Origin of the sequence: Paenibacillus sp. BT-177 (assembly GCF_025846815.2) — a bacterium.
GTDB classification, from domain to species: Bacteria; Bacillota; Bacilli; order Paenibacillales; family Paenibacillaceae; genus Paenibacillus; species Paenibacillus polymyxa_C.
This window is the reverse complement of record NZ_JAOYTP010000013.1, coordinates 1-57,671: the sequence shown is the minus strand read 5'-3', so window position 1 is coordinate 57,671 and position 57,671 is coordinate 1. Positions and strand designations below refer to the sequence as shown.

Below are 57,671 nucleotides of genomic sequence, written 5' to 3'. Positions count from 1 at the left end.
GCGATGATGTTCAGCATATCTGCTTCTACTGTACGATTACCTCGCTCCACAGCACCTAATACAGTCAAAGATATGCCGGTTCGGTTTGCCAACTCCTGCTGGGTGAACCCTTTTAGCTTCCGAAAGGCGCGGAGTCGTTGCGCCAGCTGCAAGTTTTCCAAAGCTGTATGCCGTCCTTTCCATCCACAGAATTCAATGCTGTATGCACGATACTGTACAGACCGGACGAATCTTGGCTCGGAACAATGTCAGCCAGAGGAACCAGCACAAAAGCACGCTCCAGCATACGAGGATGAGGAAGTTCCAAATCTGGCGTAGCCAGTTGTGTCGCTTCCATCCACAACAAGTCCAGATCAATGGTTCGTGGACCGTTAGGAATATGCCTTACCCTCCCCAGGCGACTCTCCACCTCTAGCATATAAAACAAAAGCTCCTCTGGAGCAAGTGTTGTAGAGACGGCTACTGTCATATTCAAAAAAGAAGGCTGATCCAGATATCCAACAGGCTCTGTTTCGTACAAACTGGAGCAGCGCAGCACTCGTATCGCAGGATGTTCGTCCAGTGCGGTAATGGCTTCATACAGGGTATGCTCACGCTCCCCCAAATTAGCCCCTAAAGCAATATAAGCCTCTGATGCCTCAGAGGTCGAATGTGCATTCATGTATCGTTCCTACTTTCTTGCGCGATAAAGCTCAACCGTCACACCCTGAAAATGAATATCAAACGGCGGATGTGGCTTCGTCACTTTGACAGTCAGTGCATTGACACTAGTATAAGTGTCCAGTAGGGAAGATGCAATACGTTCGCCCAAAGCTTCAATCAATTGGTAAGATTCCTTTTCTACGATATCTTTCACGGTGTAATGCACCTCAGCATAATTAACCGTTTTGTCCAAAGCATCCTGCTCCCCTGCTTCACGCAGATCAAGCTCCAGTTCCAAATCAATATAGTAACGCTGTCCCAGCTTACGCTCCTCTGGAAAAACACCGTGATATCCGTAATACTCCATGCGATGCAATTTCATTTTATCCATCGTAGGTAAGTCCCCTTTTTTTTGATTTTATCTATATAAGCTCCACTTAAAAGTTCAATATCGTGCCACTGCGCAGTCAGATGATTTTTTCCTTCATCCTACATAAACTTCTCCCTAAAAATACAGTGACTTTATGCTGGTGGTAGCGGAGCGAATCATTTGAATTCGAAGAAGCGTAGCGCTCGCCTTTGCAACGAGATTCTTACAGATATATAATTTATCAATTCAAAGAATCCCGTTGCAACAGCGATCGTAGAATCAAAGGATTCGTGAAGCGGGCTTCACCCACCATAACTCAGTGGATTTTTAGCCCCGTACACCATCGCATCACACATACGTACGGTGCGCTTGATCTGTGCCACATCGTGGACACGTACAATCTGGCACCCTTGAGCAATACCAAAGGCCACGGTAGCCGCAGTTCCCTCCACCACATCATCCACAGGCAAATCCAGTGCTGTACGGATAAATCTTTTGCGCGATGTAGCCAATAACAGCGGAAACCCCAGCTGACTTAATATATCGAGAGAAGTCATAGCATGGATATTTTCATCGTAATCCTTGGCAAAACCGATGCCTGGGTCTAAAATGATCTGCTCCTTACGGACCCCTGCATCCAGCGCCAATTGGATACTTTCTTTTAAATCGGACAGCATATCAGAAACCAAATCGCTATAGTTACGGTCGTGACGATTATGCATCAAAATGACCGGACAATCGAATTCCGCAGCTACACGTGCCATATCGGGATCTGCCTTAAAGCCCCACACATCATTAATGATGTGTGCGCCTGCTTCAAGCGCCTGCCTGGCTACTTCTGCTTTGTAAGTATCCACAGATAATGGGATGTGCGGTGCAATACGATGGATCGCCTGGACGACCGGAATGACCCGAGCCAGTTCCTCTTCCACACCTACTGGTTCATGGCCCGGACGAGTAGACTCCCCGCCAATGTCAATGATATTCGCTCCATCCTCCACTAGTTTCAATGCATGTAAAACAGCTATCTCTGGATTATAATGTAATCCTCCATCAGAAAAAGAATCCGGGGTCACATTGAGAATGCCCATAATCTGGGTGGAGTGTCCGAGTGTAAGCTTGGCATCCCCCATTTGATAGCTACGTTGATAAAGAGTTGGTATATTCACTTCATCCCTGCTTTCTGCCTATAATCGTGCAACAGCAAAGCTGTTATGGACTCGGTCTGCGCCAAAGGAACCGATAAATGGCTTGCCACTTCTCCCGGCTCCAACAATAAATCCACAGGTCGTATTTCTTGTATAGAGTTGGTCATAAAAATTTCATCAGCCTGTTTCAGCTCATCCCAGTGGTATAACCCTTGCTCACATGGAATGCCCCGCAAGTCCGCCAACTCCAAAATGAACTCACGTGTAATGCCTGGCAGAATTCCTGTAGACAAGTCAGGGGTATACAGCGTATTATTCCGCACAAAAAACAGATTGCTAACTATTCCCTCTGCTAGAAAACCGTTGGCTGTAAGCATTATTCCTTCAGCCTTATAACGAACAGCCTCAGCATATTGCTGAAGTTCCCGCTTCGCAAGAACATTATTCATATAATGGAGCGATTTTAATCGAACCTCACCCTCCGGAGTGTTTCTGGGGGTTCGCAGCAGCTGAAGCGCCGATGATTGCCCGGGTTGTGTATTTATAGAGGGCAACGGCTTGGCGAACAAAATATGGTTGGGCCGCGTGTAGTCACCAGATGGCAAGCCCAGAGCCTCTTCACCTGCGGATACAGTGTAGCGGATATAGGCTTCATTCAATCCATTTGCCGCCATCAGATGCTGGATGTGTTTTGTAAGCTGCTCTTCATCCGGTTGAAAAGGAATGCCAAGCATTCGACAGCCTTCCTTCAGTCGATGCAGATGCCGATCCAGCAAAAATGGAACACCCTTATAAGTTCGGAATGTTTCAAACAAGCCCATACCGTATAAAAAGCCGTGATCACTTACGTGAATCACGGCTTTTGCGGCTTCCGTGAGGACGCCATTGACTCCAATATATCTCATAAATCAGACGCCTACCTTGCGTTTTAGGAAATTGCGCAACAGTTGATGCCCGTAGTCCGTAATAATGGATTCGGGATGGAACTGAACTCCTTCTACGGCAAACTCTTTATGCCGCAAACCCATAATTTCACCCTCTGCGGTTTCAGCGGTAATCTCTAGACATTCAGGCAGGCTCTCACGCTCTACCAACAATGAATGATACCGGGTGGCTGTAAATGGAGAAGGCAGGCCTTCGAATACTGAGGTATTGTGATGGAGAATCGGTGATGTTTTGCCATGCATGAGCCGATCAGCGCGGATAACCTTACCGCCAAAAGCCTGTCCGATGGCCTGGTGACCGAGACACACGCCAAAAATCGGAATCCGGCCTTTAAAATGGTTGATTACATCCAGCGATATTCCCGCCTCATTTGGTGTGCATGGACCTGGCGAGATCAAAATATGCTCTGGTGCCAGCTCTTCTATGCCTTTCACATCAATCTCATCATTCCGTTTTACGGTTACTTCTTCGCCAAGTTCACCCAGATATTGAACAAGATTGTACGTAAATGAATCATAATTATCAATCACCAAAATCATTTGACTCACCCTCCTGTGATACCGCTCCTGTTCAAAGCGGCTTCTTCTTCCCCACATTGTACCGCCTTCATGACAGCTCTGGCCTTGTTCCGACACTCCCGATATTCCCTGTACGGGTCTGAATCAATGACGATACCCGCACCTGTCTGTAAATAGGCAGTATTGCCCTGAACAGCTAGTGTTCTTATTATAATATTTAATTCCATATTACCATTATAGTCAATCCATCCAAGGGACCCCGTATAAGGACCCCGACGGACGGGCTCCAATTCTTCAATAATTTCCATCGTGCGCACCTTAGGAGCTCCGGTAATGGTTCCGCCCGGGAAGGTAGCAGCAATTACGTCTATAGCTGTACGACCCGAGGCTAACTTCCCCTCAACCTGAGAAACCAAATGCATAACGTGCGAATAGTATTCGACAGTCAGCAATTCAGGAACATGCACCGATCCGTATTCAGCAATTCGTCCGATATCGTTACGCTCCAGATCAACGAGCATAATATGCTCGGCGCGTTCTTTTTCACTTGATAGAAGCTCTGCAGCCATAGCGGCGTCTTCATCAGGTGTTAGCCCCCTTCTTCTCGTACCTGCAATAGGTCGAGCGCTCACACGTCCATCCTCCAGCTTCACCAGCAATTCCGGTGAGCCACTGACGATCTGTAAATCTGGCATTCGCAGTACCCCCATATAAGGAGATGGATTCAGCAGACGAAGCCATTCATATATATTCTCAGGAAGGGCTGCAAGCGTACGTTGCTGACGAATCGACAAGTTAACCTGAAATACATCCCCTTGGGCAATATATTCCTGCACACGTTTCACGGCATGTTCAAAATCTTGTTGACTGAATGCCGTTTTCCAGCCTTCAGATTCTTGATGAGCAGCCTCTAATCCTTTTTCAGACAGCCGAGCATAACGACGAGGATGAGCTGGATCAGTCTCTCCCGCACGTATGATGTCCTTCCACTGAGTCAGCATGCGTTCTGCACGTTGGACCGCTTCCGCATAAAGCTTGCCAAGTATGGATGTGGTCTCATCCACCATAAGCTCATTCGCCAAATCAGTCTGGCTACTGAATTCACCGGAGCGGGCAGGATTAGGCATATGAACAGCACAATATAGGTATGATGTTTCGTGATCATAAATCCATAGCTCATTCACCCGCATCCATACATAATCAGGTATATCCGTGTCGTCTGCAGCTTGAGTTGGCAAACGCTCCAGCGAGCGAGCTACATCGTAGCCTAGATAACCCGCAAATCCCCCAGAGAAAAAAGGCATGCCAGGCACACGCGGCGCACGGTAAGAAGCGATCCAATCGTTCATGACTGTCAAAGGTTGTCCATGTATATCACCATGCTCGCCGCTTTGCAAATCAGTCCAAACTGCTTGTTCTCCCTTGCCTTCCAATATAGCAACCGGATTCAAGGCCAGATAGGTATACCTTCCACCTTTAGCGCTCTCCAGCAAGAAGGCATATGGCGACGAATCCTCCCAAGCCCTCCGCCACGATGAAGGTAAACCGCCTACGGGCAAAGGGTACTCAGCAATATAGGGAAGTACACTCCAGCCTTCCTCCTGCCAGGTTTGCCACTGCGCCTCCGTCACTCTAGCTGTCCATTTCATCTGTGTGTGCTACCCCTTCCCTTACTATACCAAAAGTCTGCGTTCTTCTCCCTACAAAGAAACCCTCATCCCCCCGGTTACAGGGAAATGAGGGTTTCCTTACGTATAGTATACACAATTACGACATAATTACAGCTCGAAATTGTATAGTGGTGTACTCAGGTAACGTTCGCCATTACTTGGAATAATGACAACAATCCGCTTACCCTTGCCCAATTGCTTAGCAAGCTTCAAGGCCGCATGAACAGCCGCGCCAGAAGAAATACCGGACAAAATGCCCTCTTCCTTGGCCACTCTACGCGCTACCTCGAAAGCTTCATCGTTTTCTACATGAAAAATTTCATCATAGATATCGCGATTTAGAATTTCAGGAATAAAGTTTGCACCCAGCCCTTGAATTTTGTGAGGTCCTGGCTTGCCGCCTGCTAGCAATGGGGAAGAAGCGGGCTCTACAGCCACGATTTTAATATCAGGGAATTCTTTTTTAAGCACTTCTCCAGCACCGGAAATGGTTCCACCAGTCCCTATACCTGCTATAAAAGCATCCAGCGTGCCGCCAATGGAGCGAATCGCTTCTACGATCTCAGGACCCGTCGTTTCACGGTGAATTTTGATATTGGCTTTGTTCTTGAACTGCTCGGCAGCGAAATAATCCGGGTTTTCGCTCAATAGCTCTTCCATTTTTTTAACAGATCCGTTCATACCCTCTGAGCCAGGTGTTAACACAAGCTCGGCTCCATAAGCACGCAACAAATTACGACGCTCTATACTCATCGTTTCTGGCATAACAATTACTGCTTTATATCCCTTCGCAGCAGCAACCATAGCCAGGCCGATTCCTGTGTTACCGCTAGTTGCTTCAATAATGGTACCGCCCGGCTTAAGCAGACCTTCACGCTCAGCTTCTTCCACCATACTAATCGCAATACGGTCTTTTACACTGGAGCCCGGGTTCTGATATTCCAGTTTCAAATAAATTTCGGCGCTATCTTCCGGTACGATCCGGTTGAGGCGAACGAGGGGAGTCTCCCCGATAAGGTCGGTGATGTTATTAACAACTTTAGCCATGATAATTCCTCCCTGACTGTAGATGATATATTAAAAATTGCGAAAACATATTGTAGATGATTCTAGGTAAATCTATCTTAGTTTTATGCCGTTCATTTAATTTCCGATAAAAATAGTTGGTTTTATACGCTAATCATAACAATCTTCAATTCCAATGTCAATACAAGTAAATAAGCCAATAGGCTGTTCTCCCGCGTTATCGGCACCGTATCTTCATCAAAAGCAAGATCCTTTCACTATGCTAAAGAGAAGCAGAGGGTGCCTCTTTCCCAGATAAAATACGAGCTCCATATTTATCACGCAGACTCTTTTCGACCTCGTCCAAAGGAGCGGCTTGTGCAAGCGCAAGAGAGCGGCGGATTTGCTGACGAATTTGCTGCTTATCGGGAGAATTTTTTAGTCTGACATCCTGTACATAAATGACCGCATAGCCATCATTAACAGAGATGGGACCTGCAACATCCCCGGAGCTTAGTTCTCTCGCCGCCTTCATGACTGCCTCTGGTTGAAATGGATCATATTCATCCAACCATCCCAACTGTCCGCTGTGATCCTCGCCAAGAGGGTTACCTGAGACTGAATGCTCCCGAAGCAGCATGTCGAAGCTTTCTCCTTGCTTGACCCGATCGAGCAACGTCTCTGCTTCCTCTGCTTTAGCCACATAAATAGCTGCCAGTTTGATCTGCTTACCAACGGCAAACTCTTCGGGGTGCTGTTCCCAATACTCGTCAATCTCCGTTTCCTCAACCTGAATACCTTGGGTGGCTATTTTCTCCAAGCCAATCCGGTACTCCGCTTCATTCCGCAAGTCAACCGGATTTAAGCCAAACTGTCGCTGCATTTCCTCAAAGTAGGCATGTTCTGAGTCGTACCCTTTACTATCCTGCTCCAGCACTTGCTGTAAATCCTCTTGGGTGATCTTAATACCGAGACGCTTGGCTTCAGCCTGCACGGCTTTACGATTCAACATTTGCAACAGCGTATTCGTTCCATATCGCTTTTTCAGTTCCGCTACCCACTGTTCCTCCGATATGCCTTCCTGACCCATCTCCGCCACAGTATGATCGCCGTCATCCTTGCTTACATCACCCGGCTTTAACAGCCCCCGAAGCATGATAAGACCACCTAAGGCGGCGACGCTAACGGTCAGAATAATGACAGCTGTCCATAATCCCTTTTCCCGTGTAGTCATCGCTTGCACCGCCTATCCGGTTAGGCCTTGGCTTGATCTAACAGATTTTGCAATTCATCCTTATTAAACTGATAAGCCTCATTACAAAAGTGACACACGACCTCAGCCTGTCCTTCTTCTTCAATTAATTGCTTTAATTCACTTTCTCCCAGACTGATCAATGTTTTTTCCACGCGCTCGCGTGAGCACTCACATTGAAAATGGATATCCATTTCATCCAGAACTCGAACGTCCGGCAGCATCCAACGCAGCATTTCATCAAGCTCCAGCCCTTGATCCAGCAGAGCGGTAACGGGTGGAATTGAGCCAACTGCATTTTCGATAGCAGTAATCTCATCATCATTCAGACCTGGAAGCAACTGAATAATAAATCCGCCGGCCACAATAACGGAGTTATCCGTATCTACCAGCACACCCAAACCCACCGCTGACGGAGTCTGTTCGGATTTGGCAAAATAATAGGTAAAGTCCTCACCGAGCTCGCCGGAAATAATCGGGATACTACCGCGGTACGGTTCTTTTAACCCCAAATCCTTGATAATATGAATGAATCCTTCTGTACCTACGGCACCCGCTACATCCAGTTTGCCCATACTATTGCTCGGCAAATGCACGTGTGGTTCAGTAACATAACCCCTCACTTCTCCTACAGCATTGGCATCAACGACAATTTGCCCAATCGGTCCATCGCCTTTGACTTGAATGGTCAATCGTTCTTTGCCTTTTAGCATAGAACCCATAATTGCACCCGCTGTAAGGGTTCGTCCCAAAGCAGCGGTTGCCGTAGGATAAGTATCATGTCTTCTCCGCAACTCCTCTACCAATTGTGTTGTCCGAACTGCAAAAGCTCTGACCCTTCCATCCATGGCTGTGCCGCGAATAAGTCGATCCTGCTTATTTTCCATTTTGATATCCTCCCCTATTATCCAAGGCAGCCATGCTGCTTATTTTCGTTAGTATTCCCTCATCCTTGAAGCATCATTTCCTACTATATAAACAACCTGCATCGACAGATCACGCGAATTGTTCAAAAACGTAACATATTTCAGTATAGACGAAAAACGCCGCTAATCCAAACCGATAAGATCGTCGGCTTGACTCAGCGGCAACTTATATCTACTTTTTATTCGGCGTTACGTTGGTAAATGATGCGTAATCCTTCGAGCGTCAACATCGGCAACACTTTCTGAATGCTCTCTGTCTCTGATGCGATTAGCTCTGCAAGACCTCCGGTGGCAATAACCGTGGGTTCCACCTGCATTTCTTCCTTAATGCGCCTCACAATGCCATCCACTTGTCCAGCATAACCGAAAATAATCCCGGCTTGCATGGCGTGGACTGTATTCCGACCAATAACCTTTTTGGGTTTTTCCAACTCAATACGAGGGAGCTTGGAAGCCCGTTGATACAGTGCCTCCGTCGAAATGCCGATACCCGGCACAATGACTCCACCCAGGTAGTTTCCCTTATCATCAATACAATCAAACGTGGTCGCTGTTCCAAAATCCACCACAACGAGAGGTCCGCCGAATCGTTCTACAGCCGCAACAGCGTTCACGATCCGATCCGCGCCTACTTCACGCGGATTCTCGTAACGCAGATTAAGACCGGTCTTGATTCCCGGTCCGACGATTAACGGCGTTTTGCCTATATATTTATCGCACATTTCCTCTAATACACGGACCAATGGCGGAACGACAGAGGAAATAATAACTCCCTGAATGTCATCCTTTAATACGCCGCCCATACTAAAAAGATTATGTATGAGTACGCCGTATTCATCTGCGGTTGCCTGTCTGGAGGTGCTGATCCGGTAGTGATGCAACAGCTCGCGCCCTTCATAGATCCCCAGAACAATATTGGTATTACCTACATCCACTACAAGAATCAATGGGTGTCACCTATCTTTCTTAGCGTTAAGGTCAAGGCTGATATCCAGATTATGAAAAGAGTATGTCAGCCTGCCTACAGAAATCACATCTACGCCGCTCTCAGCCATCTCACGCACTGTATCCAGCGATACATTGCCTGAGGCTTCTGTTTTGACGTGTGGGGCCTGTTCACGAATGAATCGAACGGCTTCCTTCATATCTGGGACGGACATGTTATCCAGCATAATAATATCCGCCCCAGCCTCCAGGGCTTCCCGGACTTGCGTCATGTTTTCCGTCTCTACTTCAATCGTCATTGTATGCGGTATGTGCGCGCGCGCTCGGCTCACCGCCTGTGCAATCCCACCCGCGCCCTTAATATGATTATCCTTAATCATAACAGCATCGTATAGACCAAAGCGATGATTCGAGCCGCCACCTACACGCACAGCATACTTCTCCAACAGTCGATGCCCTGGTGTTGTTTTACGTGTGTCCACCAAGCGCGTGGAAAGTCTGTGCAATTGATCTATAAAAGTTCGCGTCCGCGTTGCAATACCGGACATCCGCTGGAGTAAATTTAACGCCAATCGCTCCCCGGTCAAAATCGCATGAGTACTTCCACTCACTTCTGCCAAAACGCTCCCCTTTTCAATCCACTGACCATCGGTCACCAACGGAGCGAACGACAAGGAAGGGTCCACTACTCGAAATACAATTTCCGCCACAGGTAAACCCGCAATCACACCGCTCTCCTTGGCATGAATGACAGCCTTGGATTGGTGGCCCGGCTCAATCGTCCAACGTGTGGTCACATCGCCAGAACCTGTATCTTCTCGCAGCCAGCTGCGAATTTGTGCCGTCAGTTCTTCCTGATATCCGCTAAACTCTCCATAAAGCTCGCTGTTAGATGTCATGAACGCTCTCCTCCGTTATGCCTTGCTCACGTCGCTGCTGAACATGCTTTCGCCACTTGCGATCATCTGTCTCAGGGAAGTCCTCACGATAGTGTGCCCCTCGACTCTCCTCACGCAGCAACGCACCATCGGCTACTAATAAAGCACAGGTGAGCAAATTGGCGAATTCGATCTCTTCCCGACTGGTGATCACAGCCTGAAAAGCAGTCACTAGCCCGCGCAGCTCTTCTAAAGCTGCTTGCAGCCCTTCACTATGCCGACGAACTCCAGCATAATGAACCATCGTTTCTTGCAGCTTATACCGCTGTTCCGCGACGGATGAAGCCTGAAATTCTGCACGGTTATCATTGTAAGATATCAAAGTATGACCAACCAGCGGTGGCAATGAATGCAGCCGCTCGATAATCCTGCTGGCGAACACAATAGCTTCAGATAACGAATTGCTCGCCAGACGATTAGCGCCGTGAACACCAGTGGAAGAGGTCTCACCACAGGCGAACAACCGTTTAATGGAGCTTTCCCCGTATAGATTAGTCTGGACACCACCCATCATATAATGGGCAGCAGGAGCAATAGGAATCCAGCCTGTCGTCATATCCAAACCATATGACAGACACGTCCGATAAATCGTTGGAAAGCGTTGCTTTACCCGCTCAGGCGGCTCGTGTGTAATATCCAGGTATACAAACGTAGCCTGGGTGCGTTCCATCTCATGGATGATCGCACGAGCTACGATATCTCTGGGTGCAAGCTCCTGCCGGGAATCATACTTGTCCATGAAGCGTTCTCCATGAATGTTGCGTAATACGGCACCTTCTCCCCGTACTGCTTCAGAAATTAGAAACCTTGGAGCGCCCGGATGGCACAATGCCGTAGGATGAAACTGTACGAACTCCATATCCCGTACAACCGCCCCAGCACGATATGCCATAGCAATACCGTCCCCAGTTGCGATATCCGGGTTAGTCGTATAACGGTATAATTGCCCGCTACCTCCTGAACACAAAATGGTTGCATTGGCAGTGATATACGACCTTTCTCCATCTGGCATTTGGACGAGGGCTCCAATACACTCACCATGCTCAGTCAGCAGGTCAATGACCATACACTCTTCCCACACCTCGATACCGGGATGGGCAGCAACCTGCTGTGATAAGGCACGCACGATTTCATAACCGGTGGCATCTCCATTTGCATGCAAAATGCGACGATGACTATGCGCCCCTTCTCGAGTCAGCGCTAGCTCACCATCCACACGGTCAAAGGCTGTCCCCAATCGTATTAACTCTTTAATGCCGTCTGGGCCTTCATGAACAAGCGTTCTGACCGCCTCGGGTTCACACAGACTTGCACCAGCAATCAGAGTATCTTGCATGTGATAAGCTGGTGTATCCTCGTCCGATGTGACAGCAGCAATGCCGCCTTGAGCATAACGTGTGTTGCTTTCCATTAAAGTTTTCTTGGTAATCAGCAACACTTTCCGATTCTCCGCAGCCTTAATCGCCGTGTATAAGCCCGCAATGCCGGAGCCGATAATCAAGACGTCGGCTTCGTATTGGGTCAATTCCGCTACATCAAAATCAACTAGATATCTTGGAATCATGCCTTCACCTGATTTCACAGAAGAATAGCGCACACCATAGATTGTACAGTATGCGCTCACGGAATATGTTCAAAATGATAGTAAGTCGATTGCAACGACTGTTGGCCTTTTAAGCTAAGAAGGCGACAGCCGTTTATTTAACAATAAATGTACACAACGTTCCTTTGTCTGTCAAATCACGTTAGCAATAATCTTCCATATTTAAAAAAGCTCCGGAAAACCAGTAGGATCTGGTTCCCCGAAGCTTACATATATGCTTATTCAACTATCCATCAGATGATCAGGTTGTTGTCGGTGGAGTACCACCGGAATTCCCTGAATTGTTATCATCCTCTGGCTTTTTCAGATTAGGGATATCGTTTGGTTGATCCGTTGTATTCTTAGGTTCGTCATCCTTACCTTGAATACGTACACGAACATCTCCGATATTATCGATCACAGGTTCACCGTTTTCTGGTGTTCCTTCTCCCTCATTCGTATTGCCGTCCAAAGAACCTGTCTCGATCAAACGTTTGATTTGTTCAAGTTCCAGAGTTTCTTCTTCCAGCAATGTTTGAGCGATCAAATGAACCTCTTTGGAATACTTCGTCAAGAGTTCTCTAGCACGCTCATAAGAGTCAGTGATGAAGCGATTCATCTCCTGGTCAATCTGATAAGCGATCTGATCACTGTAGTTCTGCTCATGACCGATATCGCGTCCAAGGAATACTTGACCTTGGGAAGTTCCAAACTGCATCGGGCCGAGCTTCTCACTCATACCGTATTCTACGATCATACTACGCGCAATGCTTGTCGCTTGCTGGAAGTCACTATAAGCCCCTGTTCCGATCTCACCAATAAACAGCTCCTCGGAAACACGTCCACCCAGCAATCCAGTGATTTTGTCCAGCAATTCCTGCTTGGTTGTCAGCATGCGGTCTTCCTTCGGAAGCATGATGACATATCCGCCTGCACGTCCACGTGGAATAATAGTTACCTTGTGAACCATATCGGCATTCTCTAGGAAGTAACCGATAATCGTATGCCCTGCTTCATGATAAGCAACAATTCGTTTCTCGCGGTCACTGATTACGCGGCTGCGTTTTTCAGTACCTACGATAACGCGGTCGATCGCTTCATCTACTTCTCGCATCGAAATATCTCTGCGATTGCGACGAGCCGCCAGCAAGGCAGCTTCGTTCAACAGGTTTTCCAGATCAGCGCCCGTAAAGCCTGTTGTACGTTTCGCAATGACGTCCAATTTAACATCCTTCGTTAATGGTTTGTTGCGTGCATGTACATGCAATACTGCTTCGCGGCCTTTAACATCTGGACGGTCAACCGTAATTTGACGGTCAAACCGACCTGGACGAAGCAAGGCCGGATCTAGAATATCCGGACGGTTAGTAGCAGCAACGATAATGATGCCTTCGTTTGCGCCGAATCCATCCATCTCTACGAGCAATTGGTTGAGCGTTTGCTCACGTTCATCATGTCCGCCACCCAATCCGGCGCCACGTTGACGTCCAACGGCATCAATTTCATCAATGAAAATGATACAAGGTGCGTTCTTCTTCGCATTCTCGAACAAGTCACGAACACGGGAAGCACCGACCCCGACGAACATTTCTACAAAATCAGAACCCGAGATGCTGAAAAATGGCACTCCGGCCTCGCCTGCAACAGCTCTCGCCAAGAGTGTTTTACCCGTACCTGGAGGGCCCACTAACAGAACCCCTTTTGGAATACGAGCACCCACAGCTGCGAACTTGCGTGGGTCCTTCAAGAATTCTACGACTTCGACAAGCTCCTGTTTCTCTTCGTCAGCCCCTGCTACGTCTTCGAAGGTAACTTTCTTCTTCTCTTCGTTATACAGACGGGCTTTGCTCTTGCCGAAGTTCATTACTTTGCCGCCACCGCCCTGTGCCTGATTAAACAGGAAGAAGAACAACAGGAACATGATCACCAAAGGAATGATAGAAGTCAAAAATGTCAGCCAAATGCTTTCGCCTTCCATTTTCTTCTGCACGTATTCAAACCCGTTCGTTTCGCTGGCATTCACCAGTTCACTTAGTGCTTGATCCGTTGGCGGAACGTATACGGAAAAATTGGTTGATTTAGCATTAGCCGGCTGCTTCTTATATGCACCGGTTACAAGATAGGCGTAACCGTCAAATTGGACCGTTACTTTAGAGATGTTATTAGCTTTAACCTCTTGCCGTAATTGGTCATATCTAGGGAGATCGGAGGCTTCGTTACTGTTGCTAACAAACTGAACGATACCCACCACAACTAAAAAAAGAATCAAATAAAAACCAGAATTCCGGATGAACCGATTCATCCCCTACCTCCTCTCGAGACACTTAAGTTATTTTACCATAGCCTGTAAGCCCTTCTCAACAAAGGACCCTATTTAGTCCTAGGACTGGAGGCTGAGATTAGCTGGTGTAGATTTCCGGCTTCAAAATCCCTATGTATGGGAGGTTCCGGTAATGCTCGGCATAGTCCAGACCATAGCCGACAACAAACGCATCCGGAAGTGTAAATCCGGTGTAATCAGCTTCAAGATTAACGGTCCGGCGTGCAGGCTTGTCGAACAAAGTTACGACACATACCGAATTGGCATTACGATTCTTAAGCAATTCAATCAAATGTGTCAGCGTCAGACCACTGTCGATAATATCTTCGACAATCAGAACATCGCGTCCTTCCACTGAAGCGTCCAAATCTTTGATGATTTTAACAACGCCTGATGATTTGGTGGATACTCCATAACTAGATACAGCCATGAAATCAAGTTCCAACGGCACTGTAATGGATTTAACCAAATCCGCCATAAAGATAAACGCACCCTTCAGCACGCAAATCACCAATGGATTTTTTCCTTCATATTTCACGCTAAGCTGTGCGCCCAATTCCTTGATTTTACTCTGAATCTCTTCTTCACTGATCAATACTTCCTGAATATCATTTTGCAACGGTGTAAACCTCCTAAGTTTATACTATGAAAGCCGTTCCTGCGCAATTACTGGTGCCCCGGACTCTCTCGTCTTTGCCATGACATATATATAACCGAAGACGTGTGCTTTTGCACCGCAGCATGTACAGAACGTCGTACGCCCGGAATCCAGAGAACAACTCCAGAGTGGTCGCAGACGATAGGAATAACGGAACGCATTAAAGGAGGTATTTTTTCATCAATAAAAATATCTTTAACCTTTTTTCTTCCGTTTAATCCCATTACATACATGGTATCTCCAGGTAATCGCGAACGTACAGTCAACGGCAAAGTCAATTCGTCTGCGTCGAACCATGCTTCTTCCTCATTCGCCGGATGGTGTCCATCCCAATAGGAAGCTCTTCGCCACCGGAGTATACCACCCGCTTCAGGCAACTCCAGCTCACCGGAAATAGGCAATACGCTCAGTCCATAGCTCCATTCACCCATAACGACTTGCGTACGGTCAAACAAAACCGCCTGGTCATATTCGCGGACTCCAACCGCACCGCCGCCCAAGTCCAAGCTCCACGTAGAAGATGTCTCTTGGAGAAGTCTTAGTCGAACGGTCTCAATTTTACGAAAATCAAAATTTTCACTGCCCGAAGGCAGATAATTTAATATTAGTTTAATCAACCTCCGTTGTAAAGCAACGGATAGCTTACGATATGAAGCGATGGAAAACATGTACCTGCCATTATTGAAGTGCACCATTTTCTCATATGCTGACAGTGTAGCTGCCTCCATAAAATCATTTTCGTCAGCCATCGTTTCGGCCAGCCGATTCAGGGACGGTGTCAGTTGCTCATTATATTGCCCCAAAAAAGGGAGCACATCCATGCGGATAGCATTACGACGGTATTTAGACGATAAATTAGTGCTGTCTGTCACATAGGAAAGACCATAAAAGTTGCAATACGCAATCAAGTCAGCCTTGTACATACGAAGTAGCGGGCGAATGAGTTGCACATTTTTTTCATTGCGTGCCAAACGCATACCCGCCAAACCCGCCGGTCCGCTACCGCGCAGCAAGTGCAAGAGAACTGTTTCCGCTTGATCATCGCCATGGTGAGCCATAGCAATATGCTGTGCCTCCCACTTCGTAGCCGTATCATGTAGAAAGCTGTACCGTAGCTCACGGGCGGCTTCCTGTGGACCCTTACCGCTCTCCTTCATATAAGCCGGTGCATCCATCCGAATCATTTCAAATGGAAGCTTGAGCTTTCGGGCAATATTGTGTACCTCTTCAGCCTCCGCATCCGATTCCTCTGGCCTGAAGCCATGATGAACATGAGCGCAGACGAGTTGTAATGGCATATGTATAACGGATATTTCATGTAAAATGTGCAAAAGGGCCACCGAATCCGGTCCACCGGATACAGCAACCACAATGCAGTCTCCGGGGCTCCACAGTGAATGTTCTCGCGCCAAAGCGAGTACTTCCTGTACAACACCGGTCGGTTTTGTTGTTCCCATTTACGACCCTCTTTTCTCCCGACCGTAAAAATGATGATCCTCTGTTATCTTATGTAAGTCATGCTGCTACCTTAACGCAATCCAGAGCGCTCCGGCAAGCAGCAAAAGCGATACCGTAAAAGCATATCCCAGCCAGCGTGGATTTCCCCTTTTGACAGATGATTGCCTGACATGTGCGGAAGCCAGACGCGACCAAGCTCGGGCCGCTGCACGAGTATCGGAATATTCTCCACGCACTGCACCCAGCAGCCATTCGGCGTAGGGGCGCAATATACGGCTGCGACGAATGATGACTGTCAATTCTGCCGTATTACGTAGCTGTGGTAGCCTGCTCGCAGCTGCCTTTAACGATTCGCTCTCTAATATATGAATCGTTAGAAGAGCAAAGGCAAACAGGTCATACTGGGGATCAGCATTTCGGCTACCAGCATTCCAGAATCCCCTGTCGTACCATTCTGTAAATTGTTTAACACTCCGACCTGCAAGGGACACCCCGCCATAATCAATCAACTCAGCCTCTCCATAGGCATTGACCAATATATTTTGAGGCTTCAGGTCGCCAAACACCCATCCTGCCTGATGGAGATCGGCCAGACGATTCAGTATGCCGGTTCCAGCCACACCATACCACTCAGACCCTTTGGCTGCCACAAATTTATGAAGCGGATCTCCTTTGACGTATCGCATAACATAAAAGGGGATCTCCCCACTACGTAACACTACATCATCCACCTCAAACAAGAAGGAAGGATTTCCATTGCGCTGGAGGGCAGCCTGAGTCCCTTGAGACTGTAATGTGGTCAGCACATTAATCTCCGATTGCAGATCAAGCGTGTTCTTTCCCATTTTGAGAGCAAATTGCCGATCGGCCTGTGCTTCTTTTACCAAATATACAGTTCCGTTCGCTCCCCGGCCCAGCAAGCGCTGGATGACATAGCTACTCCGCTTCCACTTGCCCTTGATGACCGTTCCGGGTGCAAGAACGGGATCAGACGACGTAGTCACCGAGCATCCCTTCTCCTTTGCTATAGGATTCTTCCAGATCTTTCTGTTCCCCTAGTGTAACATATCGGTAATAATCAATCACTTGTAAAATGGCCGGTCCTGTCGGTGTCGCTCCTTTCATCCGCAAGCGTCCGAATATCGATTTGATCTGGTCAAGCTCAGAGGTCCACCCGATATCCATGACTGCGTCTTCTCCCATTCGTCCGCCCGGGAAATGAAATACAGATATACGGCTGAGTCCGCTTCTAGACTGTAAGCTGAGCAGCAAATCGCGGATACTGTCCTCTACAGCAGGCAGCTTAGGCTTCATGCTTGCACTTGCATCAATGAGTAAAGCAATTTCCAGAGGGCTAGTTTCTGTCAATTCATCCATTACCTCAACTACCTGGGCTCGTTTGGCCGGAGGCAGTTCACCGATATGCCGGGCACCGCCCTCACCCAAAATGTGCGTTAACTCTCTATTAACCGCCTGCTGAATCGTTTGAACCACTGTTTTGCGCGTCATCATCTGCATGGTTTGCGCCAACTGCTTCGTACCGACGATTTGGCTAAACCCTCCCCCTGCTTTAGCAATTTCCTGAATTTCTGCGCTCCCAAGCTCGCCGATGGTTCCGTAGTCTATGACTCCAGCGACGTTCACTGTAATTCCCTCCCGTAAAGCTTGGGCAGCCGCCATAACTGGGCTAACACCTACGTTAGAGCATCCATCTGTAATGATCAAAATTTGCTTCATCGCTTTTTGACCTCCGCTTCCTCTTAATCTATTCCGATAGATTCTATCTTTGCCTAATCCGGAACGATTCAAACGAAGGATGCGGATTTTTAAAAATGTATAAGGAATTTCCCGGGCAATGTCAGTCTAGCTCACCGTCCGTGGACGTTCTAACCACCTCATGCCGGGTACATGGAGAGTTGCCCACTCTGGGTGAAAATGATCTATTTTACTAACAACTACAGTCATATCATCATAGATTTGATTTTGTTGGTATCGAATAACCCGTTCTAGCAAACAGTCAGCCAATTGCTGTGGATCTTCACTTTCAATTTCCTGAATCATGCGTTTCATCCATATCTCTTTATTGACTGCATAACCCGGTGAATCGTATATACCGTCTGTAATCATAATGAGAATATCCCCCGGCTGGAGTTGCAGCGAAACCAAATCAACTTCGATATCCTGTATAATGCCAATCGGTAAATTGCTGGCAGATACGGGAATGACCTCCTCTCCTCTTTTAATAAAGCTCGGTGTAGATCCAATCTTCATAAAGGTTGTCCGGGCCGTATACTGATCAATCAGCGCCATATCCACCGTAGCATACATTTCCTCAGGTGATCGGAGCATCAGCACAGAGTTAACCGACTTGATCGCCAATTTTTCGTCCATACCCGATTGCAGTAGTTCTTCCAAAATGTTAAGTGCTGCACTGCTCTCTTGCTGCGCACGCTCTCCGTTCCCCATACCATCGCTTAAAGAGACTGCGAAAGTCCCATTCCCTAGCTCCATCATGCTGTAGCTGTCTCCTGAGAAGAAATCGCCTCCTTTGGCGGCACTAGCTACTCCTGTAGCAATCTCATATGTTTTGGCAGAGCCGAACATGACTGTAGCCAAGCCTTGGCGGCGATCTGCCTCCGTTTCGCGCATGACAGCTATATGCTCGTCTAGTATGTCCGACAGCAGTGGAGCAATAATTTTCCGACATTCATCAAATCCCCTTGTATAGGCGTGGACAATCTCAATTTCAACCTGGCCTGCATCCAGGCTAATAATTTCGATTGATTGGATGGACAAGCCCAGCCTATCAAGAGCCTCTCGGATTTGCTCTTCCTGCCGATGCATGGTCTGCCCTTCCCGCTGAATTTCCCGCGCTAAATCCTCCATAATTTGCGATACACCTGAGAGTTGGTCAGCAACAAGCTGACGACTATCGTATACTTGGCGCTTCCACTGCATATTATGCTGGTAGAGACTATACTGCTGTTTCATAACCTGCAGGACAGCGCCCGTTTTGGCACATGCCTTGCTCCATTGCGGCGGCATCTGCTCCGGCTCCAAATCAGGATTATCCTCAATGGCACTCATCATTTCTGTCATATACTGATGGGTTTGCATAAACTTGCCGTCCCAGCACTGCTCGCACTTAAAGCAAGAGGCACATGTTCCTTCCGCCACCGCATTCATAAAGTGTTCGATTTCTCCGTCCGGTTTTGCTCCCTCACTCGCAGATATCTGATGGAAACTGCGGGACAGCTGGCTAAATACACGGGAGAATTTCGTTACCCGCTCGGCAGTGAGATCACGAACCCTTTTGGCATATTCATGCTGTGACTTGGCGTGATCCTGCGTACCCGGGACATAGGTAGAAACCGCTTTAAAGAAACTTTTTGGAGTCATTAAAAATAATAGGATTGCCGCGCAGCTCTCCCAGGTTGATGTCAGCACGTCTCCAGTCCCATCCAGATAGATCGTCAAAATGGAAGATCCCAACAGCATACCAAGGGCCACTGCACCTTTCCTCCCTTCACGCAGCATCCCTGCCAGCAAACCTGCAAAAGCAAGTAGACTCATCTGCACAATTGCAGACATATTGGCCAGGCTCAAAATTAAACCGGTAATCACACCGACCGAAGCACCCAGGGAAGCACCTCCCACCAAAGCAAACACCAAGACCAAATATCGTGAAAGTACATGATCGACAGACAGTGAATGAACGGTCCATCCTACTGCTCCCGTCATCACAGAGGCTAATAGAATAATAAGACACAAAATTTCTTCATTTTTGAGCTGGCTTGCCTTCTTGCGGTACGTAAACAGCGGTATGGCCTGTGTGAACACCAATGTAAGCATAAAACTGAGTACCGCATCCGTTCCCACAATGACAAGCTCATACCATGTAAAAGCCGGAGCCATCACGGCGTTAAATAAATTGACCATAAACACAGACAAGAAGACCATAAGTGGGGCATAGGATAATTCCAGACGATCGAAGGTGCGTAACCCGCGATACAAGAGATAAAATACGATTAACTCACCACCAATCATGAATAATGATGGGTAAGGAGCTAACAGGCTGCCTAGCACAACGGATACAGCTACAGGCAGCATCAGATCACGCCGAAGGAACGTAATGACCGCAAAATAAGCGAGGGCAAAAGGAGAAAGCTCGTCCAAAATAGTGGCGCGTCCCAATAAAACTCCCATAGCTGACAATAGCAGCATCCATCTTTGCGCGGTTACCCATTGCACCATTTTATGTGAATCGAGCCGTTTCTTGAGTCTGGAAGGCCAACCTTCCGTACGCTCTTTGGATTTGGACTTTCTAGATTTTAACCCCGGAAAATGTACCACGTTCCATTTCTCCATCATGCGTCAGGCACCCCATTCATCAATTTGATGTTCCCATCTTAAACCGGAACGATTGAGAAAGTTTGTCAGAACCTCACGTCTTATTCCAAGAAATTTCCGACAAAAAAACGTGCCGCGCGAAAGGACAGAGCATCCCCCTGTACATCAAGCTGCGCCCGTATGGAAGCAGATGGAAGTTGTCTCTCTCTACGCTTTGGACGACCTCTCTATGTCAGTCATCCTGAAACCAAATCTAGCGATTTGCACAGAAGATAGACGGAAAACCGTTGGAGTTTGTCGGACGATTATGTCCACACGACAAAAAAAACATCCAACATTTCAGTAGATGCTTCTTCTCTTCTTCATAAAACTACTAATCTTAAAAATGTGCCCGTACAACCCCACCCAAATGTATTGCCCGTAGCCACGGCTTGTCGCATCTCTTGTCGGTAGAACGCAAAAAAACCGTAGCAGTCTTTCGACTGTACGGTTTTCCGTGTATGGTTGATACGGTTGTCAAAGTGAATTAAACACGCTTCGCGCCGCGTCCTCCGCGTTTACCTTCGGTGTTCTTTTTCAGCGACGAAATGCGTTCCTCACTATCTTTCAGGAAGCGTGACATTTTATCCTCAAATGAAGGTTTACCCGGTGCAGGCTTGAAAGAACGGCCTCCACGATCGCGGTTGAAACCACCACCGCGTCCCTGACTTGGACCTGAACCTCCGCCGCCAAAACGGTCTCCTCCGCCTGATCCTCCTGTACGCTCCGGTCTTGGAGCTCTTGGGGGACGGGCTTCACTTGCCGGCTTATCAATCGTTTGCTTAATGGAAAGTCCGATTTTGCCATCTTTGTCAACATTAATGACTTTCACCGTCACAACATCATTAATCTTCAGGTGGTCGTTAACATCCTTAACATAATTATCGGCGATTTCCGAGATGTGAACGAGACCCGTGACACCTCCAGACAAATCCACAAATGCTCCAAAATGCGTGATGCCTGTCACTTTGCCCTCTAACTTGGTGCCCACTTCAATTGCCATAGAATAAAATGATCCTCCCTTAAAATATACAACCGATTTTTTTGCAAAAAAATCCCGCTGTGGTGATTTGATTATACAAAATGGCGGAACCAAGGTCAACTAAGCATTGGCCCGATAATACTTCTATTTTTGATCTCCGATGATTGGCGTCTCTTCCGGTTTGTAAAGACCGTACTTGCTTCTAGCAATTTCTCCAATGTACTCAGGGTCCTTGAGACGATTCACTTCGGTTTGAAGCTGTTGTTCCGTTTGTGTAGCAGCTTGCTTCTGTTTTTCCTTCTGGGTGAGCTGTTCATTTCGATCGGCCATGATCATACCTTGAGAAAAAAAGGTGAATATGGCCCAACTACCAAAGGCGGCAAGCGATAGCAACCAAATCATGATTCGCCTGCGCCCGCCCGCATTGGACTTGGACGTAGGAGATGAATGGCGATCTACAGACGAATTACGCATGATACTACCCCCTTCCAAACCATCTTTTTGCTGTATTTTTCAGTCTGATACCTAGCTTTATGAGCGGATCTGGCGTCTTCCAGCGCGCTATAAGCGGACGGATCAACCAAAGAATCGGCTTCCAAACCGGCATCAGGATGTATATCAGCATCCTTCCTAGGAACACAATAAGTGCCCATGTCCATCCGACCAGCTTGCGTAACAGCCGATACAGCGCTAACACCGGAAGAACAATCAGGATGCGCAGTATGCTGTTCACGATCAACGTCAGTCTGCGAACGATCTCTATTAACATTACCACAAAACGTTGGGTTGTAACACTAAAGGCCCAAAAATAGAGCCAAACCCCCAAAAGTAGTCCTAAAAAGACATAAAACCGCAGCTCACCGCGATTACTCGCGTATAGCACACGGAAAATAAACAAAGCCGAGGCCACCCAATACAGCACGTCCAACATATGAACACTCCAACGGGCAAAATGAAAGCGGATTGACAGCACCCGGTAGCTGTCAAATACCACTCCCATCGCTATGCCCGACAATAGCATCCACGTCAATGTCAGCCATTGTGTGTAAGGGTTCATTTGAAGAGCTTGCCGAATAGGCTTTTTCCGTTTTTGGCCGGGGCCCCAGGCTCTAGGTAGACGAGGGAAGTAATCAGACCTTCAATGGACAGCAGCCCCTCTTCCAGACTGAGGTTTTTGATATGTAAATGTTGTCCGCGAATGGTGAGATGGCCCAGCTCGGTCTGAAGCAAAAACTCTTCACTGTCAAAGCTCTCCACATTGCTGACGCCTGAAATGTCGAGCTGCTTGCGGCTTTGCATGCGCAGATCATGGTGCTTGGACTTCCCTTGTTCAATCATGGCATGTACCCCTCCTTCTGTTCTTAGCTTATGAAGGGGTGGGCATGATTTAGAACCGCATTGGCTATTCACGAGCATATATTAGACGAAAGCTCATTATCCAAAAGAAAAAAGCATTCCTTCATAAAATATGAAGGAATGCTTCTATGTACAACGTTATGAGAAAATCAGATGTCTGCTTACCAGTTCAAACCGTTGTCCCTGGCAATAGGCTCTTCCTTTACCAAAGTGTACATACTTGCAGCCTCGTCCTTGCGTGTAGTGTCGGCGAGCCGTTCCACTCGCACGGTCACCAGCTTCTGGCCAAATTGGACGGTAATTTCATCGCCCACTTTGACCGCACTGCTCGGCTTGGCTTCGCGTCCATTCACCACGACTCTCCCTTGTTCAGAGACGTCCTTAGCTACTGTACGACGCTTAATCAGCCGCGAGACTTTCAAGAATTTATCAAGACGCATTAGTTAACGGCTTCTTTAAGCTTATTACCAGCTTTAAAAGCAGGAACGGTCGATTCTGGAATTTCAATCGTGTTGCCGGTTTGTGGATTGCGACCTGTACGGCTGGAACGTTTGCGCGTTTCGAAAGTACCAAAGCCGATCAGTTGTACTTTGTCACCACTAGCAAGTGCATCTGTAATTTCACCAAGAACGCCATTCAATACAGCTTCAACGTCACGTTTGCTCAAACCGCTTTTGCTGGAAATATTGTTGATCAGATCTGTCTTGTTCATAAGATAAAAGCCTCCTAAATGTCAAAAAATAATCATCACGCTACATGTCCTTAAATGGAGCATACGTGAGGTCCAACTGTGGCCGAAGCCCTTCCTGAATACCACTGTAACATGTTCAACTATTAGCTACAGTTATTTTCAGAATTACTACAAGTTATTCTGGCTTGTCCTTAAAAATCCTGCAATGACAGGCGTTTTTTTATTCGACCCCAGTTAAGCCAACATCCTACTACAAAACTCTGCCCATTGGCAAGTCTGCTCAAGCCGGGCGTATTTTCAACCCTGCATATGACTCATTTTACTGTCCAATACAGCCAAAGATCAAATCTATGGAATCAATCTCTGTCAAGGAGCTTTTTCGCTTCCTGCCAGTAGGTCTCCATTTCATCTACACTGCTGTCCTCAGGACGACGCCCCTGCTCGCGTAGTTTCTGCTCAATATACTGGAAGCGGCTTACAAATTTGCGATTAGTGGCTGACAGCGCCTCCTCCGGATCTACGTCCATGAACCGGGCCGCATTCACGGCAACAAATAGAACATCCCCCAACTCCAGCAACTGAGCTTCCATGGAATGCCCTTCACGAACCGCTTCCTTCAACTCAGCCACTTCTTCGTCCAATTTATCAAATACGCCTTCAATGCTATCCCAGTTAAAGCCTACTTTAGCTGCCTTCTTCTGGAGCTTGTACGATTTCATAAGAGCAGGCAGATCACGGGGAACCCCATCCAGTACGGAAGGATTGGCTGCCGCCGTACCTTTTAGCCGTTTTTCCTCTGCCTTCATCTGTTCCCAGTTTTGCAGCGCCTCTTCCGCATCATTGGCTTGATTGTCACCGAATACATGCGGATGACGGAAAATAAGCTTATCGTTCAGTCCCTGGATCACATCATACACATTGAAGGTTCCGACTTCCTCCTCCATTTGGGCATGCAGCAAAATTTGCAACAACAGATCGCCAAGCTCTTCCTTCATATGCTCAGGATCATCCTCATCTATGGTTTCAATGACCTCATACGTTTCCTCGATCAGATTTTTGCGGATTGATTGATGTGTCTGTTCACGATCCCATGGACAGCCTTCCGGACTGCGCAAAATATCGACAATCTCATGTAGACGGTCAAAAGAACGCCGTTTCAGGGCCTCATCTTCACTGCGAGGTATGTATACCAAGGATAGGTTGCCGTAGCCCTCTACTCGATCCAGCTCGTATAGCGGCACCTTGTGGACCGCCTCCTCACCTTCTACCCCAAGCGCGTGGCCGACATACACCTCATAATCGTCAGGATACCGCTCCATCAAACATAGCTTCACATCGGAAGCCGTAAAGGTGTCATATACCTGTCCGATCAGCGTATGCAACTGGGGCTGGAGCCAGCTGGCATCCAGTGTACCTGCATCTAACAGCTGAAAACCCTCAATTGGATCAAAACCAAGACGCACAAAAGCCTCATCCAGAAAACTTTCTCCACCCAAGATGTTTAGTTCAATCCCTTGCGCAGGACAACGCTCCTTGAGCAACTGCACCGCTGCTTCCGCCACCATCGGGTGACCGGGAACTGCATAGACGATTTCGCTCCCGTCTGCCGCCTTAGCAGCCTTTTCCATCAGTTGACTGGTAATTTCCTCATATACCTCTGGAAAAGAATCCTTTGTCTCATATACCGCATCAAACGACTCAAAAGCCACCTCAAACTCATCCAGCACTCGAACCGCCGGATGTTCCTTGGTTCGCAGATAGAGCGCTGAAGCGCCCCGCATTTTGTTCAATATCCCTATCGTAAGCTGATCGGGATCTCCCGAGCCCAGACCTACGATCGTTAATGTTACGCTCATATCCAATCCTCCGTTCCGCAAAAGCAGGATTCATGCTCCGAAAAAACACCCGGCACAGCCCAGCTTCCGCTTCCTTTGCTTTGGCATTTACTATACCACAAAGTGGTATAGGCTCATAAAATGGCTTGTGCAGCTTTCACGCGGCAAGCCGTATAACCCCGGGCTAAGCCAGTACGCGCAGTCTGCGCAGCACAGCTGCCAGCGGGCGTCCGAGCTTGGGCACTGCCACAAGCTCGGCTTCCGTGATCAACCTCAAGCGTGCGAGGCCGATCACGAACACCACGGCGCCTGCTGCTACTCCCAGCAGGCTCTCCGCCGCTGCCGTGGCACGACCTCCGGCAGCCCATCCCAAGGCACCCAGCACAGCACCGGTGCCCCACATCGCCGCTCCGGCTGCACCAGCCAAGGCGACAAGCAATGCTGCCGGTTTGAGCACACTGGCGGACCAGCTCCCGCGCAGCCCCACCAAGCGGGCCAGCAGCGCGATGTTGATCACAGCCGCCAGCAGATAGGCGACAGCCCCCGCAATGGCGGCGCCCGCCGTGCCGAGCTGCGGCACGAGCAGCCAGTTTAGCAGCGCCTTGGCCGCAGCGGCCGTGAGCATAGCCAGGGCTGGCGCACGAACCGCGCCAAGCCCTTGCAACAGCGCAGCCGAGATGATGCTGAGCGTGCCGCCTACGGCGGTCAGCGCCATCCAGCGCATAACCGTGCTGCCCGTGTCGTCTGCATACAGCATCACATTGACGGGCACGGCCAGCACGATCAGACCTGTCGCAGCGGCTAGTCCCAGCAGCCAAAACCAGCGCAGCGATTGCTCGCACTGACGACGTGCCAGCTCCGTACCTCCGGTCACCCGTGCCTCAGCCAGCGAGGGTATGAACAATGCCGACAATGTGGTGGCAAACATCATGACCAGCTGTACTAGCGGAAGCCCCCGGTTATACACGCCGAAGGCCACCATAACCGCCGTATCATCCAAGCCCTCCTGCTTTAACAGGCGAGGGACGGTAAATGTATCTACCAGGTTTATTAACGGAACAGCTAGCGCTCCAAGGCAAACAGGCAGAGCATAACGCAGCAGTGCCTTTAGCAAAGCACCACTGCTTTCCGCTGGGTGAAGCTCACCAGTCTGTGCCTGCACTGTTGTCATGACCGTCTCTTGCCGTCTAAGTCTCTTTCTGTGGCCTCGCCAATACAGCAGCATGATCACCAGGCCCGCTGCTCCGCCTGCTGCTGAACCAAACACTGCTCCGGCGGCAATCATATCCGCCCCTGCTCCTTGTGACAGCATGAACAGCAACAATATGATCATCACGCTTACCCTTATCGCCTGCTCCGTCACTTGGGAGACAGCCGTCGGAATCATATTTTGCAAGCCTTGAAAATAGCCCCTCAGTCCCGCCATAATCGGCACGAACAAGAAGGCAATCGCCGCCGCCCTCACCGATGGAATGACGTGAGCATTGTCGATCCACTGGCCGATTAGTGGCGCACACGTATACATCAGCAGCCCCAGAAACAATCCGAATATGCCCAATACAAGCGAAGATAGCCGGGCAACACGTTGCCCCGCTGCCTGATTTCCCACAGCCTCATACTCAGCTACAAATTTGGATACAGCCGCCGGGAATCCAGCAGCTGCAATGGTAATGAACAGCGTATAAAAAGGATAAACCGTATTATAAATGCCAAACACGCCATCGCCGCCAATATTTTGCAGCGGGATTTTTTGCAATGTGCCGATCAGCTTGCTTGCTACAGCTGCCAGTGTCAAAATGACAGCGCCTCGTAGCAGCCGCGAAGCGGCGCGATTTTCCTGCATTCTCCGTCTTCACTCCCACCTGGAATAAGCGTTTTTACGAGTCCTATTATACCGTCTCTTCTCCCGGAAAGAAAAAAATCCCTGTACAACGTTGAACGGCTTTGTCCGTTCTGTACGTCATACAGGGGTGAAACGGGGTGTTACTGTTCCATTTGTTTGCCCAGGAAGCCAGCGGCTGTTTCAGCCATCTTGACCTCCATTTCGGACATTTTTACATTTTCATCCTTGTTCAACAATATAACAGAACCAATGGGATCACCACCCGAAACAATGGGAGCCGTCACAAAGGACGAGAGTGTTTCTTCGTGGTCTCGCGTCAGCTCGTAAGAGCCGCTGGCTGTCTCCAGCACAGTCTTGCGATTATCCATGCTACCTTCAATAATGCTACCGATTTGCTTGTCCAGAAACTCTTTTTTTGAGCCTCCAGCCACCGTAATAATGGTGTCACGATCGGTAATCATCGTAATATGGCCAGTGCTTTCAAACAGGGACTCAGCATACTCTTTGGCGAAATCACCAAGTTCACCAATAGGTGAATACTTTTTCAAAATGACTTCTCCGTCACGATCCACAAAAATTTCAAGCGGATCTCCTTCACGAATTCTCAAGGTGCGGCGAATCTCCTTTGGAATAACTACCCGCCCAAGATCATCAATACGGCGAACTATACCAGTAGCTTTCATTTCACATGTTGCCCCACTTTCTCAAGAAGAATTTAGTAAACTACTGACGGTATCGAAAGACGCTTCCACTCCCCCAGAAGCGGTCACGAAGAACGTCGCGGTCATGGTGTTTATGGTGATATCTGACCATAGTATTCATCTGTTCCCAATTCCTTATGCATGTTCAGTTATTTACCTTCGTTTGCAGCTCCATCTTTAGCTGTTCCAGCTTTGCTATCGCCCGTACCGCTTGTTGTTCCGCTCGGCGTAGTTGTGCTGCCCGCACCGGACGTTGCACCACTTTTCTCTTGCGTAGCAGGTGCCTTCGGCAGATTGATTTTCAAATCAAGCTTCGTCAAATCATTTTCGGTAAAGTTTTGGATACTTTCCCCAGCTAGTTTATTTTTCAGGGCAGCCTTTTCGTTGTCCTTCAATTTATCAAATGTCGGCTCATTGCGGGACTCCACTTTGATCACGTGATATCCGTATTCTGTTTCCACGGGTTCACCAATTTTGTTAATTGGTTGAGTCTCGGCAGCCTCTTTAAAAGCAGGTACCCATTGCGCTACAGATGCATTCTCATACAGCCCGCCATTAGATGCGGAACCTGGGTCTTCCGAATACTTCTTAGCAATCGTTGCAAAATCCGCTCCACCATCCAATTTTGTCTTTACCTCTTTGGCCAGCTTGAGAGTAGCCTCTTTTGTACGCTGTTTCTTTGTTTTTGGATCTTCAAAATTAATCAATACATGACGTACAGTTGCTGTCGTGAACTGATCTTTATTTTTTTCAAATTCCTGTTTCAGCTGATCATCCGTTACTTTATTGGTTTCGCTGTTGATTACCGTCATTACACGCGTGAAGTAATCTTTCACACCTTGTTCGGTCAGCTTCTGATCACTTAGAAATGTCTTAAACTTATCTTCTCCGACCGACTTTTTATACTGCTCCAACTGCTCGTTTCCTTGTTTGGCGCCCTCTTCCTTGGCTTTGTCGTCCGCTTTGGCTGCCAAAAGCTTGTACACTACTTCCTGCTTTACAATTTGCTCACGTACCTGATCAGAAGCTAAAGCAGCCTCATACTCTGGGTACAGAAATTTCATCATGCTGATTTCTTGGTTGAACTCATTTTCGGTAATCGTTCCACCCTTATAGGTCACGACAACCTTGCTGTTGTCTTTCGGCTCATCCTTGACCTTATTCTCATCCGCTTGCTTCGTACATGCTGCGAGCACCGATATAGCTAGCAACGCTGCCATGCCCAAGGAGAGCATTCTCCAAGGTTTTCTTTTATTTAGTTGTGACATTTTGCAGTTCCTCCTTCAATGTGAATGCTTCTTTCAATGCACTCAAAAATTGCTCCAGCAGTTCTAGCAGTTGTGCATCATTTAGACCTTTACCCTTTATGCGTACGCTCATAGAAGTACCCTGTTCAAATTGTACACGTCTTTCAAAGCGATTGCCAATCTCGGCAAGTTTGGCAGTCTGCAGCGCCTGCTGACGCCCCTCGTGAAATTTCAACACCATATTGTCATCCCGTTGAACAATGGACTCGATGCCATACATCCGTCCATACACCTTGAGACGGGCCACGGCCAGCAAATGACGCACTGCCTCTGGCAGATCGCCAAACCGGTCGACCAACTCATCCTCCAGCTCGGAAGCCTCGTCAAAGGTACTGACTGCCGCAACCTTTTTATAAATCTCAATCTTCTGAATGCTGTCATAAATATAGTCTCCCGGCAGGTAAGCATCGACGCTCAAATCAATCGATGTACTCCAATTCCGGTTGGATTGATCCTCTTCTCCAAGCACACTGACTTTACGTTTATTGATTTCCTCAGCCAGCATTTGTGAGTAAAGATCAAAACCGACGGATGCGATGAATCCGTGCTGCTCGGCGCCAAGTAAGTTACCCGCTCCGCGGATGGACAAATCACGCATTGCAATCTTGAACCCGGAACCCAACTCCGTAAATTCTTTGATAGACTGAAGTCGCTTCTCCGCTACCTCTGTAAGCACCTTATCTCGCTGGTACGTGAAATAAGCATAGGCAATCCGGTTGGAACGACCTACACGCCCACGCAGCTGATAAAGCTGGGAGAGCCCCATTTTATCGGCATCATGCACAATGAGTGTATTCACATTGGGAATATCCACACCGGTTTCGATAATGCTCGTGCTAACGAGTACATCATATTCACCATCCAGGAAATCCAAAATGGTTTTCTCCAGTTCCGTTTCAGACATCTGTCCGTGGCCTACGCCCACCTTGGCGTCTGGGACAAGTGCATTGATCTCGGCAGCCATCTCCTGAATACCCTGCACGCGATTATACAGGTAATAAACCTGCCCTCCGCGTGCCATCTCGCGTTCAATGGCCTCACGAACTAGAGTCTGGCTATGCTCAACGACATAAGTTTGCACTGGAAAACGATTTTCCGGTGGCGTCTCAATGACTGACAAATCACGTACACCCAGCATGGACATATGCAGTGTACGCGGAATAGGTGTAGCCGTTAGCGTCAATACGTCTACATTCGTTTTCAGTTTTTTCAGCTTTTCTTTGTGCGTGACACCAAAACGTTGCTCCTCATCGACAATAAGCAGCCCCAGATCTTTAAACACCAGATCCTGTGAAAGTAGACGGTGAGTACCAATGACAATATCAACCGTACCTTGTCGAACTCCCTTGGTCGTCTCATTCTGCTCTTTGCGCGAGCGGAAACGGCTCAATACCTGAATATTGAACGGATACCCAGAAAAGCGCTCACGGAATGTCTCATAGTGCTGTTGCGCCAAAATCGTCGTCGGTACCAGCACAGCCACTTGTTTGCCCTCAATAGCAGACTTAAAAGCAGCACGAATAGCCACCTCAGTCTTGCCGTAGCCTACGTCACCGCACAGCAAACGATCCATTGGACGACTCTGCTCCATGTCCTTCTTAATTTCTTCAATAGCCCGAACCTGGTCACGTGTCTCATCATACGGGAACATATCCTCAAATTCCTGTTGCTCCGGCGAATCCTTTTCAAAAGCAAAGCCTGGTGCTGACTGTCTTTCCGCATATAGCTTGATCAAGTCATCTGCGATGTCCTGAACCGAGCTGCGCACCTTACTTTTAACACGTGTCCACTCATTGCCGCCCAGTTTGTAAATTTTGGGCTCCTTGTCCTCTGAGCCCACATACTTCTGAATCAGATCAATTTGTTCAATCGGTACAGACAGCTTATCTCCGCCTGCATAGAGGATATGCATGTAATCTTTATGGATACCGCCAACCTCCAGCGTACCGATTCCCATATACTTCCCGATCCCGTGATTTTGGTGTACGACATAGTCGCCCACCTTCAGCTCGCTATAGCTCTTAATCCGCTCTGCATTGTCTACATGTCGGCCCTGCTTACGTGCTTTCCGCTGCTTCTGGGAGAACATCTCACCCTCGGTAATCACCGCCAGATGAATAGACGGCATCTCAAAACCGCTTTGCAGATTACCAATCGCCATAGTCGGCTCATCAATACCGTAGTCTTGAAGCACTCGCCGCATCCGATCCAGACGTTCATCTCCACTCGCCAGCATCATAACCTGTGTGCCTGCCTTGCGCCAACGATCCATCTCTGCCTTGAGTACATTCATTTGACCGTGGAAATCCTGCATGCCCCGGCAAATGAAGTTCAAAATATTTTGCGGCTGCGTATGCGGAACCTGGCGAAGGAAGATCGACAGGAACAGGGTTTGAAATCTCCGATTATACAGCAGATTATCCGAGTTATCCGATAGCTCCAGTTGCGGTAGAGTTTTACCGTTTTGAAGCAAATGCAAATTCCATTCAGACTCATCCCGCTCTAGCTGCCTGGCTGTTTCTAGCATCCGTGCTGGTTCATCAATGATTAGAATCGTATCTGCCGGCATATAATCTGCCAAGGTTTTACGTTCAGGATACAGCAGGGAGATATATTTATAGATTTCGTCAAAATACACATGCTCCCGCAGCAGCTCAATTTCACGATGAATTTCCTCTTTCAGATGCTGCTTAGCCTGACGATCTGTCATTTTGTCCAGCTGTTCCTCCAACAACAGAGCAGCGGCATCGGCAGCTTGATCCATACGCTGGTGGCTTGCAATAACTTCCTTACATGGCGTTACAGTAACTTCCTGTACCTTTTCCACCGAACGCTGATCTTGCGGATCAAACATACGGATGGAGTCAATTTCATCGTCAAACAACTCCACACGATAGCCCCAACGGGTGGTCATTGGATAAAAATCAACAATTCCCCCGCGTACACTCATCTCCCCGCGGGATTCAACACGCTCTACACGCTGATATCCCATCTCAACCATATGCAGCAAAAATGCTTCCAGCTGAATCGTTTCTCCCTCTTTCAGTTCAACACGAGCCTCACGCCATGTTTCCGGGATTGGTAGTAGACGCCGGACCCCAGAAAACGGCACGACAACAACCCCACGAAAACCCTGGGCGCATCGTATCAATACATCAATTCGTTGGGATAATGTCTCTGGACTGGATATGGCAGCTTCAGCAGCTACCAACTCGTTGGCTGGATACAATAAAACCTGATCAGGAGAAAGCGCTTCCTGCAAATCATCTGCTATTTTTTGAGCGGCAAACATATTGTGCGTCATGACCATTAACGGTCGTCCAGTATCTTCAGCAAGTGCGGCCATCAGTACCTGTCTTGAAGAGCCTGACAAGCCTGATATCAGCTGTTCCTTCATGCCTGAGGATATACCTGCCGCAATGGATGCATAATCAGCATCCTTCGTAAAAGCCTGAATAAGTGCTTGTAACAAAAAAGGCACCCCTTTATGCTTATAAATAGTTACATGTAAACCGAAAAAGAAGCCTCAGCAATGCTGCCAAGGCTCCATAAGCGGAACTACCGCTTCACCTCTCAAGCTGGTACATCAGACCAGTTGAATACCTGTTATTGGAGCGGGTTTACGAGCAGACTCAACTCCGGATTATTCTCCAGTGCCTGACTGCAATGCTCGCAAATGACTTTAACAGTCACTTCACCACCCGAATTATACGCTATTATATCTCTACGTTCAGCAGGGGTCAAGGAATGGAAGCCCAACCTTTCTTCGGTTATTACAGCGGAGTCAATTCGCCCTAAGAAAGTTCGACAATGTCTGCATACATAATTAACAACCATGTAATGTATATGCCTCCTGAAAGTTTTCTATACCTTTCAGTATGTCCAACAATCTTCCATTTAAGCCCGTCTACCTGCGTCAGAGCTTACTTGTTGAATTCAGCCATCGTCCGCTCAAACGGATGATTCAAGCTGTATTCTAAAGCGTTGCACGTATCTTCTATCATTCCAGTCAATAGTTCCTTTTCCTTCTTTGGAAAGGTGCCCAGAACATAATCGACAATAGCATGTCCAGGCTCTGGACGGGAAATGCCCATACGAATCCGGTTGAAAGACTGCGTCCCTGTATGCTGAATGATCGATTTAATGCCATTATGACCGCCTGCGCTACCTTGATAACGCAGTCTTATTTTACCGACCTCTGTATCCAGATCATCGTACACGACAATCAGATCTTCCATATCGGCCTTATAGTAGTCCATATATGCACGTAGAGACTCGCCTGAGAGATTCATATATGTCATAGGCTTAATCAGTACCGTTTTCACGCCACCAATGTGACCCTCACCAATCAACGCCTTACATTTGCTTTGGGTAATCTGGATATTATGACGTGAGGCAAGTGCATCTAAGGCCATAAATCCGACATTATGTCTCGTTTTCTCGTATTGGGGACCGGGGTTGCCCAATCCTACAATCCACTTCATTAACCTTGACACCCTCTTTCGAAGTCTTGATTTTTTGGTAAAATAGTTGTAGTGAACAGGAAGGTGCGTGCCGATATGCTCAATCAAGGTGATATCCTCTTATATGACAGCCATTTTCTATATCATTTAAAACATTCCGTTCCTGTCCAAATTTATGACGGGAATGTACATGTTCAAATTGGCATCGTTGCGCGTTTTAATGAGCATTTCGTCGAAATCGAGGACACACTATACAATCGTCAACGCTTCACATTCATATCTCGGCCAGGCTTTTAGCCTGACATGCTGATAGGGGTTACCTTTTCCATATGGAAAAAGCAACCCCTTTTTTAATGAGCCAGTGCTTATTCGATTTCAAACAATTTGCTGATCGACAATTCCTCATGCACACGGATGATGGCTTCTCCCATTAATGGAGCCACAGACAGTACCTTCAGCTTGCTTGTCGGATTTGGGTGAACGATCGGGATTGTATCCGTCACAACCACCTCTTTTAATGGCGAATTCTCCAGTCTTTCCATCGCAGGACCAGACAGCACGGCATGTGTGCAACATGCATACACATCTTTTACGCCGCCTTCTTTAAGCGCATTTGCACCCAATACAATCGTTCCGGCTGTATCAATGATATCATCAATTAAAATAGCCGTCTTACCCTCAATGTTCCCGATGATATTCATCACTTCACTGACATTCGGCTCTGGACGACGCTTATCAATAATAGCGAGCGGAGCACTCAGGAAGTCCGCCAGCTTGCGCGCGCGAACAACCCCACCATGATCGGGTGAAACAACAATCGGGTTCTCAATTTGCTTGGAACGGAAATATTGGGCCAGAATTGGTGCTCCCAGCATATGATCCACTGGAATATCAAAGAATCCCTGAATCTGCATCGCATGCAAATCCATACTGATTACGCGGTGAGCTCCCGCCTTTTCAATCAAGTTAGCGACAAGTTTCGCTGTAATCGGATCACGTGAACGAGCCTTACGATCCTGACGAGCATAACCGTAATATGGCATAACAACATTGATACTTTTGGCAGAAGCACGTTTAAGTGCATCAATCATAACCAATAACTCCATCAAGTTGTCGTTAACTGGCAGACAAGTGGACTGTACAATATACACATGGCAGCCGCGAACACTTTCCGACAGCTTAACCTGAATTTCACCGTCACTAAACGATGTGGTATGGGATTCCCCCATTGGGATTCCGATGTAGTCCGCAATCTGGTGGGCTAACTTCGGATTGGAGTTACAAGTAAATATTTTGAGTTTGGAATCGCAATAAGTCATTAATAGAAACCCTCCGTGCTGGTTCATTCATTACAGATTCAACAGCTTGCTGATTAAGGTCATTCCGATCTTTTTTTCTTTGCTTTGGCACGCGCGCGGATTTTGTCCGCATATCCGGCTTTGTTCTCTTGACGTGGTCTGGCAATGGCCAGATCGTTATCAGGGACAGCATGTGTTACAGTGGAGCCTGCGACAACATAGGCACCTTTTCCAATCTTAATTGGGGCAATCAGATTCACATTGCTGCCAACAAAGGCATCATCTTCAATTTCTGTAATGGATTTATTATATCCATCATAATTGACCGTTATTGCCCCGCAGCCAATATTTACGTTTGTACCCACCTTGGCATCACCGACATAGCTCAAATGAGACACCTTGGAATGATCTCCAATAGTCGCATTCTTCACCTCTACAAAATCACCAATTTTCACATGTTCGCCAAGCTTCGCGCCTGGACGCAGATAAGCAAACGGCCCTACAGATGTACTGCTTCCCACTTCCGCTTCGTTCAACACCGAATGTTTCACTGTTGCCCCTGAGTGGATAACCGTATTCTGGATCTCTGCCTGCGGGCCAATCACACAATCTTCTCCGATTTGTGTTTGACCATGCAGCCATGTATTTGGGTACAATACTGTATCGGAACCAATGACAACATCGCTCCCGATGTAGGTAGAAGACGGATCAATGACGGTGACACCATTCAGCATATGTTTGCGAACAATGCGCTCACGCATATAACCCTCAGCAACTGACAAAGCAACTCTGTCGTTTACACCGATAGATTCCGACACGTCATTGGTCAAATACGCCTCAACCTGCTCACCTTCGCCATGCAAAATACCAATGACATCGGTCAGGTAGTATTCCTGCTGTGCATTGGTGTTCGTTACCTTGTCCAGCGCTGCAAATAACTTGGCATTGTCAAAGCAATACGTGCCTGTGTTAATCTCACGGACAGCATCTTCCTCAGGTGAACAATCCTTCTGTTCCACGATCTTAAGCACGGCCCCGGAAGTATCACGGATAACTCGTCCATATCCTTTCGGGTTGTCCAACTCAGCGGTCAGAATTGTTGCAGCCGCTCCGCGGCTTTCGTGCAGTTGCACCAAACCTTCCAGCGTTTCCGCTGTGATCAACGGAGTATCTCCACAAATGACAATTGTGGTGCCCTGTTCCTGGCCGAGCAGGTCCTTGGCTTGCTTGACAGCATGACCCGTTCCCAGCTGCTCTGCCTGAAGCGCATATTCTGCCGACGGTCCCAAATAAGACTGTACCGCCTCTGCTCCGTGACCCACGACGACTACACTTCGGGACACACCGATTTCACGAACCGTGTCGAGTACATGTCCGACCATCGGTTTTCCGCACACCGGATGCAGAACTTTATATAATTTGGATTTCATACGTTTTCCCTGCCCTGCGGCAAGAATGACTGCCAACCTTTCCAACAAGTCCAACCTCCTATCCTGAAAATAACAGTTACCCCTTGGCTAAAACGTTAATTCCCAGATCAGATTTTGCTTAACTTTTCACAATCCTCCTGAAAAATAACGGCGAACCTTTGGTTAATGGCTATTTTTTCAGGCCAGCTTGTGCTGGACGTTCATCCCCGGGACGCATCGCTGCCTAGTCCCTGTCTTATGAAAAAGCCGCTTCGGCAGCCCGGATGGCTCCAAGTTGCCTTAAAACTGACTGTTAACTCACTAAAGAATATATCTCATTCCAGACAAAAAGAAAAGAGAGCCACAGTTAGTGGCTCTCTTTTTCTTTTGTACCCCAATCCTGCTTTAGGCGAATTAAGCGCCTTCTTCAATAGCAACTTCTTCATCAACAGCTGCACGTTCGTACTCAGTCAATACAGCAGCTTGAATCTTTTCACGGGTTCCTGAAGATATCGGGTGAGCGATATCGCGAAACTCTCCGTCAGGGGTTCGTTTGCTTGGCATAGCTACGAACATCCCGTTATTACCGTCGATAACTCGGATGTCATGGACAACAAACTCGTTATCAATTGTAATGGATGCAATCGCCTTCATTCTTCCTTCTGAGTTCACTCGGCGGAGTCTAACATCCGTAATCTGCATGTGTGTTTCACCACCTTTTTCCAAATAGGACTTGGTGTATACATTCCACACAGCATTTCGAATTCCTTCTTTTTTTGGACAATTCGTATCCTAAATTCAGGTAATTTTTTTGAAAAGATTTCTTTTCGACATATTTAGGTATTTTATGATGAATTGTGACAATTTACTGCCCTGTTAACTCATCAAAATAATTACCCAGCTTGACTGTAATTTGCTTGCTTCGAGAATCGACTGCAGTCAGATTTGCCAGTGAAATATAATCGTGCAACAGGCGCTCTTCATTCTCCACCTCGCCCGACTCTACCAGCACACCGACACCAGCTACCTCAGCATCAAACTCTGCTAACAAGTCGACCATTCCTTGTATCGTGCCGCCAGCCTTCATAAAGTCATCTACGATGAGCACACGCGATTTCTCACGCATTGCACGTCTGGATAAAGACATCGTATGCAGGCTCTTTTGTGATCCAGAAACATAATTAATACTTACAGCTGAGCCTTCTGTCACCTGATGGTCACGCCGTACAAGCACGACTGGCAAATTAAGCTGTGCTCCGGTTGCATAAGCGAGCGGAATGCCCTTCGTCTCCACGGTCATAACCACATCAATCTGACGATCGGCAAAAGCGGTCGCAAATATTTTACCCGCTTCGTTCATCATCGCTGGTTGGCCCAGCAAATCGGACAGATACAGGTACCCTCCCGGTAATATGCGATCAGGCTGCTCCAGCTGCGCGCACAAGTCGTTCGCAAACGCAAGCGCATGTTGCTTGGAGAGCCTAGGGATCAGCTTGACGCCCCCTGCCGCTCCCGCCAGTGTCAGAAGCTCGCCAGTACCCTCGTCCTCAAATACTTCTTTGATAATAGCCAGATCCTCGCTTATCGACGACTTAGCTGCCCCGTATCGATCTGCAAAATGAGTAAGAGGCACCAATGTATGCGGCCGTGACAATAAAAATTGCGTCATTTCCACCAATCGTGAGCTTCTTTTAAGTTTTTTCACAACAATTCCTCGCGATCTATTCTCCTGCCGCCCGCTTCGTACAATAAAGCACCGGCGGACTGGCCGGTTGCTGGCGGAATGTAAGTGATATAGTAAAATCCGAATATTTAATAGTGAATATATCATCTTCGTACGTATTTGTACAACAATTGCCACTATAATATGAAAAAAATATCTAAAATCAGGTCAAAAGTCGTACTGCGTAAACATCTTTGCAAAAGCCTCTTAGTCCGTTATAGATCCGTGGCACTTTGGCTTCCTTCGATACCAGTCCGAACACTGTAGGTCCGCTACCTGACATCAGCACCCCATCAGCTCCTAAACGGATCATGGAGTTTTTAAGATGCTCCACCTCTGGATACAGCTTTAATGTCACATCCTCCAGTACATTCCCCAGGGCATTGCATACATCGGTAAAAGAAGCATTACGAATCGCCTGCTCCATCTGCCGGGCAGACGGGTGGTGCGTAATCTGATCCGCTTTGACACGACCATACACTTCAGCTGTCGATACATTAATCGGCGGCTTGGCGAGGATCACCCAGCATTGTGGCGGATTCGGCAGTGGCTTAAGCAGTTCTCCACGTCCGCTCGCTAAAGCTGTGCCCCCTGTAATACAGAAAGGTACGTCTGAACCCAATTCAGCACCCAGTACTCTTAATTCCGCATCCGAGATACCAAGTCTCCACAGCTTGTTCAGCCCACGCAATGCTGCGGCAGCATCGCTGCTTCCGCCTGCTAATCCTGCAGCCACCGGGATATGCTTATCCAGATGGATATGGACGCCTGTAGACACGTTATAACGTTCTTTGATCAGACGCGCAGCCTGAAAAGCCAAGTTCTTTTCATCTAACGGTATGTACCCGGCTTGGCTTGAAATAATAATGGTATCACGCGGTAACTCGGACATCGTCAATCGGTCGGATAGATCGACCATAGTCATAATCATTTCGACCTCGTGATAACCATCGTCCCGCTTACGTAGAACATCAAGCATTAAATTAATTTTCGCCGGTGCTTTTTCATATATTTTCAAGGCGTTCACCCACCTTCAACTTTTCCCTCAAGACAGCTTAACATATTATATCAGACTCAGCCTGTCAAGTCATGAGGTTCAAAAAAGCGGAGATGCCCCGGTATGACCCCGGATATCCCCGCTTTTTATCAGCACCACCGATGGCTACGATTTGCGAGAAGCCGCCTGCTCTGCAAGCTGAATGGCCCGCTTGACCATATTGCCCGCATCCTTGGCTTTAATGCCTCCCCAGCCTTCTTCCTTAACCGTGTCGTAAAACCCAAGATCTTTGGCCAGTTCATACTTCAGCTCTTCCGACATAACACTCCGTCTTCTTCGGCTCATGCATACGCCTCCTTCGGCAATGGAATAAGGAAGATCATTCCCGCCTTAGTATGTGCAGAGATATCATGCTTCATCCTGCTCTGTAAATACAAAACGACCCCGCCATTAAAAATGACGAGGTCGCCGTTAAACCTGCAAAGCTGGTATAAATCACGTAAAAAAGAATTAAGGTGTTTCGAAATATTCGACTACACTTGTGTGGGAGTCGGGATCATATACACTGACCTCCACCGACTCGGTAAGAATGTCAGCATAGCTGTAGGAGACACGTTTAAACGTCTGTTGCTCCTGATCCAGCTTGACAATAAAAACAGAAGGGTACGTTTCTTCCAAGACACCAGTTCGTTCGACGGTCTTACGGCGTCCGCCGTTAGCCCGCAGCAAAATTTTTTGCCCTACATGTGCGTCGAGACTGCGTTTGATTTCCAACAGCGTATTTTTAGCCATTGCCTAACGACCACCTCTTTCCTTGTCCATTATAACGAATTTTAGAGGGATTGTCAAATCAAGCTAAATATTATAACAACACGAAAAATAAGTTGTCAATTTAATTTTTTGCGAACAGGAATAATATGCATAAAAAATGACAAAAAGCCTCTAAAAAGAGACTTTTGTTCAGATATATCCTATCAGGCACATTTGAATTTCAGATCGCTGAAGGCGTTACTTTAAGCGTTGACAAATTTTCAAGCTTCGGCAAACCGATGCGGTAGCTTCCCCTTGTTTCAATTCCACCCACTCCGCGGCTGCCACTGATGGTCTGATGAAATAAGTCTCCCATATTGACTGTATCACGGATTGAAGTAAATGCGGCCTTGGCAGCCACGTAAACGGGGTCCAGAGCGTGAATCAGGATACGCCCTGGGGAGCTAGCAAAATTGGCTCCCGCACGTAGCAGCGCCTCAAAATGGGACTGGCACGCCCCCGCTACAATTGTCAGTGAATCCAGATGACGCTCATATTGTCTGGCTACCTGAATCGCTGCCACAAAATTTTGCGAATTCTTGTAGCTTTTCAAGCTGTACAAATCGTAAGGTTGCGGCTGCTTCAGCACACCATCATGTCCAGTGATGACTACAATATCAGGACGAATGCGGGGAAGCAGTCGATATAACGTATCCGCCATTGCCGATTCGTGAACGTGATGTCCCTCAGCGGGAACACGGAGCTGTTCATATAAACTGAGACATTTTCTTAAATAGCCAGGATCTCCATCCAGATGAAGAACCTTTCCTGGCATTTCAAAATACGTCGACTCTACCGGATCACTCCACTCTCCAATCAGAGCCGCCTGGCTACGGGCAGCTTGCTGCTGGCGTGCCCGTTGCAAAAGATTAAGAGACTCCCCGGCCTTAATGTGGGCCTGTTGAGTCTTACCGCTAATCTGGTCTGCAGGCACTCTGACCAGATCGTTCACCGGGGAATCGGCCAGTAGCCGAAATTCCGTCCCCTTAATGATCGCTTTATCCCGCTGGATGTCTTCAACGCGAAACGTGACATCACCACCGTACGATTTCCGAACGACCAAGTCTCCTAAACTCATCACACTGTATCACCCCTCCTATATCGTATGGGTAAATACACAGTTTGGTTCCAACTTAGGATATACCGGCCTCCAATAGCACGGCGCTCAGACGCGCAAATTCCTCGATACTCAGCGTTTCCCCTCGACGGGAGGGCTCAATATCAGCTTGTTGCAACAGCGGCTCCAGCGTGTCCCTGTTCTCTTTGGTGAAGAAGCGGCTTTTTAGGTTATTTGAAATGGTTTTACGACGTTGGGCAAAAGCGGCATGAACCACTTCAAAAAAGTGTTTCTCGTCCACCACTTCCACCGGAGGGACTTCTCGTACACGCAGCCGAATAACTGCCGAATCAACATTCGGCTGAGGAATAAATACTGTATTCGGCACCGTACAGACTAACTCAGGCTCGCTGTAATATTGCACGGCTATGCTTAAGCTGCCGTAATCCTTCGTACCAGGAGACGCAGCCATGCGCTCAGCCACCTCCTTTTGAATCATAACGACGATATTCTCCAAAGGAAGCTTGTCCTCCAGTAGACGCATCAGAATCGGTGTAGTGACGTAATACGGCAGATTAGCGACGACACTCACTTTGCTCACGTCTGCAAAGTCAGCTGCAAACACTTCACGCAAATCCAGCTTTAACACGTCTCCATGGCGAACCTTTACATGCTCGTAAGGGGCCAGCACTTCTTCAAGAATGGGCAACAGCCGCTGGTCAATCTCAACAGCGGTAACTGCCTTAGCGGATTGCGCCAACTTCTCGGTCAAAGCTCCAATGCCCGGACCGATCTCAAGCGCGCCCTTTGTATCATCCAATCCGGCAGCATTTACGATCTTGCTCAGAATATTTTGATCAATTAGAAAGTTTTGTCCCAGACTCTTTTTGAACGAAAAACCGTGCCTTTGAATAATTTCCTTCGTACGCCGCGGTGTTGCTATATCTTGAATCCCTGTCATACGGATATCACAATCCTTCACTTTCGATTTGTGCCAGCGCACTGGCAAATTCCTCACGACTGATCTGAAATACAGAGAGCCGCTTATGTAGCTGCTTTCCGTTACAATAGCCAATACCCAGTACATTCCCCAAGGCCATACGGCGTGCAGCAGCATTGGGGTGGGTAATAAGTCCAGCGTCAATCAGGTCCGCCATTTCAATCAGCGGTTCGGCGCCTTCCACTGTCGTATGTACCCGCGCGAGAGCGTGTCTGATGGCTTCCGGGGAGGCATTCTCCACGCCAATATCCCCTTTGCGTGTCGCCTCTGCCTCAGGTATAAAAGCCTGCTTGCAGCCGGGGACCTTGGAGGCGATGATTTTACGGATACGCTCCCCTGCATGATCGGGATCAGTTAAAATAATGACCCCTCGCCGTTCCTGCGCCAATGCAATTTTCCGCAGCGTCATTTTATTAATGGCTGAACCGCCAGTTTCTATCGTATCTGCTTCGACAGCACGGCGAATGGCTACCGTATCATCCCGGCCTTCCACCACGATCACTTCCTTGATCATCTTCGTTTCCCTCCACTGCTACACAGCAACATATATTATCTTTCCCTGCTTTTGAAAACAAAATAAGAAGAGGATATCCTCTTCTTAGCATGGCATTACTATGTTGTTAATACTATCGCATTGTCCTCAACATACACAACCTGTTTTAGTTGATTTCCGGCTTTACAGGTCCGATAACATATACGGTTTTACCGTGCTTACGACCAAATTGGTTAGCCCGGCTTAAACTCTCATAATACACATCGATTTTGTGGCCTTTAATCGCGCCACCGGTATCCTCCGCACGGCGGAAGCCTACCCCTTCAATATACACCCACCAGCCGATTGGAATTACACTCGGATCGACAGCGATGGTGCGTCCTTCCGTGACACGCGTGCCGGAGGCGGTACGTGTACCGATACCTGGCTCCTGGGCGGAGTACGCCGTCATGGAGACATTTTGTAAAACTTTTTTATAATTAAAATTAATACCTGCTTTACGGACAGCACTGCCCGAACTAACCTTTGTAGCCTTAACCGCATCTTTAGGGCTGATGGAAGCAGCTAGAACGACCGGTTTTTTCTTCGTTCCTACCGCAATTACCTTATCCACACGATTTTGTGCGACTTCCTTGTTGACCAGCTGTTTGGACACCAATTTTCCATCATGGTATACCTTTTGAACATGCTGGACTACCACACCCGATTTGCCACTTTGAATGACTCGATTATCGCCTTTATAGAGACTTGGATCTGCCGTTTTGATGACCTGATAAGGCACTTGTTTTTTCTGTTCGACCTGCTGTTTCTTCACACGGACGATTTTTATGTCCATGTTAGCTGAAACAGAGGCATCCAACGCAGGGTAAACTTTATCCGTTGATGATAATTTATAGCCCGAAGTGCGAATGGCACCCTCTACTGTATTTTCTGTTGTGTACAGCTTTTTCGTCTCATTGCCTGAGGATACTTTAACCTGATTGGCACGTTTAATGACTACGCGATCCCCATCCTGTACTGCCCCGTTTAGCGGCATGGAAATTGTATCATGCGGCTGAAGTGAAATAGAATGCTCATTGAGCAAATCTTGGAGCTTGGATTCCCGGGTTTCTACCGCAGATGCCTTACCATCGATGACAAAAAAGACTTGTTTTTTAGATTGCGTGTACATCAGAATTGAAATCATAATCGTTAGTGCGATTAGAAAAATAGCAACCAAAGCAGCCTGGCGCACATTCTCTTGCTTCCAACGTAATACGTAAGACATGCTGGATGAGCGTGACTCATGGGTCTCCTCTTTTCGGAAAATGCCCATTTCCTCCGTCCTCCTTACATAGCCCGCCGTCTGGAGTAAGACATAGTTGATCGTTGACGTGACTATAACAGATTTTCTACAAGACAAGCCCGTACTGCGACTGTCCTGCACCATGTACCCGTCTTCGCGGCATGCTGTCCTCCCCTGTTTAACCACAGTATGATGACAGATTTTCTTTTATTCACAACAAAAAAGCCAAGGAAAGAGACTAGAGAGCTCTTTCGTGGCTTCCGACATGTGTGAATATGCGGGAAAACTCATGCACGAGATGGCTTCTCTCTTGTTACGCTTACGGGGTTAGCTGTCGGGTTCGGACGTAGAGAGTCGCCCTAGCTTAGGTCAACCGCTCATGGCGGTCGCCTTCACATTCACCCCGAAGACCCAGAAAGAAATCGAAATACGGCTTCTCTACCTGTTCAATCCCATCCAGGAAATGAATTTCGGTCGAGCCGACTGCTGAAGAGATAATATCTCTTGCATATACGCCGGACGTACTGTAAGCCATATCGGTTCCCCCGTTCCCTGTAAAAGGGACTCAGCGAGACTGGTTCATGAAATGATTTGTTGATGTTTACACTCAACAACAATTCACTGAAAAGATGATATCCTGTTTCCATGCATGTTGTAAAGCAGGTTTCAAGTACATTTTTCAAAATATTCGGTTAAAAAATTGTAATATTCTTGAGTTTCCTGCAACAAAATCATAATTAGCTCCGTCTATCTCTTTATTTTGATTGATTTCTTCGCTTTTTCACTGAATGTCAAATCGTTCCAAGCCATTTTGGGTCGTAATGGATACCAATTCCTCCACCGTAATTCCCTTAATTTGGGCGGCTGCCTCTGCCACCAATCTCACATATGCCGACTCATTTCGCTTCCCACGAAACGGATGAGGCGTCAAATAAGGCGCGTCCGTTTCAATAAGCAGACGGTCCAGCGGTACCTGGGCCAGCACCTCTTTTGGCTGCTTGGCATTTTTGAACGTTATGGGCCCGCCGAAGGAAAGGTGGAAACCCATATCCAGCACCATTTTAGCTGTCTCCCAACTCCCAGAAAAGGAGTGCATGACTCCGCCAATCTCGCCCGCCTTTTCCTCACGTAAAATCCTCACAATATCTTCATGTGCATCCCGGTTATGGATAACAATTGGCATGTTGAGCTCACGTGCCAGGCCAATTTGATTTCGAAGTACCCGCTGCTGCACATCCTTTGGTGATGTATCCCAATAGTAATCCAGACCGATCTCTCCGATCGCTACAACCTTTTTATGACTGCATAACGATGCAATCCATTCTAAATCACCCTCCTGCATTGTAATGGCATCCTGCGGATGCCATCCAACAGCTGCATAAATAAAATCATACGTCTCAGCCAGCTTCATGGTGGATGGAATGGTCTCACGATTAAATCCGATATTGATCATCCGTGTTACTCCTGATTCGACAGCACGTGCTATAACTTCTTCACGGTCTTCGTCAAATTGTGGCGCATCTAGGTGAGTATGAGTGTCGAATAAATCCAAGGTTTTCATCTCCTTTTCTTACTTACATTTCTATATATTTGTCTATTGTTTGACAAAATAATTCCTTATTTCGGCAGGGAGCCTTTCTTTTACCCCGTTCAATTTATTCTGGGGAAAATACATGTGATATTTTCCTCGGTGAATGCCACTTATTGAGCGTACAATTTCTGAAACTTCGGATATTTCCCGCACCTCGCCCTGACGTCCAAGCAGTAAAATCTGGTTGTCCGTTGAACCGCCCTGCCGAAACACATCATAAGGAAGATCTGTCGGAAAATCAATTTCAAGATCATATTCAGGATGCAAGCCAGCCTTTTCCAAAGCCTCTCGAATATGGTCAACGGTATCTGTATCCATATTTTCAATCTCTACATATTTATACAATCTACGATCCATAAAACGGCTGCTCAAATCACTTAAAATTTCGTCCTTTTCTCGTTTCCATTGGCTAAATACCGTCTGAATCAAAGACTCATCCAGCATCAAATACTGCTCCACTGTTAGCTCTCCTTTTAATAGATCGGGCAGCGGATCTAGCAGAAAACCAAACTCATATCCGTTTTTGAACAATTCCTTAGCTCTCTTGAAAATTTTACGTAACAGGATTTCTGAGCTGCGTGTTACAGGATGGAAATAAATTTGCCAGTACATCTGGTAGCGTGACATTAGATAATCCTCTACTGCATGCATACCCGACTCTTTTACGACAATTCTCCCATTGTGAGGGCGCAGCAAACGTAAAATACGATCCAAATCAATTGTTCCGTAGTTAACACCTGTTGAATGAGCATCCCGCAACAAATAATCCATACGGTCAGCATCCAGCGGGCTTGTTACCAAGTTGACAACAATCGGCTTATCATACGTTTTGGCTATAACCGCCGCGACCTTGTGGGGCAACATCTCATCAACTAGCCGTAGCACAGCGTTGATCTTCGTGTCCCCCAGTACAATGCGGCATGTCCAATCCTCATGGTTCATATGAAAGGCTTCTTCAATTGAATGAGAAAATGGACCGTGCCCCACATCGTGCAACAAAGCGGCACACAGAGCAATCAGTCTTTCTTCCTTAGGCCAGTCGGGAAAATCTCCACGTTCAAATTGAGAAATAATACGTCTCGTAATCTCATATACGCCCAGTGAATGTGAAAACCGGCTATGCTCCGCTCCATGAAACGTAAGATAAGATGTGCCTAACTGCCGAATGCGTCGTAACCGTTGGAACTCCGGCGTATTGATCAATCGCCATATCACAGTATCCTGAACATGGATGTAATTATGTACCGGGTCCTTAAAAACTTTTTCTTCACTGAGTGGCTGGTGCAAGATATCAGCTCCTTTAATATTCGGAATAATGGATTAAAATACAATAAAATCCTAAACGTTCTCCCTTATTCGACATCATTTGTCGTATTTTGTCGAATTATCACTTTTCGACATTTCCAAATCAATAATAAGGCAAATCATCCGTAAAATAAGGTAAGGTACATGAATAAAGCTCTTTGTTCTAAATACTTTTGCATAATTAGGCTGTTACTACTTTTTTTAGGTTGACTGTTTTGGGAATCGTTGGTATAGTAAATATCAGAAAAGAGAAAATTTTGTCGAATCATGACACTTATATTATTTTAAACGGCGAGAGGAGCCTGATTTATTATGATGAAATCCACTGGTATTGTAAGAAAAGTTGACGAGCTCGGACGTGTTGTTATTCCAATCGAATTGCGCCGTACCCTGGGAATCGGAGAGAAAGACGCTTTGGAAATTTACGTTGATGGCGAGCGCATCATGCTTAAAAAATACGAGCCTGCTTGTATCTTCTGCGGCAATGCTGAGAACGTAATTTACTTCAAAGGGAAAATTGTTTGCCAAGATTGCATTTCTGAAATCCCAACACCTGTGACAAACTGAGAATTTTAGTATATAATAGACTTATCAGAGATTGTTAATTCTAACCTTTTTCATATATACTCCTTGTTGCCTTCCACGGTTTGAACCCAACCGTTGGAAGGCCCTTTTTTGTTTAGACACGTATTCATAAGAGTGCGTTGTACACGTCCCTCTTGGAAATTGAACGGTCTGTGGCTGTACGTTTCATGGCATCCTTGCGAGTAAGCCCCTCTGACTCGTAATGCGCGACATGAGACTCCAAAGATAAATCCTGCCACCATGCCTGCCGCTCCTGTTCTTCTTCCTCTTCGTTTTTCCCCTCAACGACCAGACAGTATTCACCAAGCGGCGGATTTTCCTCTAATTTTGCAAGACAATGCTCCACCGTTCCACGCACCCATTCCTCATGCAGCTTGGTCAGCTCACGGGCAAGCACCACTTTGCGTGATCCTAATGTTTCCTTTAATACCGTCAATGTCTTTACAATACGGTGAGGAGATTCATAAAAAAGAATTGTGCCATGGGATACCTGAAATGATTGCAATAACTTCTCTAGATCCTTTTTTTCCCTTGGAGGAAAACCAGCGAAGGTAAACCTCTCTGTATCCAGTCCTGAGGCAATTAAAGCCGATAGTGCCGCATTTGCTCCTGGGATAGGAATAACACTGATTTCTGCTTCAAGTGCCAGCTTGACCAGATCCGAACCAGGATCAGAAATGGCCGGTAGACCTGCATCGCTAACCAGTGCCAAATTTTTTCCTTCTATTATATAACGTATCAGTTCAGGCCCACTGGCAGCCTTATTATGTTCATGATAACTGAAGAGCATTTCCGGCGTGATGTCGAAATGTGTGAGCAGTTTGCGTGTCTGTCGCGTATCCTCAGCAGCGATAATATTACATAACTTTAGGGTGTTAATTGCCCTAAAGGTCATATCATCCAGATTGCCAATCGGTGTGGCAACGAGATATAACTTTCCCCGTTCCTCTTCACGGTTACTAAAGCTTTTTTGTACAGCTGCTGTCACACTGAATCCTCCTTACTTACTTCTCCATAGATTTCTCTTATTTCCTGAGTATAGTTCCCATCTTCCTGATATACAATGAGTGGGGGTAATAGGCGAACCTCCGGTTTGCCGTCACGCATCGCTTCAACAAGTACCATATTCGCTTCCATGTGAATCCGTGGGTGAACAAAACGTATCCGCTTGGGTTCCAGGCTATAACTGCGCATCAAGGATATAATCTCACCCAGCCGCTGTGGGCGGTGAACCATCGATACTTTCCCTCCATTACGGACAAGCCGGGTACATGCCTGAATAACTTCTTCGAGTGTGCAGTTCACTTCATGACGCGCAATAGCCTGGTGAGGATTCAGCTTGATATCGCTACCATTTAGCGGCATATAGGGAGGATTCACGGTAATCGCATCATACACACCATGTCCCGTGATTTGAACCAGTTCACGCAAGTCTCCTTCCCGGATCTCAATCGCTGCTTCTAATCCATTCAAACTGACGCTCCGTCTAGCCATATCTGCCAGGCGTGGTTGAATCTCAATTCCTTCAATAGATGCTTTGGTGCGTGTCGTCAGCAGTATGGGAACAACCCCATTGCCCGTGCACAGATCTAGAATCCTCCCGCGCTGGTACGGAATACCTGCAAACCGTGCCAGCAAGACCGCATCCATCGAAAAGCTGAACACTTCATCACTTTGGATAATACGCAGATTATGTGAAAGCAGATCATCAATTCGTTCAGACTTATTTTCATTTTCGTACATAATGCTCTCCCATCCTATAACCTAAATCGCTTTTTACTCATACTTCCTTACAAAAAAGCCGTAGGCATCTTGCTCCTACGGCTTGTTTTTATTTATTCAAAAATGACAGACAGAAGAGGCAATCGCCTTCTGTTCGCAAATGTCCGTAATACACGTTGCATATATGAAATCCTTCATGATACAGCCTTGCCAGATTGTCGTAGCCTTCGCCCACGACCTCACCCGTTTCCTCTTCATCCTTAACGACGATCGGAGGAGGAAGTTTCGGCTTGCTTGCCGTCTTTTCTTCTCCAGAGGTCTCACGTTTGAGCATCTTGCGCACCTGTTCGTTTTCAATCGTTAGTCGTTGATTTTCCTCCAGCAGCTCTTTTACTGCCAGTTTCAATTCACCCAGATCGCTATGCAACTGTCCCATTTGGGTTTCCATTTCGTGAATACGCGCAAAAACATTTAATTTATCCAAGTTTCCACCCCGAAGCAACCTAATGGTTTACTTGACGACTACATCGTCCATTGGAAGTTCCTTGACCTTACTGATCTCAAACAGTTGAACATGTACCGTACGATGGCCTGCATTGACACCTACCACTTTTCCTTCTCCCAGAGAAGTGATAACCATCTTACCTACCTGAGGTAGCTCTTCTCGCATGCTCTCGTAGTTATCATGTTCAAATTTGAGACAGCACATCAATCTTCCGCACAACCCGGAAATTTTCGTCGGATTCAGCGACAAGCTCTGATCCTTCGCCATCTTAATAGATACCGGGTCAAAATCCCCCAGCCATGAGGAACAACACAGAATACGCCCGCAAGGTCCGATTCCACCAAGCATTTTAGCCTCATCCCGTACTCCGATCTGCCGCAGCTCAATTCGTGTACGAAAAATGCTGGCCAAATCCTTTACAAGCTCTCGAAAATCAACTCGACCCTCTGCCGTAAAATAAAAAATGATCTTATTGCGGTCAAATGTAAATTCCACATCTACCAGCTTCATTTTAAGGTTATGGTCTTTAATTTTATTTAAACACGTACCGAATGCATCCTTGGCCGCCAATTTATTCTCTTCTACAACAAGAGCGTCATCATCTCCGGCAATACGAATGACTTTTTTTAAGGGTAGGACAACATCCGAATCATTTACTTCTTTTTTGCCCACCACAACCTTGCCATATTCAATCCCGCGTGCGGTCTCTACTATGACGCAGTTTTCTTTCTCCACTGGAAGGTCCAGCGGATCAAAATAATAAGTCTTGCCCGCCTTCTTGAAACGGACACCCACTACACTATACAAAAATTAACCCCCTTGTATGCCACTAAACCTCATTTGTAGCCGACATTGTACGAATGGCCGCAATTGAAGTCTCACTGTCGCACAAACCGGGAACCTGGCGTCGCGGATTGTGCAGAGTGGAACAAGCGCGCCTTCCTGTTAGCCGGTGATAGAACCGCTTGTATCGGACAACCCAATCAGAAGCTGCTCCACGCATAATTGTCCGTTGACGTGAAAACGGAGCTTCTTCCTGCAATTCGCGGCCAAATCCATATAAGAGACCCATTGTTCCGTGCTGCGGGTGATTGCCAATTTGGAGACGGACTCCAAATGATCTATGAAAACAATGCTTTCGTGCCTTCCGTAACGGAAATGAAGCATATCTTTGAACCACAAATGAAACAGATGAAACAGAATATCCAGGTGATCAGAAAGTCCAGTTTTAAAAATCTTCTGTTGAGCCAGAATAATTGACGAACTCCCCCGGCTCATGGACTCCTTCACTAATTGTAACACTACGTTTCTAATTTCTGCAAACCAATTCTGCTGGAGAATTTCTCTACATGATTCCAGTCCGGAAGCCATATGAACCACTGACCGGACAAGTCCTGCCGTATAGCCTTCCCCAATTAACGCCTGCATCATCATTTCCGGCTGTAAAGCGTGGAAAGGTACCTGCTGTGTCCGCGATTGAATCGTAGGCAGCAACGCCTGTCCATTTTCAGAAATGAGTATACCGACCACAGGAATCTGAGGCTCCTCCAAAAATTTAAGCAAGCTGTTAGCAGCTTGCACTGTCATGGTATCCGCCTGCCGAATGATATATACCTTAGGGTTGGAGCTTTCAGATTTGTATGAAAATATTCGTTGAAGCCCACGAATCTGATCAATTTTAATCGTTGCCCCATCAGGCTCTACAATGTGCAAGTCCGGGTGATTCCCGTGCTCTACCTTGCGGCATGACAAGCACTCCCCACATGCATCATCCGTCTGTTTCTCACAGAATAAAGCCTTGGCAAAGGTCTGTGCCATGTTCATCTGTCCGCTTCCCTGCGGTCCGCTAAAAACATAAGCATGGCTGACTGTGTGATTCCGCAATGCACTCTGCAGCATTTTTTTGGCTACATCCTGCCCCAATATATGTTGGAAAGACATATTTCCTCACTTTCTCCACTGAAAACAACGATGAACCATCAGCTAACCGTTATTTCCCCGGGCGAGTTTGTTGCTGGTCCGATGATCTCACCCTCAAATCATGGTTCTTCAGTATAACTGTACTGCTGTTTGCATACTACGTTTGCCCACATGTACATAGTCAAAAATAATCTGCCAGCATGATCAGCAAGCAGATTATTCCATCGTGGCAACAGCCCATCTGTATTCATTTATAACATAAGACTGCATTTTAAAATGAAAGATTAATCAACAAACCTCTAATCTCACCGACTCCTTGTAAAAGCTCAATCTTCCCTTGCTCGGTATCAAGCAGCTCATCTGCCATTTTGAGCAATAGCTCATCCACTTCATCAATGAGCTTATAACGCTTGCTGCGTCCCCGACGATCCCATCCCTTTGTGTCCTTCATAGACACGCCACGCCGAACTGTATCTTCCAGAAACCGTTTGACCAGCATCTTATAGGCCTTCAACTCACGAATCGTCATTGAGCGAGCAAGCCGGTCTCCCTGCATTTGAATTTCCTTAAAGCGCCGGTTCAATTCCTCCTTCGAAGCCTGCTCCCCATTTTGCTGCATAACATCGGAGAAGCTTTTCGGTTGAATTGGCTTAGCACTCGTTTCATTTGTAGACAATGTACTGTGTAAAGGGCGGTAGCCCGGATTTATTTTCATATAAACCTGCTTTCTCCCCGGATGCTTCCCTTTTCCCTCAACGAACAGTTCAATAAAGAACTCGGGAGTCTCTTCGGCTTTCCGGGGGCTGCGCTGTAGCGCTGCCGTTTTAGTGGATCTGCTCCTCATTCCCATCATGAGCGAGAAACAGTCATTTCCACTTTCATATCGGCAAAATAGGTTCTATTGTGTAGATTCAGAAATGCTCGAAACGGTCTACAGGCATCACGAAAACTGTCGCTCCACCCACCTGCACTTCAACAGGCAACGGCAGATAGGAGTCCGTCGTCCCACTCATAGGGGTAACGGGTGTGACCAGCTGTTCACGTACCTTGCAACTGCTGCGAATGACATTCATCAACGAGTCTACCTGATTGTCATCAACACCAATCATAAATGTCGTATTGCCTGCACGCAGAAATCCTCCTGTACTGGCCAATTTGGTAGCACGAAAGTTAGCCTTCACCAGTCCGCTGGATAATCTATTACTGTCCTTATCCTGTACAATCGCAATAATCAGCTTCATCCTGTATTCCTCCTTCAAGTCATACTAGGGACACCTTGTCCCTAGATCAATTTTACCGTATATCCTTCGACAATTATACGCTAAAATTCTGAATAAACCGTTTTTTCAGCAAATCCTTCAATACTTGCTCTACCTGCTCTGGTGCGGGAGATGCGTCCACAATCGTAATTCGTTCCGGAAATTTGCGAGCCAGCTCCAGATAAGCCTCTCGTACCTTATGATGAAACGATATGCTCTCCATATCGAGGCGATCCATTTCCTCTCCCCGTGACGCATTAATTCTTGCCAACCCCAATTCGGGCTCAATATCCAGATAGAACGTGGCATCTGGCTCCCAATCATCTACCGCAAAGCGATTAATCGAAGCTACCTCTTCAATTCCGATTCCTCTTGCAAACCCTTGATAGACCAGGCTACTGTCCACAAAACGGTCACACAATACGATAGCTCCTTGTTCAATAGCCGGCTTTACCTTCTCCACCAAATGTTGGCGCCGCGCCGCCGCATATAAAAGTGCCTCTGTTCGGGCATCCATACTGGTATGAGCAGGATCCAGAATGATAGAACGAATCTTTTCAGAAATTTCGATGCCGCCCGGTTCCCTCGTCGTGACGACTGGATGGCCTTCTTCCTCCATATACTTTGCCAGTCGTTGGATCATGGTTGTTTTACCGGAGCCGTCTCCCCCCTCCAGCGTAATAAAAATGCCTTTGCGATTCATGTTATTCCCTGCTTTCCTGCCTGAAAAATAAAAGTCACCCACAGGCTGCGTATGCTTCTTTTATCCAGTCTTCTGTATTTGTTAATTCTCTAGTATCTAATCTTTATTGTAAACGGAATACCCGAATCGTAAGCATACTTTCATCTGCTATCCCTTGCCATTTAGCTCCTAGCTCACGTAGACGAATCATCCGTAGAGCAATCACTTCTGTGATCATTTCCCCTGCATATAGCAGTGGGATACCTGGAGGATACGGGATAATCATTTCAGCAGCTGTCCTACCAGCTGATTCCTCTACAGGCACGATCTCCATCTGATCCGGATTAATCGGTTGAAGCCCAAACTGCACCGGACTGGAGTAAGCCTTCACTCCATCATTGTTCCACGTGGAAAAATCTAATTCTGGCCTCTGCTGCTCTTTCCCCGCTAACTCCGGCTCATCAGCCGTCCCCTTAAATCTTATATCATTATTTATATGCACAAGAGCCTGCAACAGGTGACTCGCATCCCTAGCTATAGAGCCTAACGTAAACAATAAAACCACATGTTTCTCGTCACTCATCTCTGGAATACATCCGTAAGTCTCCAACTCACGTTTTAACCCAAACCCATCTAGTACACCCCATGTATCATACAGCACCATTTTAAAAGGGTCCTGAGTTGAGTACCCATTTGTCCTCTCCTCAGCCCTTTCCAGGGCCTCAGAGATCCCCTTCTGAGCGTCACACTTTTCACTTGCCTGCTGTGTAGGCTCTACCAAGCGAAAGCGTGGGAGCTGCGCCAGGCCCTTTCTAAAAGCGTCTGCTGCCGCTAAGCCCTCTGTAAAGGCATCCGTGCCATAAGCATCAATATACCATCTTGCCAAATCCAGCGAGGCCATTAATGGATACGAAGGGCTGGAGCTTTGCACCATAGCCAGCCGCTGACGGAGCAGTTCCCGGTGAATTCTCCGTCCTTGCACATGTAGCATGGCTCCCATAGTCATAGCTGGAAGCATTTTATGTGTCGATTGGACGACTACATCAGCCCCACAGGAAAGAGCAGAGACTGGCAAATGAGGATGCAGCCCATAATGAGCACCATGTGCTTCATCTACCATCAACGGCACATCGGCTGCATGACAAGCTTTAGCTGTAACAGTCAGATCATGCCCCATCCCATAATAGTTAGGCAGCGTAAGTAATACTCCTTTAGCCGAAGGATAGTCCTTGAGTGCAGCCTTTATCGTGTCTGTCGATGGAGCAACCGCCAGCCCGCTTAGTGTATCTATTTCTGGATCTAGAAATACGGCCTTGGCCCCTGATAGCATGAGACCGTTCAGTACAGATTTGTGTACATTTCGCTGTACCAATAGTACATCTCCTGGCTTCGTGCATACGGTCAAAATCATAGCCAAATTACCGACTGTGCTGCCTCCAATAAGCCAAAAGCTCTCTTCTGCACCAAAGCACTTCGCAGCCAGCTCCTGACCTTCACGGATTACGTCTTCTGGGTGATGCAAATCGTCCAGTCCGGTAATTTCCGTCGCATCAATAGACATCACCTCTTGCAACAGAGACGCCATTTCTTCATGCCTATAGACTTGTCCATTTTTATGACCGGGTACATGGAAAGAAGCATTTCCCTGAGAACTGTAACGTATTAGAGCTTCCACTAATGGTGCATGAACCGTCTTTTTCCCCATCATTCTGCAATCCTTCCAAACAAAGCTTTATATCTACCCTATTTTATCGTAAAATCAAGCGGAATCCTACTTTTACTCACAGAAAAAAAGGCCCGTATCGACAGACCTTGGAATGCCTATCCTTCAAACACTAGCTAGCGAAGGATATTATGCATTTTTCTGTACCCAAATTTGCTTTAGTTGATCAATAAAAAAATGATATTTGGCGTCAGTTGCATCCGTGTGCACCATTTCGGCTTCACACGTATCACAGATAAACTCGGAAACGATAAAAATGCCTTCATGTTTGTGTTGTCCGCATATGATGCAGCGGTGGTCACCTTGATCATGCATATCCATCCCACCTTGTTTCTTTTACTATCAGTATGGGTCACTTTCTACTATTTTAAACCTTTTCATAGCCCAGTTCGACGATATACTCTATATATATTCCCCTTGGGCTATTATGGTGTTTGTACCCCGTATGTTTAAAAAAACAGCCGCATATGCCGATATAATAAGAAAAGCTTCTATGTATGGATGCCCTTTCATCGAAGCCTTTGTACACTTCATCAGTGAGAGCTTTTCCTGTAATTATAGAATAGGTTAGCTAACGCTAGATGTCGTCGTTCTATACTCTTACAAAAAATAATTGATGCTTATTAAAGCGGCATGAGCGAAGTACCGTCCCTTTTTCCGGCCGTGGACGGGAAGCCACTTGTGATGCAGTAGATTAATGAAAGGACTGTTCGCATGACAGAGGAAACCGGAACCAAAGCTACCTACTATCACTACAAGCTCATCAAAAAAATCAATATACCGCGTCAGCTGATATGGAGTCACCTCACACTACCTGTTATTATGCTTCTCTTTCTGATTCTTGCCTTTTCCTGGACCAGTGTATTTTTGTTTGCTCTTGCCTTTTTCCTAACCTTATGGGTACACTTCGTAATCTCGCGATCTGTCCTATACATAGGTGGTGGGACAGCCTTCCGCAAACGCTGGGCATTCCAGCGCAGGTTGCCTTGGCTAGGCTATATGACAGACCAGTACATAGGCTATAGGATTTTTCGTCGTGTGCACATACATACACTCTGGATTGGTATCTGCTTGTCTGCCGTATTCATTCTCTGGTCTCCACCAGCCTTTACCGTATCCTTACTCTTCTGGCACCTATGGCTCATTGCACCGCGTTTATACGTCTTGAGTCGGCTTACAGGGGAGAGAAAAGACGGCATGTTGAAGTTCACCGATGAAGAAGCCTCCTACTATCAACAGTAAATCAATTCACCTCCTATCTGTACAGATCGAAACTTCAACTAATGTATCTTCAACGCTTCAGCCTAAGAATAATAAAAAGGAGCAACCCGACCCGGGTTGCTCCTTTTTTGTAATTTAACAATTATAATCCTTTTATTCTCTCACTAAATAGACTTTATCCACATTATATATGTCGTTAAAGTAGTAAATCAATCTATACACAAATATATAAAAGGAAGCCACTCTCTACACAATGGCAGTTTCAAGTGCTTCCCCATCTTATCATTCATCATTATACGCACAGCAAACCAATACGGTATGAGTTAACTATGACCCCACAATACATCTTGTGTTGCATACTTAAGTGAAAATCGCACTCTTAATTAAGGTTTACACTTTTACTCTTCACGGTAGCTTTTCTGTCTTTTGGAACCAATACGGTAAAAGAACCATCATGCACAGACAAATGCACCATGTGTTTATTTTTCTGGAACACCTTCTGATTCGAAGTAGATAAATTCGGTTCCTCAGTCCAGCCCCAGGCTGCAATCTCCTCCAGATAAGGAGCAGGTAGACTATCGCTTTCCTTCAACGCTGGCAGCGCATAGCGTACATAGTCCATATCCGAATTGCTGCTGGCCCGATCAGTTTTACTAGCTTCTTTGGGAACCGGAAACGTCTTCTCGTTAGCAGCGCCCTCAAACGATGTCCAAGAAGGCTCCTCTTCCACGCACCCGGTAAGAACCGCGACAGCGACACTGAATAGCATCAATAGAGCAAGCCATTTATTTCGCCGCATGATCTTCCCTCCTTACCAGCCTGATTGACTATACAAAATCCTATAATGGAGTTTGCATAATTCTGCAATATAGCAGCGTATGTGTATGGGATTCAATACCTATATTATACAGGGTTTGCTCTTACATTCCGTAACAAAAATGTTACCTTCCTTTTGTAAGGATATTTCCAAATTACATCTATATGCAAAAAAAGAACCATAATCTTAATAAGATCATGGTTCTCTACTTGTTGCTTGGCAACGTCCTACTCTCCCAGGACCCTGCGGTCCAAGTACCATCGGCGCTGGAGGGCTTAACGGTCGTGTTCGGGATGGGTACGTGTGGAACCCCTCCGCTATCGCC

At 47.0% G+C, this 57,671-nt stretch carries 59 protein-coding genes, 1 rRNA gene and 1 riboswitch (1 of these 61 running past the window's edge); of the genes, 3 read left to right on the top strand and 57 right to left on the bottom strand.

Annotated features, from left to right (window positions below; all coding sequences use genetic code 11):
* From OIU26_RS23835 to pth, 32 genes are all read right to left on the bottom strand, one after another.
* A protein-coding gene (locus tag OIU26_RS23835; protein WP_013368707.1) for a helix-turn-helix domain-containing protein crosses the window boundary here: on the bottom strand, positions 1 to 161 show its 5' portion. It extends 40 nt beyond the left edge of the window; 161 of the gene's 201 nt are visible here — the first part of the coding sequence; its start codon is at positions 159 to 161; its stop codon lies beyond the left edge, outside the window.
* Positions 113 to 661 (bottom strand): 2-amino-4-hydroxy-6-hydroxymethyldihydropteridine diphosphokinase, encoded by a 549-nt coding sequence (gene folK, locus OIU26_RS23830; protein WP_264218234.1) that lies wholly within the window; start codon positions 659 to 661, stop codon positions 113 to 115. The genes OIU26_RS23835 and folK overlap by 49 nt, the downstream gene beginning before the upstream one ends.
* A 9-nt stretch (positions 662 to 670) precedes the next feature.
* Positions 671 to 1,033 carry a dihydroneopterin aldolase gene (folB, locus tag OIU26_RS23825; protein ID WP_013368705.1) on the bottom strand — a complete coding sequence of 121 codons (363 nt, stop codon included), beginning with the start codon at positions 1,031 to 1,033 and terminating at the stop codon, positions 671 to 673.
* A gap of 281 nt (positions 1,034 to 1,314) precedes the next feature.
* Positions 1,315 to 2,181, bottom strand: a complete 867-nt coding sequence (gene folP, locus OIU26_RS23820; RefSeq protein WP_058710666.1) for a dihydropteroate synthase — start codon at positions 2,179 to 2,181, stop codon at positions 1,315 to 1,317.
* The gene (locus OIU26_RS23815) at positions 2,178 to 3,065 is read right to left on the bottom strand and encodes an aminotransferase class IV (protein WP_264218233.1); all 888 of its coding nucleotides are present in this window, start codon (positions 3,063 to 3,065) and stop codon (positions 2,178 to 2,180) included. The genes folP and OIU26_RS23815 overlap by 4 nt, the downstream gene beginning before the upstream one ends.
* Positions 3,066 to 3,068: 3 nt before the next feature.
* Positions 3,069 to 3,644 (bottom strand): aminodeoxychorismate/anthranilate synthase component II, encoded by a 576-nt coding sequence (gene pabA / locus OIU26_RS23810; protein ID WP_063208392.1) that lies wholly within the window; start codon positions 3,642 to 3,644, stop codon positions 3,069 to 3,071.
* A 5-nt stretch (positions 3,645 to 3,649) separates the two neighbouring features.
* Positions 3,650 to 5,272, bottom strand: coding sequence for an anthranilate synthase component I family protein (locus tag OIU26_RS23805; RefSeq protein ID WP_264218232.1), 1,623 nt, complete (start codon positions 5,270 to 5,272; stop codon positions 3,650 to 3,652).
* Between the two features lie 129 nt (positions 5,273 to 5,401).
* Positions 5,402 to 6,340: a cysteine synthase A gene (gene cysK, locus OIU26_RS23800; protein WP_016818901.1), complete on the bottom strand. Its 939-nt coding sequence runs from the start codon at positions 6,338 to 6,340 to the stop codon at positions 5,402 to 5,404.
* A 241-nt stretch (positions 6,341 to 6,581) separates the two neighbouring features.
* Positions 6,582 to 7,532, bottom strand: a complete 951-nt coding sequence (locus tag OIU26_RS23795; protein WP_013368699.1) for a peptidyl-prolyl cis-trans isomerase — start codon at positions 7,530 to 7,532, stop codon at positions 6,582 to 6,584.
* Positions 7,533 to 7,552: 20 nt separating this feature from the next.
* Positions 7,553 to 8,437 (bottom strand): Hsp33 family molecular chaperone HslO, encoded by an 885-nt coding sequence (gene hslO, locus OIU26_RS23790; protein ID WP_025674491.1) that lies wholly within the window; start codon positions 8,435 to 8,437, stop codon positions 7,553 to 7,555.
* A gap of 218 nt (positions 8,438 to 8,655) precedes the next feature.
* Entirely contained in the window at positions 8,656 to 9,423 is a 768-nt protein-coding gene (locus tag OIU26_RS23785) for a type III pantothenate kinase (RefSeq protein WP_013368697.1), read from the bottom strand.
* A gap of 6 nt (positions 9,424 to 9,429) precedes the next feature.
* Positions 9,430 to 10,320 (bottom strand): carboxylating nicotinate-nucleotide diphosphorylase, encoded by an 891-nt coding sequence (gene nadC / locus OIU26_RS23780; protein ID WP_264218231.1) that lies wholly within the window; start codon positions 10,318 to 10,320, stop codon positions 9,430 to 9,432.
* A complete protein-coding gene (gene nadB, locus OIU26_RS23775) occupies positions 10,310 to 11,923 on the bottom strand; it encodes an L-aspartate oxidase (RefSeq protein WP_264218242.1) in 1,614 nt (537 codons plus the stop codon). The genes nadC and nadB overlap by 11 nt, the downstream gene beginning before the upstream one ends.
* A 280-nt stretch (positions 11,924 to 12,203) precedes the next feature.
* A complete protein-coding gene (ftsH, locus tag OIU26_RS23770; protein ID WP_013368694.1) occupies positions 12,204 to 14,243 on the bottom strand; it encodes an ATP-dependent zinc metalloprotease FtsH in 2,040 nt (679 codons plus the stop codon).
* A 97-nt stretch (positions 14,244 to 14,340) separates the two neighbouring features.
* The gene (gene hpt / locus OIU26_RS23765; protein WP_013368693.1) at positions 14,341 to 14,880 is read right to left on the bottom strand and encodes a hypoxanthine phosphoribosyltransferase; all 540 of its coding nucleotides are present in this window, start codon (positions 14,878 to 14,880) and stop codon (positions 14,341 to 14,343) included.
* A gap of 47 nt (positions 14,881 to 14,927) precedes the next feature.
* Positions 14,928 to 16,376, bottom strand: coding sequence for a tRNA lysidine(34) synthetase TilS (tilS, locus tag OIU26_RS23760; protein ID WP_264218230.1), 1,449 nt, complete (start codon positions 16,374 to 16,376; stop codon positions 14,928 to 14,930).
* A 66-nt stretch (positions 16,377 to 16,442) separates the two neighbouring features.
* Positions 16,443 to 17,381 carry a protein kinase domain-containing protein gene (locus OIU26_RS23755; protein WP_013368691.1) on the bottom strand — a complete coding sequence of 313 codons (939 nt, stop codon included), beginning with the start codon at positions 17,379 to 17,381 and terminating at the stop codon, positions 16,443 to 16,445.
* Positions 17,365 to 18,114: a vWA domain-containing protein gene (locus tag OIU26_RS23750; protein WP_013368690.1), complete on the bottom strand. Its 750-nt coding sequence runs from the start codon at positions 18,112 to 18,114 to the stop codon at positions 17,365 to 17,367. Before OIU26_RS23750 ends, OIU26_RS23755 begins: the two co-directional genes overlap by 17 nt.
* Positions 18,115 to 18,240: 126 nt before the next feature.
* The gene (spoIIE, locus tag OIU26_RS23745; RefSeq protein ID WP_264218229.1) at positions 18,241 to 20,748 is read right to left on the bottom strand and encodes a stage II sporulation protein E; all 2,508 of its coding nucleotides are present in this window, start codon (positions 20,746 to 20,748) and stop codon (positions 18,241 to 18,243) included.
* A 505-nt stretch (positions 20,749 to 21,253) separates the two neighbouring features.
* Positions 21,254 to 21,769 (bottom strand): S1 domain-containing RNA-binding protein, encoded by a 516-nt coding sequence (locus tag OIU26_RS23740; protein WP_264218228.1) that lies wholly within the window; start codon positions 21,767 to 21,769, stop codon positions 21,254 to 21,256.
* A 123-nt stretch (positions 21,770 to 21,892) separates the two neighbouring features.
* Positions 21,893 to 22,222, bottom strand: coding sequence for an FtsB family cell division protein (locus OIU26_RS23735; RefSeq protein ID WP_264218227.1), 330 nt, complete (start codon positions 22,220 to 22,222; stop codon positions 21,893 to 21,895).
* A gap of 4 nt (positions 22,223 to 22,226) precedes the next feature.
* Positions 22,227 to 22,805, bottom strand: coding sequence for a spore cortex biosynthesis protein YabQ (gene yabQ / locus OIU26_RS23730; RefSeq protein WP_016818912.1), 579 nt, complete (start codon positions 22,803 to 22,805; stop codon positions 22,227 to 22,229).
* The gene (gene yabP / locus OIU26_RS23725) at positions 22,802 to 23,086 is read right to left on the bottom strand and encodes a sporulation protein YabP (protein ID WP_013368685.1); all 285 of its coding nucleotides are present in this window, start codon (positions 23,084 to 23,086) and stop codon (positions 22,802 to 22,804) included. The genes yabQ and yabP overlap by 4 nt, the downstream gene beginning before the upstream one ends.
* Before the next feature lie 179 nt (positions 23,087 to 23,265).
* On the bottom strand, positions 23,266 to 23,544 hold the full coding sequence (locus OIU26_RS23720; protein ID WP_014599342.1) for an RNA-binding S4 domain-containing protein: 279 nt from the start codon (positions 23,542 to 23,544) through the stop codon (positions 23,266 to 23,268).
* Complete coding sequence (locus tag OIU26_RS23715; RefSeq protein WP_007428028.1) at positions 23,544 to 23,816, bottom strand: HU family DNA-binding protein; 273 nt, start codon at positions 23,814 to 23,816, stop codon at positions 23,544 to 23,546. The genes OIU26_RS23720 and OIU26_RS23715 overlap by 1 nt, the downstream gene beginning before the upstream one ends.
* 335 nt (positions 23,817 to 24,151) lie before the next feature.
* On the bottom strand, positions 24,152 to 25,651 hold the full coding sequence (gene mazG, locus OIU26_RS23710; protein ID WP_102163412.1) for a nucleoside triphosphate pyrophosphohydrolase: 1,500 nt from the start codon (positions 25,649 to 25,651) through the stop codon (positions 24,152 to 24,154).
* 163 nt (positions 25,652 to 25,814) lie between these two features.
* The gene (locus OIU26_RS23705) at positions 25,815 to 27,473 is read right to left on the bottom strand and encodes a polysaccharide biosynthesis protein (protein ID WP_264218226.1); all 1,659 of its coding nucleotides are present in this window, start codon (positions 27,471 to 27,473) and stop codon (positions 25,815 to 25,817) included.
* 140 nt (positions 27,474 to 27,613) lie between these two features.
* Positions 27,614 to 28,156, bottom strand: a complete 543-nt coding sequence (gene spoVT, locus OIU26_RS23700; RefSeq protein WP_013368681.1) for a stage V sporulation protein T — start codon at positions 28,154 to 28,156, stop codon at positions 27,614 to 27,616.
* 167 nt (positions 28,157 to 28,323) lie between these two features.
* Entirely contained in the window at positions 28,324 to 29,442 is a 1,119-nt protein-coding gene (locus OIU26_RS23695; protein WP_264218225.1) for a peptidylprolyl isomerase, read from the bottom strand.
* Entirely contained in the window at positions 29,426 to 32,953 is a 3,528-nt protein-coding gene (gene mfd, locus OIU26_RS23690) for a transcription-repair coupling factor (protein ID WP_264218224.1), read from the bottom strand. Before mfd ends, OIU26_RS23695 begins: the two co-directional genes overlap by 17 nt.
* 134 nt (positions 32,954 to 33,087) lie before the next feature.
* Positions 33,088 to 33,318 carry an anti-sigma-F factor Fin family protein gene (locus OIU26_RS23685; RefSeq protein ID WP_014599341.1) on the bottom strand — a complete coding sequence of 77 codons (231 nt, stop codon included), beginning with the start codon at positions 33,316 to 33,318 and terminating at the stop codon, positions 33,088 to 33,090.
* A gap of 86 nt (positions 33,319 to 33,404) precedes the next feature.
* Positions 33,405 to 33,965 (bottom strand): aminoacyl-tRNA hydrolase, encoded by a 561-nt coding sequence (gene pth, locus OIU26_RS23680; protein WP_016818918.1) that lies wholly within the window; start codon positions 33,963 to 33,965, stop codon positions 33,405 to 33,407.
* Between the two features lie 75 nt (positions 33,966 to 34,040).
* Between pth and OIU26_RS23675 the strand changes: the two genes are divergently transcribed.
* Positions 34,041 to 34,241, top strand: a complete 201-nt coding sequence (locus OIU26_RS23675; RefSeq protein WP_013368676.1) for a hypothetical protein — start codon at positions 34,041 to 34,043, stop codon at positions 34,239 to 34,241.
* A 68-nt stretch (positions 34,242 to 34,309) separates the two neighbouring features.
* Here OIU26_RS23675 and OIU26_RS23670 read toward each other — a convergent pair whose 3' ends face one another.
* The 13 genes from OIU26_RS23670 to OIU26_RS23610 form a co-directional block, all read right to left on the bottom strand.
* Entirely contained in the window at positions 34,310 to 35,263 is a 954-nt protein-coding gene (locus tag OIU26_RS23670; protein WP_013308125.1) for a ribose-phosphate diphosphokinase, read from the bottom strand.
* 59 nt (positions 35,264 to 35,322) lie between these two features.
* Positions 35,323 to 36,720, bottom strand: coding sequence for a bifunctional UDP-N-acetylglucosamine diphosphorylase/glucosamine-1-phosphate N-acetyltransferase GlmU (glmU, locus tag OIU26_RS23665; RefSeq protein ID WP_164965579.1), 1,398 nt, complete (start codon positions 36,718 to 36,720; stop codon positions 35,323 to 35,325).
* Positions 36,721 to 37,065: 345 nt separating this feature from the next.
* On the bottom strand, positions 37,066 to 37,353 hold the full coding sequence (spoVG, locus tag OIU26_RS23660) for a septation regulator SpoVG (RefSeq protein WP_007428016.1): 288 nt from the start codon (positions 37,351 to 37,353) through the stop codon (positions 37,066 to 37,068).
* Between the two features lie 163 nt (positions 37,354 to 37,516).
* Positions 37,517 to 38,356 (bottom strand): pur operon repressor, encoded by an 840-nt coding sequence (gene purR, locus OIU26_RS23655; protein WP_013368673.1) that lies wholly within the window; start codon positions 38,354 to 38,356, stop codon positions 37,517 to 37,519.
* Positions 38,357 to 38,537: 181 nt separating this feature from the next.
* Positions 38,538 to 39,392, bottom strand: a complete 855-nt coding sequence (gene ispE, locus OIU26_RS23650) for a 4-(cytidine 5'-diphospho)-2-C-methyl-D-erythritol kinase (protein WP_264218223.1) — start codon at positions 39,390 to 39,392, stop codon at positions 38,538 to 38,540.
* 144 nt (positions 39,393 to 39,536) lie between these two features.
* Complete coding sequence (locus tag OIU26_RS23645) at positions 39,537 to 39,716, bottom strand: small, acid-soluble spore protein, alpha/beta type (protein WP_007428013.1); 180 nt, start codon at positions 39,714 to 39,716, stop codon at positions 39,537 to 39,539.
* A 165-nt stretch (positions 39,717 to 39,881) separates the two neighbouring features.
* Positions 39,882 to 40,163, bottom strand: coding sequence for a biofilm formation stimulator Veg (veg, locus tag OIU26_RS23640; protein WP_013308120.1), 282 nt, complete (start codon positions 40,161 to 40,163; stop codon positions 39,882 to 39,884).
* A 199-nt stretch (positions 40,164 to 40,362) separates the two neighbouring features.
* Positions 40,363 to 41,259 (bottom strand): sporulation peptidase YabG, encoded by an 897-nt coding sequence (gene yabG / locus OIU26_RS23635; protein WP_014599339.1) that lies wholly within the window; start codon positions 41,257 to 41,259, stop codon positions 40,363 to 40,365.
* Positions 41,260 to 41,314: 55 nt separating this feature from the next.
* The gene (gene rsmA, locus OIU26_RS23630; protein ID WP_013368670.1) at positions 41,315 to 42,199 is read right to left on the bottom strand and encodes a 16S rRNA (adenine(1518)-N(6)/adenine(1519)-N(6))-dimethyltransferase RsmA; all 885 of its coding nucleotides are present in this window, start codon (positions 42,197 to 42,199) and stop codon (positions 41,315 to 41,317) included.
* Between the two features lie 7 nt (positions 42,200 to 42,206).
* A complete protein-coding gene (rnmV, locus tag OIU26_RS23625) occupies positions 42,207 to 42,752 on the bottom strand; it encodes a ribonuclease M5 (protein WP_013368669.1) in 546 nt (181 codons plus the stop codon).
* 145 nt (positions 42,753 to 42,897) lie between these two features.
* On the bottom strand, positions 42,898 to 44,046 hold the full coding sequence (locus OIU26_RS23620) for a 3D domain-containing protein (RefSeq protein WP_165083907.1): 1,149 nt from the start codon (positions 44,044 to 44,046) through the stop codon (positions 42,898 to 42,900).
* Between the two features lie 270 nt (positions 44,047 to 44,316).
* Positions 44,317 to 44,597: riboswitch (cyclic di-AMP (ydaO/yuaA leader) on the bottom strand.
* A 200-nt stretch (positions 44,598 to 44,797) separates the two neighbouring features.
* Positions 44,798 to 45,568 (bottom strand): TatD family hydrolase, encoded by a 771-nt coding sequence (locus OIU26_RS23615; protein WP_264218222.1) that lies wholly within the window; start codon positions 45,566 to 45,568, stop codon positions 44,798 to 44,800.
* A gap of 42 nt (positions 45,569 to 45,610) precedes the next feature.
* The gene (locus OIU26_RS23610; protein ID WP_264218221.1) at positions 45,611 to 46,894 is read right to left on the bottom strand and encodes an HD domain-containing protein; all 1,284 of its coding nucleotides are present in this window, start codon (positions 46,892 to 46,894) and stop codon (positions 45,611 to 45,613) included.
* A gap of 330 nt (positions 46,895 to 47,224) precedes the next feature.
* On the opposite strand from OIU26_RS23610, the gene OIU26_RS23605 reads away from it, so the two are divergent.
* A complete protein-coding gene (locus tag OIU26_RS23605; protein ID WP_007428005.1) occupies positions 47,225 to 47,479 on the top strand; it encodes an AbrB/MazE/SpoVT family DNA-binding domain-containing protein in 255 nt (84 codons plus the stop codon).
* A 124-nt stretch (positions 47,480 to 47,603) separates the two neighbouring features.
* On the opposite strand, the gene rsmI is transcribed toward OIU26_RS23605, so the two are convergent.
* From rsmI to OIU26_RS23555, 10 genes are all read right to left on the bottom strand, one after another.
* Entirely contained in the window at positions 47,604 to 48,485 is an 882-nt protein-coding gene (gene rsmI / locus OIU26_RS23600; RefSeq protein WP_264218220.1) for a 16S rRNA (cytidine(1402)-2'-O)-methyltransferase, read from the bottom strand.
* Positions 48,482 to 49,240, bottom strand: coding sequence for a tRNA1(Val) (adenine(37)-N6)-methyltransferase (locus tag OIU26_RS23595; protein WP_264218219.1), 759 nt, complete (start codon positions 49,238 to 49,240; stop codon positions 48,482 to 48,484). Before OIU26_RS23595 ends, rsmI begins: the two co-directional genes overlap by 4 nt.
* 88 nt (positions 49,241 to 49,328) lie before the next feature.
* Positions 49,329 to 49,703 (bottom strand): DNA replication initiation control protein YabA, encoded by a 375-nt coding sequence (yabA, locus tag OIU26_RS23590; protein ID WP_013368663.1) that lies wholly within the window; start codon positions 49,701 to 49,703, stop codon positions 49,329 to 49,331.
* 27 nt (positions 49,704 to 49,730) lie between these two features.
* Positions 49,731 to 50,531: a PSP1 domain-containing protein gene (locus OIU26_RS23585; RefSeq protein WP_013368662.1), complete on the bottom strand. Its 801-nt coding sequence runs from the start codon at positions 50,529 to 50,531 to the stop codon at positions 49,731 to 49,733.
* Between the two features lie 138 nt (positions 50,532 to 50,669).
* A complete protein-coding gene (gene holB, locus OIU26_RS23580) occupies positions 50,670 to 51,665 on the bottom strand; it encodes a DNA polymerase III subunit delta' (protein WP_013368661.1) in 996 nt (331 codons plus the stop codon).
* 250 nt (positions 51,666 to 51,915) lie between these two features.
* Positions 51,916 to 52,359 carry a YaaR family protein gene (locus OIU26_RS23575; RefSeq protein WP_013368659.1) on the bottom strand — a complete coding sequence of 148 codons (444 nt, stop codon included), beginning with the start codon at positions 52,357 to 52,359 and terminating at the stop codon, positions 51,916 to 51,918.
* Between the two features lie 196 nt (positions 52,360 to 52,555).
* Complete coding sequence (locus tag OIU26_RS23570) at positions 52,556 to 52,885, bottom strand: cyclic-di-AMP receptor (RefSeq protein WP_007427998.1); 330 nt, start codon at positions 52,883 to 52,885, stop codon at positions 52,556 to 52,558.
* A gap of 73 nt (positions 52,886 to 52,958) precedes the next feature.
* Positions 52,959 to 53,606 carry a dTMP kinase gene (gene tmk, locus OIU26_RS23565; protein ID WP_013368658.1) on the bottom strand — a complete coding sequence of 216 codons (648 nt, stop codon included), beginning with the start codon at positions 53,604 to 53,606 and terminating at the stop codon, positions 52,959 to 52,961.
* A 103-nt stretch (positions 53,607 to 53,709) separates the two neighbouring features.
* A complete protein-coding gene (locus OIU26_RS23560; protein WP_264218218.1) occupies positions 53,710 to 55,293 on the bottom strand; it encodes a DegT/DnrJ/EryC1/StrS family aminotransferase in 1,584 nt (527 codons plus the stop codon).
* Positions 55,294 to 55,437: 144 nt separating this feature from the next.
* A complete protein-coding gene (locus OIU26_RS23555) occupies positions 55,438 to 55,623 on the bottom strand; it encodes a sigma factor G inhibitor Gin (protein ID WP_013368656.1) in 186 nt (61 codons plus the stop codon).
* Positions 55,624 to 56,022: 399 nt separating this feature from the next.
* Between OIU26_RS23555 and OIU26_RS23550 the strand changes: the two genes are divergently transcribed.
* Positions 56,023 to 56,550 carry a hypothetical protein gene (locus OIU26_RS23550; protein ID WP_264218217.1) on the top strand — a complete coding sequence of 176 codons (528 nt, stop codon included), beginning with the start codon at positions 56,023 to 56,025 and terminating at the stop codon, positions 56,548 to 56,550.
* A 358-nt stretch (positions 56,551 to 56,908) separates the two neighbouring features.
* Here OIU26_RS23550 and OIU26_RS23545 read toward each other — a convergent pair whose 3' ends face one another.
* Together OIU26_RS23545 and rrf are read right to left on the bottom strand one after the other, a co-directional pair.
* On the bottom strand, positions 56,909 to 57,328 hold the full coding sequence (locus OIU26_RS23545; protein ID WP_264218216.1) for a hypothetical protein: 420 nt from the start codon (positions 57,326 to 57,328) through the stop codon (positions 56,909 to 56,911).
* Positions 57,329 to 57,560: 232 nt separating this feature from the next.
* Positions 57,561 to 57,671, bottom strand: a 5S ribosomal RNA gene (gene rrf, locus OIU26_RS23540); the annotation flags it as partial.

What these genes read in the sequence shown, in the direction of transcription:
- hslO (WP_025674491.1), bottom strand. Translation starts at nt 8,437, where the DNA reads ATGGAAAATAAGCAGGATCGACTTATTCGCGGCACAGCCATGGATGGA.
- folB (WP_013368705.1), bottom strand. Translation starts at nt 1,033, where the DNA reads ATGGATAAAATGAAATTGCATCGCATGGAGTATTACGGATATCACGGT.
- pabA (WP_063208392.1), bottom strand. Translation starts at nt 3,644, where the DNA reads ATGATTTTGGTGATTGATAATTATGATTCATTTACGTACAATCTTGTT.
- OIU26_RS23645 (WP_007428013.1), bottom strand. Translation starts at nt 39,716, where the DNA reads ATGAGCCGAAGAAGACGGAGTGTTATGTCGGAAGAGCTGAAGTATGAA.
- OIU26_RS23550 (WP_264218217.1), top strand. Translation starts at nt 56,023, where the DNA reads ATGACAGAGGAAACCGGAACCAAAGCTACCTACTATCACTACAAGCTC.
- yabP (WP_013368685.1), bottom strand. Translation starts at nt 23,086, where the DNA reads ATGATTGAACAAGGGAAGTCCAAGCACCATGATCTGCGCATGCAAAGC.
- OIU26_RS23795 (WP_013368699.1), bottom strand. Translation starts at nt 7,532, where the DNA reads ATGACTACACGGGAAAAGGGATTATGGACAGCTGTCATTATTCTGACC.
- OIU26_RS23715 (WP_007428028.1), bottom strand. Translation starts at nt 23,816, where the DNA reads ATGAACAAGACAGATCTGATCAACAATATTTCCAGCAAAAGCGGTTTG.
- holB (WP_013368661.1), bottom strand. Translation starts at nt 51,665, where the DNA reads ATGTCTTTCCAACATATATTGGGGCAGGATGTAGCCAAAAAAATGCTG.
- pth (WP_016818918.1), bottom strand. Translation starts at nt 33,965, where the DNA reads ATGAAGTGGATTGTAGGATTGGGCAACCCCGGTCCCCAATACGAGAAA.
- OIU26_RS23560 (WP_264218218.1), bottom strand. Translation starts at nt 55,293, where the DNA reads ATGATGGGGAAAAAGACGGTTCATGCACCATTAGTGGAAGCTCTAATA.
- OIU26_RS23675 (WP_013368676.1), top strand. Translation starts at nt 34,041, where the DNA reads ATGCTCAATCAAGGTGATATCCTCTTATATGACAGCCATTTTCTATAT.
- tmk (WP_013368658.1), bottom strand. Translation starts at nt 53,606, where the DNA reads ATGAATCGCAAAGGCATTTTTATTACGCTGGAGGGGGGAGACGGCTCC.
- OIU26_RS23620 (WP_165083907.1), bottom strand. Translation starts at nt 44,046, where the DNA reads ATGGGCATTTTCCGAAAAGAGGAGACCCATGAGTCACGCTCATCCAGC.
- spoIIE (WP_264218229.1), bottom strand. Translation starts at nt 20,748, where the DNA reads ATGATGGAGAAATGGAACGTGGTACATTTTCCGGGGTTAAAATCTAGA.
- cysK (WP_016818901.1), bottom strand. Translation starts at nt 6,340, where the DNA reads ATGGCTAAAGTTGTTAATAACATCACCGACCTTATCGGGGAGACTCCC.
- OIU26_RS23545 (WP_264218216.1), bottom strand. Translation starts at nt 57,328, where the DNA reads ATGCGGCGAAATAAATGGCTTGCTCTATTGATGCTATTCAGTGTCGCT.
- nadC (WP_264218231.1), bottom strand. Translation starts at nt 10,320, where the DNA reads ATGACATCTAACAGCGAGCTTTATGGAGAGTTTAGCGGATATCAGGAA.
- OIU26_RS23805 (WP_264218232.1), bottom strand. Translation starts at nt 5,272, where the DNA reads ATGAAATGGACAGCTAGAGTGACGGAGGCGCAGTGGCAAACCTGGCAG.
- veg (WP_013308120.1), bottom strand. Translation starts at nt 40,163, where the DNA reads ATGGCTAAAAATACGCTGTTGGAAATCAAACGCAGTCTCGACGCACAT.
- tilS (WP_264218230.1), bottom strand. Translation starts at nt 16,376, where the DNA reads ATGGGAACAACAAAACCGACCGGTGTTGTACAGGAAGTACTCGCTTTG.
- OIU26_RS23815 (WP_264218233.1), bottom strand. Translation starts at nt 3,065, where the DNA reads ATGAGATATATTGGAGTCAATGGCGTCCTCACGGAAGCCGCAAAAGCC.
- folK (WP_264218234.1), bottom strand. Translation starts at nt 661, where the DNA reads ATGAATGCACATTCGACCTCTGAGGCATCAGAGGCTTATATTGCTTTA.
- yabQ (WP_016818912.1), bottom strand. Translation starts at nt 22,805, where the DNA reads ATGAACCCTTACACACAATGGCTGACATTGACGTGGATGCTATTGTCG.
- yabG (WP_014599339.1), bottom strand. Translation starts at nt 41,259, where the DNA reads ATGAGTTTAGGAGACTTGGTCGTTCGGAAATCGTACGGTGGTGATGTC.
- OIU26_RS23605 (WP_007428005.1), top strand. Translation starts at nt 47,225, where the DNA reads ATGATGAAATCCACTGGTATTGTAAGAAAAGTTGACGAGCTCGGACGT.
- OIU26_RS23740 (WP_264218228.1), bottom strand. Translation starts at nt 21,769, where the DNA reads ATGGCAATTGAAGTGGGCACCAAGTTAGAGGGCAAAGTGACAGGCATC.
- nadB (WP_264218242.1), bottom strand. Translation starts at nt 11,923, where the DNA reads ATGATTCCAAGATATCTAGTTGATTTTGATGTAGCGGAATTGACCCAA.
- OIU26_RS23705 (WP_264218226.1), bottom strand. Translation starts at nt 27,473, where the DNA reads ATGCAGGAAAATCGCGCCGCTTCGCGGCTGCTACGAGGCGCTGTCATT.
- OIU26_RS23720 (WP_014599342.1), bottom strand. Translation starts at nt 23,544, where the DNA reads ATGCGTCTTGATAAATTCTTGAAAGTCTCGCGGCTGATTAAGCGTCGT.
- OIU26_RS23735 (WP_264218227.1), bottom strand. Translation starts at nt 22,222, where the DNA reads ATGCGTAATTCGTCTGTAGATCGCCATTCATCTCCTACGTCCAAGTCC.
- OIU26_RS23570 (WP_007427998.1), bottom strand. Translation starts at nt 52,885, where the DNA reads ATGAAGCTGATTATTGCGATTGTACAGGATAAGGACAGTAATAGATTA.
- rsmA (WP_013368670.1), bottom strand. Translation starts at nt 42,199, where the DNA reads ATGACAGGGATTCAAGATATAGCAACACCGCGGCGTACGAAGGAAATT.
- spoVT (WP_013368681.1), bottom strand. Translation starts at nt 28,156, where the DNA reads ATGAAAGCTACTGGTATAGTTCGCCGTATTGATGATCTTGGGCGGGTA.
- OIU26_RS23695 (WP_264218225.1), bottom strand. Translation starts at nt 29,442, where the DNA reads ATGTCACAACTAAATAAAAGAAAACCTTGGAGAATGCTCTCCTTGGGC.
- ftsH (WP_013368694.1), bottom strand. Translation starts at nt 14,243, where the DNA reads ATGAATCGGTTCATCCGGAATTCTGGTTTTTATTTGATTCTTTTTTTA.
- rnmV (WP_013368669.1), bottom strand. Translation starts at nt 42,752, where the DNA reads ATGATCAAGGAAGTGATCGTGGTGGAAGGCCGGGATGATACGGTAGCC.
- OIU26_RS23685 (WP_014599341.1), bottom strand. Translation starts at nt 33,318, where the DNA reads ATGGTTGTTAATTATGTATGCAGACATTGTCGAACTTTCTTAGGGCGA.
- OIU26_RS23595 (WP_264218219.1), bottom strand. Translation starts at nt 49,240, where the DNA reads ATGTACGAAAATGAAAATAAGTCTGAACGAATTGATGATCTGCTTTCA.
- spoVG (WP_007428016.1), bottom strand. Translation starts at nt 37,353, where the DNA reads ATGCAGATTACGGATGTTAGACTCCGCCGAGTGAACTCAGAAGGAAGA.
- OIU26_RS23750 (WP_013368690.1), bottom strand. Translation starts at nt 18,114, where the DNA reads ATGAAGCAAATTTTGATCATTACAGATGGATGCTCTAACGTAGGTGTT.
- OIU26_RS23555 (WP_013368656.1), bottom strand. Translation starts at nt 55,623, where the DNA reads ATGCATGATCAAGGTGACCACCGCTGCATCATATGCGGACAACACAAA.
- mazG (WP_102163412.1), bottom strand. Translation starts at nt 25,651, where the DNA reads ATGAGCGTAACATTAACGATCGTAGGTCTGGGCTCGGGAGATCCCGAT.
- OIU26_RS23670 (WP_013308125.1), bottom strand. Translation starts at nt 35,263, where the DNA reads ATGACTTATTGCGATTCCAAACTCAAAATATTTACTTGTAACTCCAAT.
- OIU26_RS23575 (WP_013368659.1), bottom strand. Translation starts at nt 52,359, where the DNA reads ATGAAAATAAATCCGGGCTACCGCCCTTTACACAGTACATTGTCTACA.